The 54,201-nt window shown below is 67.4% G+C and carries 57 protein-coding genes (1 of these 57 only partly in view); 31 read left to right on the top strand and 26 right to left on the bottom strand.

From position 1 onward, the window contains the following. Nucleotides 1–5 precede the first annotated feature (5 nt). The 5 genes from fsa to ACK41U_RS06750 are packed head-to-tail and all read left to right on the top strand — an operon-like array spanning nucleotide 6 to nucleotide 3,795. Entirely contained in the window at nucleotides 6–659 is a 654-nt protein-coding gene (fsa, locus tag ACK41U_RS06730) for a fructose-6-phosphate aldolase (RefSeq protein ID WP_409677717.1), read from the top strand. 18 nt (nucleotides 660–677) lie between these two features. Continuing rightward, entirely contained in the window at nucleotides 678–1,373 is a 696-nt protein-coding gene (locus ACK41U_RS06735; protein ID WP_409677539.1) for a DUF484 family protein, read from the top strand. Beyond that, the gene (locus ACK41U_RS06740) at nucleotides 1,370–2,299 is read left to right on the top strand and encodes a tyrosine recombinase XerC (RefSeq protein WP_409677541.1); all 930 of its coding nucleotides are present in this window, start codon (nucleotides 1,370–1,372) and stop codon (nucleotides 2,297–2,299) included. Before ACK41U_RS06735 ends, ACK41U_RS06740 begins: the two co-directional genes overlap by 4 nt. A gap of 51 nt (nucleotides 2,300–2,350) precedes the next feature. Next, nucleotides 2,351–2,926, top strand: a complete 576-nt coding sequence (gene msrA, locus ACK41U_RS06745) for a peptide-methionine (S)-S-oxide reductase MsrA (RefSeq protein ID WP_409677543.1) — start codon at nucleotides 2,351–2,353, stop codon at nucleotides 2,924–2,926. After that, nucleotides 2,926–3,795, top strand: coding sequence for a 50S ribosomal protein L11 methyltransferase (locus ACK41U_RS06750; RefSeq protein ID WP_409677544.1), 870 nt, complete (start codon nucleotides 2,926–2,928; stop codon nucleotides 3,793–3,795). Before msrA ends, ACK41U_RS06750 begins: the two co-directional genes overlap by 1 nt. A 78-nt stretch (nucleotides 3,796–3,873) precedes the next feature. Here ACK41U_RS06750 and ACK41U_RS06755 read toward each other — a convergent pair whose 3' ends face one another. Beyond that, nucleotides 3,874–4,068 (bottom strand): DUF1127 domain-containing protein, encoded by a 195-nt coding sequence (locus ACK41U_RS06755; RefSeq protein ID WP_409677546.1) that lies wholly within the window; start codon nucleotides 4,066–4,068, stop codon nucleotides 3,874–3,876. A gap of 176 nt (nucleotides 4,069–4,244) precedes the next feature. Then, the gene (locus ACK41U_RS06760) at nucleotides 4,245–4,964 is read right to left on the bottom strand and encodes a 16S rRNA (uracil(1498)-N(3))-methyltransferase (protein WP_409677548.1); all 720 of its coding nucleotides are present in this window, start codon (nucleotides 4,962–4,964) and stop codon (nucleotides 4,245–4,247) included. Between the two features lie 14 nt (nucleotides 4,965–4,978). On the opposite strand from ACK41U_RS06760, the gene ubiA reads away from it, so the two are divergent. The 3 genes from ubiA to ACK41U_RS06775 all read left to right on the top strand — a co-directional run bounded on the left by ubiA (nucleotide 4,979) and on the right by ACK41U_RS06775 (nucleotide 8,477). Further along, nucleotides 4,979–5,917: a 4-hydroxybenzoate octaprenyltransferase gene (gene ubiA / locus ACK41U_RS06765; protein WP_409677550.1), complete on the top strand. Its 939-nt coding sequence runs from the start codon at nucleotides 4,979–4,981 to the stop codon at nucleotides 5,915–5,917. A 62-nt stretch (nucleotides 5,918–5,979) separates the two neighbouring features. Next, nucleotides 5,980–8,151: an OmpA family protein gene (locus tag ACK41U_RS06770; protein ID WP_409677552.1), complete on the top strand. Its 2,172-nt coding sequence runs from the start codon at nucleotides 5,980–5,982 to the stop codon at nucleotides 8,149–8,151. Further along, a complete protein-coding gene (locus ACK41U_RS06775) occupies nucleotides 8,148–8,477 on the top strand; it encodes a hypothetical protein (protein WP_409677554.1) in 330 nt (109 codons plus the stop codon). Before ACK41U_RS06770 ends, ACK41U_RS06775 begins: the two co-directional genes overlap by 4 nt. Nucleotides 8,478–8,611: 134 nt before the next feature. Here ACK41U_RS06775 and ACK41U_RS06780 read toward each other — a convergent pair whose 3' ends face one another. The 3 genes from ACK41U_RS06780 to smpB are packed head-to-tail and all read right to left on the bottom strand — an operon-like array spanning nucleotide 8,612 to nucleotide 11,175. Continuing rightward, complete coding sequence (locus tag ACK41U_RS06780) at nucleotides 8,612–9,793, bottom strand: aromatic amino acid transaminase (protein ID WP_409677556.1); 1,182 nt, start codon at nucleotides 9,791–9,793, stop codon at nucleotides 8,612–8,614. Further along, complete coding sequence (gene sseA / locus ACK41U_RS06785; RefSeq protein WP_409677558.1) at nucleotides 9,793–10,647, bottom strand: 3-mercaptopyruvate sulfurtransferase; 855 nt, start codon at nucleotides 10,645–10,647, stop codon at nucleotides 9,793–9,795. The genes ACK41U_RS06780 and sseA overlap by 1 nt, the downstream gene beginning before the upstream one ends. Before the next feature lie 57 nt (nucleotides 10,648–10,704). Then, nucleotides 10,705–11,175 carry an SsrA-binding protein SmpB gene (smpB, locus tag ACK41U_RS06790; protein WP_409677719.1) on the bottom strand — a complete coding sequence of 157 codons (471 nt, stop codon included), beginning with the start codon at nucleotides 11,173–11,175 and terminating at the stop codon, nucleotides 10,705–10,707. Between the two features lie 99 nt (nucleotides 11,176–11,274). On the opposite strand from smpB, the gene ACK41U_RS06795 reads away from it, so the two are divergent. From ACK41U_RS06795 to ACK41U_RS06810, 4 genes are all read left to right on the top strand, one after another. Then, nucleotides 11,275–12,927, top strand: a complete 1,653-nt coding sequence (locus tag ACK41U_RS06795; RefSeq protein ID WP_409677560.1) for a thiamine pyrophosphate-binding protein — start codon at nucleotides 11,275–11,277, stop codon at nucleotides 12,925–12,927. Further along, a complete protein-coding gene (locus ACK41U_RS06800; RefSeq protein WP_409677561.1) occupies nucleotides 12,924–13,913 on the top strand; it encodes a P1 family peptidase in 990 nt (329 codons plus the stop codon). Before ACK41U_RS06795 ends, ACK41U_RS06800 begins: the two co-directional genes overlap by 4 nt. A gap of 179 nt (nucleotides 13,914–14,092) precedes the next feature. Then, nucleotides 14,093–15,565, top strand: a complete 1,473-nt coding sequence (locus ACK41U_RS06805; RefSeq protein WP_409677563.1) for an NAD-dependent succinate-semialdehyde dehydrogenase — start codon at nucleotides 14,093–14,095, stop codon at nucleotides 15,563–15,565. A 119-nt stretch (nucleotides 15,566–15,684) separates the two neighbouring features. Beyond that, the gene (locus ACK41U_RS06810; RefSeq protein WP_409677565.1) at nucleotides 15,685–15,951 is read left to right on the top strand and encodes a GlsB/YeaQ/YmgE family stress response membrane protein; all 267 of its coding nucleotides are present in this window, start codon (nucleotides 15,685–15,687) and stop codon (nucleotides 15,949–15,951) included. 67 nt (nucleotides 15,952–16,018) lie between these two features. On the opposite strand, the gene ACK41U_RS06815 is transcribed toward ACK41U_RS06810, so the two are convergent. Next, entirely contained in the window at nucleotides 16,019–16,813 is a 795-nt protein-coding gene (locus ACK41U_RS06815) for a DUF1013 domain-containing protein (RefSeq protein ID WP_409677567.1), read from the bottom strand. A 189-nt stretch (nucleotides 16,814–17,002) separates the two neighbouring features. Between ACK41U_RS06815 and ACK41U_RS06820 the strand changes: the two genes are divergently transcribed. Further along, nucleotides 17,003–17,650 (top strand): ribonuclease T2 family protein, encoded by a 648-nt coding sequence (locus ACK41U_RS06820; protein WP_409677569.1) that lies wholly within the window; start codon nucleotides 17,003–17,005, stop codon nucleotides 17,648–17,650. Here ACK41U_RS06820 and ACK41U_RS06825 read toward each other — a convergent pair. Together ACK41U_RS06825 and ACK41U_RS06830 are read right to left on the bottom strand one after the other, a co-directional pair. After that, on the bottom strand, nucleotides 17,647–18,633 hold the full coding sequence (locus ACK41U_RS06825; RefSeq protein ID WP_409677571.1) for an NAD(P)H-quinone oxidoreductase: 987 nt from the start codon (nucleotides 18,631–18,633) through the stop codon (nucleotides 17,647–17,649). The genes ACK41U_RS06820 and ACK41U_RS06825 overlap by 4 nt on opposite strands. A gap of 9 nt (nucleotides 18,634–18,642) precedes the next feature. After that, nucleotides 18,643–19,296 (bottom strand): COQ9 family protein, encoded by a 654-nt coding sequence (locus ACK41U_RS06830; protein ID WP_409677573.1) that lies wholly within the window; start codon nucleotides 19,294–19,296, stop codon nucleotides 18,643–18,645. A 93-nt stretch (nucleotides 19,297–19,389) separates the two neighbouring features. On the opposite strand from ACK41U_RS06830, the gene rpsU reads away from it, so the two are divergent. Then, nucleotides 19,390–19,596 (top strand): 30S ribosomal protein S21, encoded by a 207-nt coding sequence (gene rpsU, locus ACK41U_RS06835; RefSeq protein ID WP_081994671.1) that lies wholly within the window; start codon nucleotides 19,390–19,392, stop codon nucleotides 19,594–19,596. Between the two features lie 191 nt (nucleotides 19,597–19,787). Then, nucleotides 19,788–21,092 carry a CitMHS family transporter gene (locus ACK41U_RS06840; protein WP_409677575.1) on the top strand — a complete coding sequence of 435 codons (1,305 nt, stop codon included), beginning with the start codon at nucleotides 19,788–19,790 and terminating at the stop codon, nucleotides 21,090–21,092. 3 nt (nucleotides 21,093–21,095) lie between these two features. Here the strand turns inward: ACK41U_RS06840 and ACK41U_RS06845 are convergent, their stop codons facing one another. Next, nucleotides 21,096–21,557 (bottom strand): Lrp/AsnC family transcriptional regulator, encoded by a 462-nt coding sequence (locus ACK41U_RS06845; RefSeq protein WP_409677577.1) that lies wholly within the window; start codon nucleotides 21,555–21,557, stop codon nucleotides 21,096–21,098. Between the two features lie 132 nt (nucleotides 21,558–21,689). Between ACK41U_RS06845 and ald the strand changes: the two genes are divergently transcribed. Next, nucleotides 21,690–22,808, top strand: coding sequence for an alanine dehydrogenase (gene ald, locus ACK41U_RS06850; protein ID WP_409677579.1), 1,119 nt, complete (start codon nucleotides 21,690–21,692; stop codon nucleotides 22,806–22,808). Nucleotides 22,809–22,872: 64 nt separating this feature from the next. Here the strand turns inward: ald and mscL are convergent, their stop codons facing one another. The 3 genes from mscL to ACK41U_RS06865 all read right to left on the bottom strand — a co-directional run bounded on the left by mscL (nucleotide 22,873) and on the right by ACK41U_RS06865 (nucleotide 24,755). Beyond that, on the bottom strand, nucleotides 22,873–23,316 hold the full coding sequence (gene mscL / locus ACK41U_RS06855; RefSeq protein WP_409677581.1) for a large conductance mechanosensitive channel protein MscL: 444 nt from the start codon (nucleotides 23,314–23,316) through the stop codon (nucleotides 22,873–22,875). Between the two features lie 204 nt (nucleotides 23,317–23,520). Next, a complete protein-coding gene (locus ACK41U_RS06860) occupies nucleotides 23,521–24,210 on the bottom strand; it encodes a DsbA family protein (protein WP_409677583.1) in 690 nt (229 codons plus the stop codon). Nucleotides 24,211–24,221: 11 nt separating this feature from the next. Further along, nucleotides 24,222–24,755, bottom strand: a complete 534-nt coding sequence (locus tag ACK41U_RS06865; protein ID WP_409677721.1) for a DUF721 domain-containing protein — start codon at nucleotides 24,753–24,755, stop codon at nucleotides 24,222–24,224. A gap of 85 nt (nucleotides 24,756–24,840) precedes the next feature. Between ACK41U_RS06865 and ACK41U_RS06870 the strand changes: the two genes are divergently transcribed. From ACK41U_RS06870 to ACK41U_RS06880, 3 genes are all read left to right on the top strand, one after another. Then, on the top strand, nucleotides 24,841–25,866 hold the full coding sequence (locus ACK41U_RS06870) for an A/G-specific adenine glycosylase (RefSeq protein WP_409677585.1): 1,026 nt from the start codon (nucleotides 24,841–24,843) through the stop codon (nucleotides 25,864–25,866). A gap of 10 nt (nucleotides 25,867–25,876) precedes the next feature. Next, entirely contained in the window at nucleotides 25,877–27,016 is a 1,140-nt protein-coding gene (locus tag ACK41U_RS06875; RefSeq protein WP_409677587.1) for an alkane 1-monooxygenase, read from the top strand. Nucleotides 27,017–27,333: 317 nt separating this feature from the next. After that, entirely contained in the window at nucleotides 27,334–28,041 is a 708-nt protein-coding gene (locus ACK41U_RS06880) for a Crp/Fnr family transcriptional regulator (protein WP_409677589.1), read from the top strand. A gap of 82 nt (nucleotides 28,042–28,123) precedes the next feature. Here the strand turns inward: ACK41U_RS06880 and ilvC are convergent, their stop codons facing one another. After that, a complete protein-coding gene (ilvC, locus tag ACK41U_RS06885; protein WP_409677723.1) occupies nucleotides 28,124–29,200 on the bottom strand; it encodes a ketol-acid reductoisomerase in 1,077 nt (358 codons plus the stop codon). A gap of 70 nt (nucleotides 29,201–29,270) precedes the next feature. On the opposite strand from ilvC, the gene ACK41U_RS06890 reads away from it, so the two are divergent. Together ACK41U_RS06890 and ACK41U_RS06895 are read left to right on the top strand one after the other, a co-directional pair. Next, complete coding sequence (locus ACK41U_RS06890; RefSeq protein WP_409677591.1) at nucleotides 29,271–29,726, top strand: Lrp/AsnC family transcriptional regulator; 456 nt, start codon at nucleotides 29,271–29,273, stop codon at nucleotides 29,724–29,726. After that, on the top strand, nucleotides 29,723–30,181 hold the full coding sequence (locus ACK41U_RS06895) for an Lrp/AsnC family transcriptional regulator (protein ID WP_409677593.1): 459 nt from the start codon (nucleotides 29,723–29,725) through the stop codon (nucleotides 30,179–30,181). Before ACK41U_RS06890 ends, ACK41U_RS06895 begins: the two co-directional genes overlap by 4 nt. Before the next feature lie 54 nt (nucleotides 30,182–30,235). Here ACK41U_RS06895 and ilvD read toward each other — a convergent pair whose 3' ends face one another. The 3 genes from ilvD to ACK41U_RS06910 form a co-directional block, all read right to left on the bottom strand. Beyond that, a complete protein-coding gene (ilvD, locus tag ACK41U_RS06900) occupies nucleotides 30,236–32,074 on the bottom strand; it encodes a dihydroxy-acid dehydratase (RefSeq protein WP_409677595.1) in 1,839 nt (612 codons plus the stop codon). Nucleotides 32,075–32,342: 268 nt separating this feature from the next. Then, complete coding sequence (locus tag ACK41U_RS06905) at nucleotides 32,343–33,542, bottom strand: UbiH/UbiF family hydroxylase (RefSeq protein WP_409677597.1); 1,200 nt, start codon at nucleotides 33,540–33,542, stop codon at nucleotides 32,343–32,345. Nucleotides 33,543–33,588: 46 nt separating this feature from the next. Further along, nucleotides 33,589–33,780, bottom strand: coding sequence for a hypothetical protein (locus ACK41U_RS06910; RefSeq protein ID WP_409677599.1), 192 nt, complete (start codon nucleotides 33,778–33,780; stop codon nucleotides 33,589–33,591). 222 nt (nucleotides 33,781–34,002) lie between these two features. Here ACK41U_RS06910 and ACK41U_RS06915 point away from each other — a divergent pair, with 222 nt between their 5' ends. The 4 genes from ACK41U_RS06915 (at nucleotide 34,003) to ACK41U_RS06930 (ending at nucleotide 36,760) form a co-directional block, all read left to right on the top strand. Further along, a complete protein-coding gene (locus ACK41U_RS06915) occupies nucleotides 34,003–34,626 on the top strand; it encodes a GntR family transcriptional regulator (RefSeq protein WP_409677601.1) in 624 nt (207 codons plus the stop codon). Then, nucleotides 34,613–35,254 (top strand): DNA-3-methyladenine glycosylase family protein, encoded by a 642-nt coding sequence (locus ACK41U_RS06920; RefSeq protein ID WP_409677603.1) that lies wholly within the window; start codon nucleotides 34,613–34,615, stop codon nucleotides 35,252–35,254. The genes ACK41U_RS06915 and ACK41U_RS06920 overlap by 14 nt, the downstream gene beginning before the upstream one ends. Continuing rightward, nucleotides 35,251–35,907, top strand: a complete 657-nt coding sequence (locus ACK41U_RS06925; protein ID WP_409677605.1) for an alpha/beta hydrolase — start codon at nucleotides 35,251–35,253, stop codon at nucleotides 35,905–35,907. Before ACK41U_RS06920 ends, ACK41U_RS06925 begins: the two co-directional genes overlap by 4 nt. 253 nt (nucleotides 35,908–36,160) lie before the next feature. Next, nucleotides 36,161–36,760 (top strand): HNH endonuclease, encoded by a 600-nt coding sequence (locus ACK41U_RS06930; protein WP_409677607.1) that lies wholly within the window; start codon nucleotides 36,161–36,163, stop codon nucleotides 36,758–36,760. Nucleotides 36,761–36,787: 27 nt separating this feature from the next. Here the strand turns inward: ACK41U_RS06930 and ACK41U_RS06935 are convergent, their stop codons facing one another. Further along, a complete protein-coding gene (locus ACK41U_RS06935) occupies nucleotides 36,788–36,964 on the bottom strand; it encodes a hypothetical protein (protein ID WP_409677608.1) in 177 nt (58 codons plus the stop codon). 135 nt (nucleotides 36,965–37,099) lie between these two features. Then, nucleotides 37,100–37,975, bottom strand: a complete 876-nt coding sequence (gene dapA, locus ACK41U_RS06940; RefSeq protein ID WP_409677610.1) for a 4-hydroxy-tetrahydrodipicolinate synthase — start codon at nucleotides 37,973–37,975, stop codon at nucleotides 37,100–37,102. Nucleotides 37,976–38,099: 124 nt separating this feature from the next. Between dapA and ACK41U_RS06945 the strand changes: the two genes are divergently transcribed. Next, nucleotides 38,100–40,172 carry a transglycosylase SLT domain-containing protein gene (locus ACK41U_RS06945; RefSeq protein ID WP_409677612.1) on the top strand — a complete coding sequence of 691 codons (2,073 nt, stop codon included), beginning with the start codon at nucleotides 38,100–38,102 and terminating at the stop codon, nucleotides 40,170–40,172. On the opposite strand, the gene ACK41U_RS06950 is transcribed toward ACK41U_RS06945, so the two are convergent. The 3 genes from ACK41U_RS06950 to ACK41U_RS06960 form a co-directional block, all read right to left on the bottom strand. Continuing rightward, on the bottom strand, nucleotides 40,102–41,094 hold the full coding sequence (locus ACK41U_RS06950) for a DMT family transporter (RefSeq protein ID WP_409677614.1): 993 nt from the start codon (nucleotides 41,092–41,094) through the stop codon (nucleotides 40,102–40,104). The two genes, ACK41U_RS06945 and ACK41U_RS06950, sit on opposite strands and share 71 nt — an antisense overlap. Nucleotides 41,095–41,232: 138 nt before the next feature. Further along, nucleotides 41,233–42,021, bottom strand: a complete 789-nt coding sequence (locus tag ACK41U_RS06955) for an inositol monophosphatase family protein (protein ID WP_409677616.1) — start codon at nucleotides 42,019–42,021, stop codon at nucleotides 41,233–41,235. A gap of 60 nt (nucleotides 42,022–42,081) precedes the next feature. Continuing rightward, nucleotides 42,082–42,996, bottom strand: a complete 915-nt coding sequence (locus ACK41U_RS06960; RefSeq protein ID WP_409677618.1) for a LysR family transcriptional regulator — start codon at nucleotides 42,994–42,996, stop codon at nucleotides 42,082–42,084. A gap of 90 nt (nucleotides 42,997–43,086) precedes the next feature. On the opposite strand from ACK41U_RS06960, the gene metF reads away from it, so the two are divergent. Continuing rightward, nucleotides 43,087–43,959, top strand: coding sequence for a methylenetetrahydrofolate reductase [NAD(P)H] (gene metF, locus ACK41U_RS06965; RefSeq protein WP_409677620.1), 873 nt, complete (start codon nucleotides 43,087–43,089; stop codon nucleotides 43,957–43,959). Nucleotides 43,960–44,051: 92 nt separating this feature from the next. On the opposite strand, the gene ACK41U_RS06970 is transcribed toward metF, so the two are convergent. Then, a complete protein-coding gene (locus tag ACK41U_RS06970) occupies nucleotides 44,052–45,113 on the bottom strand; it encodes a DUF2235 domain-containing protein (protein ID WP_409677622.1) in 1,062 nt (353 codons plus the stop codon). 35 nt (nucleotides 45,114–45,148) lie between these two features. Continuing rightward, nucleotides 45,149–46,303, bottom strand: a complete 1,155-nt coding sequence (locus tag ACK41U_RS06975) for a type III PLP-dependent enzyme (protein ID WP_409677624.1) — start codon at nucleotides 46,301–46,303, stop codon at nucleotides 45,149–45,151. Nucleotides 46,304–46,460: 157 nt separating this feature from the next. Between ACK41U_RS06975 and ACK41U_RS06980 the strand changes: the two genes are divergently transcribed. The 3 genes from ACK41U_RS06980 to ACK41U_RS06990 all read left to right on the top strand — a co-directional run bounded on the left by ACK41U_RS06980 (nucleotide 46,461) and on the right by ACK41U_RS06990 (nucleotide 50,386). After that, entirely contained in the window at nucleotides 46,461–46,892 is a 432-nt protein-coding gene (locus tag ACK41U_RS06980) for an Lrp/AsnC family transcriptional regulator (RefSeq protein WP_409677626.1), read from the top strand. A gap of 91 nt (nucleotides 46,893–46,983) precedes the next feature. Then, the gene (locus tag ACK41U_RS06985; protein ID WP_409677628.1) at nucleotides 46,984–47,337 is read left to right on the top strand and encodes a DUF1428 domain-containing protein; all 354 of its coding nucleotides are present in this window, start codon (nucleotides 46,984–46,986) and stop codon (nucleotides 47,335–47,337) included. A gap of 67 nt (nucleotides 47,338–47,404) precedes the next feature. After that, entirely contained in the window at nucleotides 47,405–50,386 is a 2,982-nt protein-coding gene (locus tag ACK41U_RS06990) for a valine--tRNA ligase (RefSeq protein ID WP_409677630.1), read from the top strand. A 76-nt stretch (nucleotides 50,387–50,462) separates the two neighbouring features. On the opposite strand, the gene ACK41U_RS06995 is transcribed toward ACK41U_RS06990, so the two are convergent. Genes ACK41U_RS06995 through ACK41U_RS07005 form a run of 3 tightly spaced genes read right to left on the bottom strand, consistent with a single transcriptional unit; the run spans nucleotide 50,463 to nucleotide 53,252 of the window. Next, on the bottom strand, nucleotides 50,463–51,572 hold the full coding sequence (locus ACK41U_RS06995) for a pyridoxal phosphate-dependent aminotransferase (RefSeq protein WP_409677632.1): 1,110 nt from the start codon (nucleotides 51,570–51,572) through the stop codon (nucleotides 50,463–50,465). Nucleotides 51,573–51,612: 40 nt separating this feature from the next. Beyond that, a complete protein-coding gene (locus ACK41U_RS07000) occupies nucleotides 51,613–51,849 on the bottom strand; it encodes an Lrp/AsnC ligand binding domain-containing protein (RefSeq protein WP_409677634.1) in 237 nt (78 codons plus the stop codon). Nucleotides 51,850–51,875: 26 nt separating this feature from the next. Then, nucleotides 51,876–53,252: an MATE family efflux transporter gene (locus ACK41U_RS07005; RefSeq protein WP_409677636.1), complete on the bottom strand. Its 1,377-nt coding sequence runs from the start codon at nucleotides 53,250–53,252 to the stop codon at nucleotides 51,876–51,878. A 199-nt stretch (nucleotides 53,253–53,451) separates the two neighbouring features. Here ACK41U_RS07005 and ACK41U_RS07010 point away from each other — a divergent pair, with 199 nt between their 5' ends. Further along, nucleotides 53,452–54,201, top strand: partial view of an aspartate carbamoyltransferase catalytic subunit gene (locus tag ACK41U_RS07010; RefSeq protein WP_409677638.1) — the 5' portion only. 210 nt of this gene lie beyond the right edge of the window; 750 of the gene's 960 nt are visible here — the first part of the coding sequence; the start codon lies at nucleotides 53,452–53,454; the stop codon falls past the right edge of the window.

The raw sequence follows: 54,201 nt of genomic DNA on the forward strand, positions 1-54,201 counted from the left end.
GGGCCATGAAATTCTTCGTCGATACCGCAGACATCGCCGCCATCAAGGAACTGCACGAGTTGGGGATGGTCGATGGCGTGACCACCAACCCCTCGCTGATCCTCAAGGCGGGCCGCGACATTGCGGAAGTCACCCGCGAGATCTGCGAACTGGTGCCCGGCCCCGTCTCGGCCGAGGTGGTTGCAGCCGACGCCGAAGGCATGATCCGCGAGGGCAAGCATCTGGCCCAGATCGCCTCCAACATCACCGTCAAGGTGCCGCTGACCTGGGACGGGCTGAAAGCCTGCCGCGCGCTGTCGGATGAGGGCCATATGGTCAATGTCACGCTGTGCTTCTCGGCGGCGCAGGCGCTGCTGGCGGCCAAGGCGGGGGCGACCTTCATCAGCCCCTTCATCGGGCGGCTGGACGACATCCATATCGACGGCATGGACCTGATCGCGGACATCCGCGAGATCTATGACAATTACGGCTTTGAGACCGAGATCCTTGCCGCCTCGATCCGCACCGTGAACCACATCGTCGATGCCGCCAAGATCGGCGCCGACGTGATCACCGCGCCCCCCGCCGTTATCAAGTCGATGGTCAAGCATGTCTTGACCGACAAGGGGCTGGAGCAGTTCAATGCCGATTGGGCCAAGACCGGCCAGAAGATCGTCTGAACGCAAAAGGGGGCGCGCATGAGCACCGAGACACCGGCAGGGCTTTCGCCCGACATCCGCGACCGGCTGCTGGCCGATCCCGGAGCGGTGCTGGACGACCGGGACGTGATGCGCGCCCTTCTGGCCTCGCATGGGGCGGAACAGGGCGAGAATGTCATCGACATCCGCGCCCGCGCCATGCAGGCGCTGGAACACAGGCTGGAGCGGCTGGAGACCACGCATGACAGCGTGATCGCGGCCGCCTTCGACAACCAGAACGGCATGGCCATCGTGCATCGCGCGGTGATCGGCCTGCTGGAAACCGTCGATCTGGACGATCTGGTCGGCGCGCTGCAATCCGACATTGCCCCCATCCTGCGCATCGAGACACTGCGCCTGATGATCGAATCCGCCCCCGCCATGTCGAAACTGCCCGAAGACGTGTTCATCGCCCCCGAGGGCGCGGTGGACCGGATCGTGGCGGCAGGCCGTCGGGCACCGCGCGGCGATGACATCGTGCTGCGCCCGGCCTCGCCGATCACGCAGCCGGTCCATGGCCGTGCCGTCGCCTCCGAGGCGCTGCTGCCGCTGGATCTGGGCGCGCGGTGCCCGCGCGCGATGATCATCATGGGCAGCGCCGAGGCCACGCGCTTTTCGCCCGCGCATGGGACCGACCTGTTGCGGTTCTTTGCGCAGGTGTTCCGGCTGGTGCTGCTGGCGCGCCTGCGGGGATGAGCGATGCGCTGGCCCTCGCCCCGGCCACCAGCGACGCATTGGCGCGTTGGCTGGCGGTCGAGGCGGCGGCGCGCGACCGCTCGCCCCACACGATCGCGGCCTATCAGGCCGATGTGATCGCCTTCCTGCAGTTTCTGGCGGCGTATTGGGGCGGACCCGTGCCCCCCGCCCATCTTGCCCGGCTGGCGCTGACGGACATGCGCGCCTTTGCCGCCGCCGAGCGGGGCCGGGGTCTGGGCGCGCGGTCGCTGGCGCGGCGACAATCGGCGGTGCGCGCCTTCCTGCGCTGGATCTCGGACCGCGAGGGGGTGGACCTGTCGGCGGCGCTGTCGGCGCGCAGTCCGAAATATCTGCGCTCGCTGCCGCGCCCGCTGACGCCGGAGCAGGCGCAGGCGACGCTGGACCGGGTCTCGGTCGATCATGCGACCCCGTGGATTGCGGCGCGCGATACGGCGGTGCTGACGCTGCTGTGGGGCTGCGGGCTGCGCATCAGCGAGGCGATGGCGCTGAATGGCGCCGACTGGCCCTTTCGTGACGCGCTGCTGATCCGGGGCAAGGGCAAGCGGGAACGTCAGGTGCCGGTGCTGCCGGTCGCCCGCGATGCGGTGGCCTGCTATCTGCGCCTGTGCCCCTGGCCCCCGGCCCCCGATCAGGCGCTGTTCCGGGGCGCGCGGGGCGGGCGCCTGCAGGGCACCCAGATCGCGGCACGGATGCGCAGTGCACGGGCCGCACTCGGCCTGCCCGACACGGCCACGCCCCATGCGCTGCGCCACAGCTTTGCCACGCATCTGCTGTCGGCGGGCGGCGATCTGCGCACCATTCAGGAACTTCTGGGCCATGCCAGCCTGTCGACCACGCAGGTCTATACCGGCGTCGATGACGCGCGTCTGATGGCCGCCTTCCGCGCAGCCCATCCGCGCGGTTGAACCGGGCCGCAGCCCCCGGCGTTTGGCTGCGACACGAGGAAAGGGATAACCATGACCCAGCACGCGATTTTCCACCGCCCCCTTGGCGCCGAGGTGCCGCAGGGCCACGATCAGGCGATCTTTGGCATGGGCTGCTACTGGGGGGTCGAGCGGCTGTTCTGGCAACAGCACGGCGTCTGGCTGACCGAGGTGGGCTTTGCCGGCGGCGCGGCCCCGGATCCGACCTATGACCAGGTCAAGACCGGCGAGACCGGCCATGCCGAGGTCGTGCGGATCGTCTTTGACAGCTCGCTGATCAGCTATGACCATCTGCTGCAACTGTTCTGGCAGAACCACGACCCCACGCAGGGCGACCGGCAGGGCAATGATGTGGGTCCGCAATATCGCAGCCTGATCGTCGCCATGAACGACAGCCAGCATGCCGCCGCCGAAGCCTCGAAAATCGACTATGACAACCGGCTGGCGGTGCAGGGCTTTCCAAAGATCACCACGCAGATCATCGACAAGGTGCCCTTCTGGCCCGCACATGAGGCGCATCAGCAATATCTGCAAAAGAACCCCGACGGTTATTGCGGCCTCAAGGGCACCGGGGTAGAGGCCAGCATCCCCAACCCGGACCCGATCTGATGCCCACATATACCGCGCTGACCCATCTGCCCGGCCGCGAGGCCGCCGAAGCTCTGGCCGAAGCCTGCGAGGATCTGACGCCCGAACCCGTCGGCACCGGCATTTTCGAGATCGAAGATGGCAGCGAACGGTGGGAGGTCGGCGCCTATTTCACCGACGCCCCCGACGAGATCGCGCTGGCGCTGCTGGCCGCCGCCTATGGCGCGCAGCCCTTTGCCGTGTCGGAACTTCCCGAGGTGGACTGGGTCGCGCATGTGAAGCGCGAACTGACCCCGGTGCGCGCGGGCCGCTTTTTCGTCCATGGCAGCCACAATGCCGACGAGATCCCCGAGGGGGTCGAGGCGCTGTGGATCGAGGCCGCGATGGCCTTTGGCACCGGCCATCACAACACCACCAAGGGCTGCCTCGAGGCGCTGGACCGGCTGGCCGATACCGGCTTTGACGCGACCCGCATCGCCGATATCGGTTGCGGAACGGCGGTGCTGGCGATGGGGGCGGCGCGGCTGTGGCCGGTGACGGTGCTGGCCAGCGACATCGACCCGGTGGCGGTCGACACCGCTGCCGCCAATGTCATCGCCAACGGGCTGGACGGGCGCGTGGTCTGCGTCGAGGCGGCGGGATTTGACCATCCCACGCTGGAACAGGCGGCGCCCTATGATCTGGTGCTGGCCAATATCCTCAAGCAGCCGCTGATCGACATGTCGGGCGACATGGCCCGCCATGTCAGCACGCGGGGCCGGATCATCCTGTCGGGCATCCTGACCACGCAGGCCGATGAGGTGGTCGCCGCCTATCAGCAGGCGGGCTTTGCGCTGGACCGCCGCGACGATCTGGGCGACTGGTCGACGCTGGTGATGACGCGGAGCTGACGCGCGGTCAGACCTCGGGACATGAAAAAACCCCCGGCGCCCTTGGCTTCGGGGGTTCGTTCATCAAGGCGCGGGGGATCAGAAGCCGCGCGCAATCCGCTCGATGTCGCCGCGGCACAGACCGATATCGTCCAGCTCACGGTCCGACAGGCGGTTCAGCTCGCGGCGGGTCACACGGCTTTCGCGCCATGCAGCCACCAGCGAGACGATGCGCGCGACAATACCCACGCCTCCGACAGCAGCGGCGCTGTGGTTCGTTTCGATCGTCGACATCATATCACCTGTTTTCAGAGTGCCCTGTCAGCGGGCAGTTTTCGGATAAACATGAGATAGTTTGTGCAGCGCACAAAGAGTAGCCGCGAAAGCGGCAACCCCGCCATGCATATGCTGCAACTGCAAAATGCCGGGATGCGGGCGATCTGCCGGTTCGCGGGCGATCTGCCCGGAATTCAGTGCCAATCGCCCAGATTAATCTGCCACAAGGTTAACGCCGCCACCGCCGCCGTATCGGCCCGCAGGATTCGCGGCCCCAGACTGACCGGCACAACAAAGGGCAGACGCGACAGATGCGCGCGTTCGGCCACCGAAAACCCGCCCTCGGGACCGATCAGAATCGCCCAAGCGCCGCGCGGCAGCCCCGCCAGTGCCTGGGCCAGCCCGGCCCGCGCCTCATCTGCCCAAAGAATACGCCGCGCGCCGTCCCATCCCTCCAGCACCCGCGACAGGGGCGCGAGTTCCATCACCTCGGGCACGGCGGTTCCGCCGCATTGCTCGGCGGCCTCGACGGCATGGGCCTGCAGGCGGTCCTGCCGGATGCGTTCGGAATTGGTGTGGTCGGTCTGCACCGGCAGGATGCGCGCGGCGCCCATCTCGGCGGCTTTTTCGACGATGAAATCGGTGCGCGCCTTCTTGATCGGCGCAAAGAGCAGCCACAGGTCGGGCGGATCGCGCTGCGGCGCTGTCTGCGCCAGCGCGGTCAATGTGCCACCGCGCTTGCCCGCCTCCTCCAGCCGCGCGGACCATTCGCCCGCGACGCCGTTGAACACCGCGATGACCTCGCCCGGACGCAGCCGCATGACGCCCGACAGGTAATGCGCCTGCGCAGGTGTCAGGGGGACGGGTTGTCCCTCGGCCAGCGGGTGATCTATGTAAAGTCTGATCCTTGCCATGATGGGCCGACGCTATGCAAAACCCGACCGAAAGGCCAGACACCGTCGCGGATGCGCCGCCCGATAACTGGGTCGACCGCCATGCGCCCGTGGCCGCGCGCCCGTGGCTGCGGCTGAGCCGCGCGGACCGGCCCATCGGCACATGGCTGCTGCTGCTGCCCTGCTGGTGGGGGATCGGGCTGGCGATGATGGCGGATGCGCCCCGCTGGTTCGATCTGTGGATCGCGCTGGCCTGTCTGATCGGCGCCTTCGTCATGCGCGGGGCGGGCTGCACCTGGAACGACATCACCGACCGCGACATCGACGCGCAGGTCGCGCGCACCCGGTCGCGGCCCCTGCCCTCGGGCGCGGTCAGCCTCCGCGGCGCCTATCTGTGGCTGGCGCTGCAGGGGCTGGTCGGGCTGGTGATCCTGCTGACGCTTGGCCGGGCGGCGGTCTGGATGGGGGTGGCCTCGCTGGCGCTGGTGGCGATCTATCCCTTTGCCAAGCGGTTCACATGGTGGCCGCAGATCTTTCTGGGGCTGGCCTTCAACTGGGGCGTGATGCTGGCCTATGCGGCGCATATGGGCCGCGTCGATCCGGCGCCGGTGGTGGCATGGCTGGGCGCGATCGCCTGGACGGTGTTTTACGACACGATCTATGCCCATCAGGATGCCGAGGACGACGCCCTGATCGGCGTCAAATCCACCGCCCGCCTGTTCGGAGAGGCCAGCCCCCGCATTCTGGCGGGATTCGCGGTGCTGTCGGTGCTGGTGCTGGGCCTGGCCATCGCGCTGGCCGGTCGCAATCAGTTGATGGCATTCGCCGGGCTGGCGGGGTTTGGCCTGCATCTGGCGTGGCAATTGCGGAATTTCCGGCCCGATCAGGGGGATACCTGCCTGCGGTTGTTCCGCTCGAACCGCGATGCGGGGCTGATCCTTGCGCTGTTTCTCGCCATTGCCGGGCTGGTCTGATTGCGTGGCCGGTGGCGCGGGTCTAGACCTTGCACGCCTGCAACAGCCAAGAGTTCCCGCCGATGACCACGCTGCGCCGCCGTCTGACCACCTCGTTTGCGACCGTCCTGATGCTGGGCGGGGCGGGCGGGCTGTGCTGGTGGGGGGCGCAGGCCGCCGCGACATTCATCGAGACGAAATCCGCAGAAGAGGTCGGCCGCGCGCTTCAGGCCGCAGGCCATGACTGGGCCGATGTCAGCACGGACGGGCTGCTGGTGCGCCTGACCGGCGTCGCCCCGACCGAGGTTGACCGTTTCCGCGCCACCACGCAGGCGGCGACGGCGGTGGATGCCTCGCGCATCGTGGATGAGATGACCGTGGCCGCGCTGGACGCGATGACCCCGCCCGATTTCAAGGTCGAGCTGCTGCGCAACGATCAGGGCATCTCGCTGATCGGGCTGGTGCCGGCGGCGACCGACCGCACCGCGCTGATCCGCACCCTGCGCAGCGAGACGGCGGCGCCGCAGGTCACCGATCTGCTGGAAAGCGCCGACTATCCCGTACCCGCGACATGGGAGGCGGCGATGCGCTTTGGCCTGATGGCCGCGCAGCTGTCGTCGAACGCCAAGATCTCGGTCGCGCCGGGGCAGGTCCATGTCGCCGCACTGGCCGACAGCCGCTCCGAGAAGGCGCGGCTGGAGGCGGTGCTGCGGCGCAGCGCGCCTGATGGCGTGACACTGACGACCGAAATCTCGGCGCCGCGCCCGGTCATTGCGCCGTTTATGACCCGATTCGTGATCGACGGGCGCGGGCCGCGCCTTGACAGCTGCGCCGCCGATGACGACGCCGCCCGCCTGCGCATCCTGAACGCCGCGCAGGCGGCGGGGGTGCAGGACATGCCCGACTGCACATTGGGACTGGGCGCGCCGTCACCCCGCTGGGGCGAGGCCGCCGAGGCCGCCATCGGCGCATTGGCGCAGATCGGGGCGGGCAGCGTGATGCTGAGCGACGCCAGTGTTTCGCTGACCGCCCCGGCCGGGGTCGACCGCGCCGCCTTCGATGCCGCCGTGGCCGCACTGGAGGCGGCATTGCCGCGCGTGTTTGTCCTGCAGGCCACGCTGGAAGAGGGCGATCAGGCGGCCAGCGGGCCGGTCGAGTTTTCCGCCACCCTGACCGAAGGCGGCAGCCTGTCGATGCGCGGCGGGATCGCCGATGCGCGGATGCGCGAGGCGGTCGACAGCTTTGCACGGTCGCGCTTTCAGGTGGCCCAAAGCGGGCTGCGCAGCGATGACGGGGTGCCGGGCGGCTGGACCGTGCGCGTGATCGCCGCATTGGAAGCGATGGACGCGCTGCATTCGGGCCATGTCAGCGTCACCCCCGATCTGATCTCGGTCAACGGCATCTCGGGGCAGACGGACGCGACCGGTCGGGCGGCGGCGATTCTGGCACAACGGCTTGGCGCGGGGGCGCGCTATGAGCTGGCGATCCGCTATGACCGGCATCTGGATGCGGCCCTTGGCCTGCCCGATGGCGAAGCATGCGTGGCCGGGCTGAACCTGATCCTGTCGGAATCCGAGATCGGGTTCGAGCCCTCGCGCGCCTCGATCGCGGGCGATCCCGGGCCGACCCTGGCCAGTCTGGCCGAAGCCATGGCCGATTGCGCCGACTATCAGATCGAGGCGGGCGGCCATACCGACAGTCAGGGGTCCGAGGCGTTCAATGCCGATCTGTCCCGTTCGCGCGCGCAGGCGATCCTGGCCGCGATGGAGGGGGCGGGCATCGACACCACCAACATGACCGCGCGCGGCTATGGCGAAAGCCAGCCGATCGCGTCGAACGAGACCGACGAGGGCCGCGAGGCGAACCGCCGCATCGAGTTCCGCCTGCTGTCGCCGCGCCCGGTGCGCAGCACGCCCCTGCCCGAACCGGTCACGGTCGCGGGCGTGACCGGCGCGCCGGTCGATCCGGTCACAGGTCCCGAGGCCGTCGCCGAAGGCCCGGAACGTCCGGCCGGTCAGGGACCTGTGCGACCGCCGGAAGTCTCGGAGCAGCTTGGGCCGCCGATGCCCATGGTGCGCGAGGGGGCGGGCATGTCGGTGCAGACACTTGGCGCCAGCGAAGAATTCCAGACGCTGGACGAGCGCGAGGAAAACATTAGGGTGCCTGTGCTGACGCCTGACGAGAACACACCCCGCCCGCCCTTCCGCCCCGAAGCGCCGCAGGGGCCCGCAGAGGACGAAGATACCGACGCATGAACCGCACCGAATTCATCGCCGCCACCGCCATCATCCTGTTCAGCGCCTTTCTGCTGGGCTGGTTTGCCTGTTGGCTGATGCACCGGCTGACCCGCCCGGGCCGGGCGGAGATCGGCGAAATGGACCGGCTGGCCCATGCGATGCACGAGGCGGAGGCCGCACGGGACGCGGCGCAGGCCCGGCTGGCCGAGCGTGAGGCTGCGTTTTCGGCGCGGCTGGCGGGCAGCGATGCCGAGCTGCGCGCCGCGATGGAGGGGCTGCGCGACGCGCGGACCGAGGTCGAGGAATTGCGCGAGTATATCGAGAAGATGCTGGCGCGGCGCTGATCCTGCACCGGCGGAAGAAGGGGGCGCTCGCGCCCCCTCTTGGCCTGCGGCCAATTCACCCCCGAGGATATTTGCGGACCAGAGCAGGGGCGGGTGTTAGGCTCCGCCCCTGCCGCAGTCTCAGATGCCGGGGCTCAGATGCCTGCGTCGATGATGGCGCGGGCAAGCACCGGTACGGTATCGCGGTTCAGGCCGGCGATGTTCAGGCGCGAATCGCCCACCATGTAGATGGCGGCTTCGGCTTTCAGTTTTTGTACCTGTTCGGGTGTGGCGCCGAGGCGCGAGAACATGCCGCGGTGATGGGCGATGAAGTCGAAGCGGTCGCTGCCCGAGAGATCGCGCAGTTCGGATGCCAACTGGTCACGCAGGCCCAGCATGGTGTTGCGCACCTCTTCCAGTTCGGCCGCCCAGTCCGCGCGCAGGGCATCATCGGTCAGGATCGTGCTGACGATCCGGGCGCCGTGATCGGGCGGGAACGAAAAATTCTGCCGGTTGAGGAAGGTCATCGCGCCCTGGGACAGGTCGCGGGCCGCCGTGTTGTCGGTCAATGCCATCAGGATGCCGGTGCGTTCGCGATAGATGCCGAAATTCTTGCTGCAGGACGCGGCGATGAGGACCTCGGGCAGCGCGCGCGCGACCAGCCGCGTCGCCTCGGCATCGGCGTCCAGCCCGTCGCCAAAGCCCTGATAGGCCAGGTCGATCAGCGGGATGGCGCCGGAGGTTTCGAGGATCGCGATGATCTCGGCCCATTGGTTAAGGGTCAGGTTGGCGCCGGTGGGGTTGTGGCAGCAGCCGTGCAGCAGCACGATGTCGCCCTTGGTCGCGCGGGCAATATCGGCCTTCATCCCCTCGAAATCAACGCCACGGGTGGTTGCGTCGAAATAGCGGTATTCGGTGAAGGGCAGCCCCATGAATTTCATGATCGACAGGTGGTTGGGCCAGGTCGGGTCCGAGACATGCACGGTCAGGCCGGGATTGGCCATCCGCGCCAGTTCCAGCGCCTGACGGATCGCGCCGGTGCCGCCCACGCTGGCGACCGAGGCCAGACGGTCGGCGGGCACATCGGCCAGCACCATCTGCGCCATGGCGCGGCGGTATTCGGGCTCGCCGGCCAGACCGGTATAGGCCTTGGTGGTCTGCGTCTCCCAGATGCGTTGTTCTGCGACCTTGACCGCGCGCATGACCGGGGTGACGCCTTGCGGATCCTTGTAGACGCCGACGCCCAGGTCGATCTTGCCCTGACGGGTATCGGCCTTGAATTCCTCGATCAGCATCAGGATCTTGTCGGGGGCTTGCGGTTTCAGATTGGACAGCATCAGGCGTCTCCGGTTGCAATGTTGAGGTCGGGAAAGCTGCCCCATTCGGCCCAGCTTCCGTCGTAAAGCGCGTGGTTCCGGTGGCCGATCCGCTCCAGCGCCAGAAACAGGATCGCGGCGGTCACGCCGCTGCCGCAGGTGGTGATGACGGGACGGTTCAGATCGACGCCCGCCTGCGCGAAGGCGGCGCGCAGGGCATCGGGGGATTTCATCGTGCCGTCAACGTCCAGCAGCTGGCCAAAGGGCAGGTTCAGCGATCCGGGGATATGGCCGGCGCGCAGGCCGGGGCGCGGCTCGGGCGCCTCGCCGCGGAATCGTGCCCGCGCGCGGGCGTCAACGATCTGCGGATCGCCCAGCTTGGTGGCCTGTGCCACCTGCGTCACGTCGCAGACCAGGCCGGGCTGGCGCTGTGCGGTCATCTGGCGGTCGCGGATGGCAGGGACGGACTTTGTGACCGGGAGGCGTGCTGCGCGCCATTTGGCAAATCCGCCATCCAGCACCGCGACATTGGCGTGGCCCATCAGGCGAAAGGTCCACCAGACCCGCGCGGCGCTGCGCACATCGGAGTTGTCATATACAACGACCTGATGGCCGTCGCCCACCCCCAGTGCCCGCACCCGGGCCGCAAACTGGTCCGGCGGCGGCGCCATATGCGGCAGGGCCGAGCGGGTGTCGCTGATCGCATCAATGTCGAAGAACCGCGCGCCGGGGATATGTGCGGCGGTATATTCGGCGCGTCCGTTCCGGCCCGCTGCGGGCAGGTGCCAGCTTGCGTCGATCACCCGCAACTGCGGATCATCCAGACGGGCCGCCAGCCAACCGGTCGAGACCAACACCTGTGGATCGTCCTGCATGCCGCCCCCCTTGCCGTGCGGACCCGATCTACAGGGCTGCGGTCAGGGCTGCAATGGTCAGCCCTGTTTCAGCAGCCGCTGTTTCTGCCGGTCCCAGTCTCGCTTGGCACTGGTTTCGCGCTTGTCGTGGTTCTTCTTGCCCTTGGCGATCGCGATCTTCAGCTTCACGATGCCCCGGTGGTTGAAATACATCACCAGCGGCACCAGCGTCATCCCCTCGCGCGCGGTGGCCTGCCACAGGCGCGCCAACTCCTTGCGCGAGACCAGCAGCTTGCGGCGGCGGCGTTCCTCGTGGCCGAAGACGCCCGCCCGCGACAGGGCCGCGATATAGCCGTTGATCAGCCACAATTCGCCACCCTCGACCGAAGCATAGCTTTCGGCGATGTTGGACTGGCCCACGCGCAGGGATTTCACCTCGGAGCCGGTCAGCATGATGCCCACCTCGAGATCGCTCTCGATGAAGTAATCAAAGCGCGCCCGCCGGTTTTCGGCGATCACCTTGTAGTTCTTGTCGTCATCCTTGGCCATGGAGAACGCAGATATGCGCGGCAGGGGCGGCTGTAAAGGGCGGGTCATTGCCCCCGGCCTGCACATCGCGCAATCATGCCGCAACGAAGGAGGTCGATGATGCGACATGGCGGGCAGATTCTGGTCGATGCGTTGAAGGCGCATGGCGTCGAGCGGGTGTTTTCGGTGCCGGGCGAAAGCTTTCTGGCGGCGCTGGATGCGCTGCATGATGCGGGCATTCCCAACGTGGTCTGCCGGCACGAGGGCGGTGCCGCGATGATGGCCGAGGCGGCGGGCAAGCTGACCGGGCGGCCGGGCATCTGTTTCGTGACGCGCGGCCCCGGCGCCACCAATGCCAGCGCGGGCGTGCATGTAGCCCAGCAGGACAGCACGCCGATGATCCTGTTCATCGGCCAGATTGCGCGGGACGACCGCGACCGCGATGCCTTTCAGGAGGTGGATTACCGCCAGATGTTCGGCGGGCTGGCCAAATGGGTGGCCCAGATCGACCAGACCGACCGCATCCCCGAATACATCGCCCGCGCCTTCGATCTGGCCCAATCGGGCCGCCCCGGCCCCGTCGTGCTGGCCCTGCCCGAGGATATGCTGTCGGCCCGCGCCGAGGTGGCCGACCTGCCCCCGGCCCCGCGCCCGGTGGCGGGCATCTCGGACGCGCAGGCCCATGCGATCCGCGATGCGCTGGCCGGGGCCGAGCGTCCGCTGGTCATCCCCGGCGGCGCGCTGTGGGCGCAGGAGGATGCCGACCGGCTGACGCGATTTGCCGAGAACTGGGGGCTGCCGGTCGCGGTGCCCTTCCGGCGGCAGGATTACATGGACAACCGCCACCCGAACTATGCGGGCGATCTGGGCGTCGGCATGAACACCCGCATGGGCGAGGCGCTGCGCGAGGCCGACTGCCTGCTGTCGCTTGGCTCTCGTCTGGGCGATGCGCTGACGGCGGGCTATACGCTGATGCACCCCTCGGCGCAGGGCCGCCGGATCATCCATATCCACCCCTCGCCCGACGAGATCGGGCATCTGTGGCGCGCCGATCCCGGCATCGCCGCCTGCCCCCGTGCCGCGTTGGCCGCGCTGGCCGCCTTGCCCGCCCCGCGCCGCTGGGACGACTGGACCGCCCGGCTGCGCGCCCATTACGAGGACTGGCAGACCCCGCGCCCCACCCCCGGCGAGGTGACGATGGAGCAGGTCGTCTGCTGGCTGTCCGCGAACCTGCCCGAGGATGCGATCCTCACCAATGGCGCGGGAAATTACGCGGCCTTTGTGCATCGCTATTTCCGCTTCAAGCGGGCGAAGACGCAGATCGCGCCGACCTCGGGGTCGATGGGTTACGGGCTGCCTGCGGCGATTGCGGCCAGCCTGCTGCATCCCGAACGGGTGGTCGTGTGCATGGCGGGCGATGGTTGTCTGCAGATGACGGTGAATGAGCTGTCGACGGCAGCCCAGCACGGCGCGACGCCGATCGTGGTCGTGGCTAATAACGGCCGCTATGGCACGATCCGCATGCATCAGGAAAAGCACTATCCGGGCCGCCCCTCGGGGACCGATCTGGCAAATCCCGATTTCGCGGCGCTGGCCCGCGCCTATGGCGGGCATGGCGAGGTGGTCACGCAGAACGACGGTTTCGCGGTTGCTTTCCAGCGCGCCCGCGCCTCGGGCCGCTTTGCCGTGATCGAGCTGCGGCTGGACCCCGAGGCGCTGACCAGCTTTGCCACCCTGTCGGAGATCCGCGCCCGCGCGCAGGCGCGGGGATGAGGGCAGGCCCCCGCAACCTGATCACCGATGTGGCCGGGCTGCGGGTCGGCCATGCCGATGACGCGGCGCTGAAATCGGGGGTGACGGTGCTGACCGCCGACGCGCCCTTTGCCGCCAGCGTGCATGTCATGGGCGGCGCCCCCGGCACGCGCGAGACGGATCTCCTGGCGCCCGACAAGCTGGTGGCGGGCGTCGATGCGCTGGTGCTGGCGGGCGGCTCGGCCTTTGGGCTGGCGGCTTGCGACGGGGTAATGGCGGCGCTGCATGCCGCCGGGCGCGGCTTTGCGGTGGGGCCCGCGCGGGTGCCCATCGTGCCCGGCGCCATCGTCTTTGACCTGCTGAATGGCGGTGACAAGGGCTGGGCCGACAACCCCTATCCCGCGCTTGGCCACCATGCCTGCCAGACCGCCCGCACCGGGTTTGCCATCGGCAGCGCGGGGGCGGGCATCGGCGCCATGACCGGCAATCTGAAAGGCGGGCTGGGCTCGGCCTCGGCGGTGCTGGGAAATGGCGCGACGGTGGGCGCGCTGGTCGTGGTCAATGCGCTGGGAACGGCGACGGTGGGCGACGGGTCGCAGTTCTGGGCCGCCCCGTGGGAGCTGGGCGATGAGTTCGGCGGGCTTGGCCTGCCGCCCGCCTTTCCGGCACCGCATGAGCCCGCACCGGCAAAGCGCCTGGGCGAGGCGACCACCATCGCCATCATCGCCACCGACATGGCGCTGGACAAGGCGGGCCTGCACCGGCTGGCCATTGCCGCGCATGACGGCATGGCCCGCGCGCTTGTGCCCAGCCACACACCGCTGGACGGGGATCTGGTCTTTGCGGTTTCGACCGGGGCGCGGCCGGCCGCTGATCCGCTGGCCGATCCGTTCCTGCTGGGCCATGCGGCCGCCTGCGTGCTGGCGCGTGCCATCGCGCGCGCGGTCCACGCGGCCCGGCCCGCGCCGGGCGATCTGCAGCCCTGCTGGCAATCGCTGTACGGATGAGAACGGGCGACGCAGATGACCGCGCCGCCCTTCAGAGAGATCGCCAAGAGGGACAGCCTGACGATTCAGCGGTGTAACGCCGCGACGGGCGATTTGGTTCACCCGAATGTCGGGGCCGCTTTGACAACCCGCCGGGGGCATGGTCATCTGCCGCCAAACCGACATCAGATGAGGCTGCCATGACCAAGCAATCGACCGACCTCAAGGCCCTGCTCAGCGACCCCACCCTGCTGGAAACCCGCGCGTTTGTGGCCGGGGAATGGGTCGAGGCCGATGACGGCGCGACCTTCGAGGTGAAAAACCCCGCCCGCGGCGACGTGATCGCCCATGTGGCCGATCTGGGCCGGGCCGAGACCGCGCGCGCCATCGACGCCGCACAGACAGCCATGAAGGGCTGGGCCACGCGCACCGCCAAGGAGCGCGCACAGGTGATGCGCAAGTGGTTCGACCTGATGATGGCCAATCAGGACGATCTGGCCCTGATCCTGACCGCCGAGATGGGCAAGCCGCTGGCCGAGGCCAAAGGTGAAATCGCCTATGGCGCCAGCTTCATCGAATGGTTCGGCGAAGAGGCCAAGCGCATCTATGGCGAGACGATCCCCGGCCATCAGCCCGACAAGCGCCTGACCGTCATCCGCCAGCCCATCGGCGTGGTGGGCAGCATCACGCCCTGGAACTTTCCCAACGCCATGATCGCCCGCAAGGCCGCGCCCGCGCTGGCCGTGGGCTGCGGCTTCGTCGCCCGCCCCGCCGCCGAAACGCCCCTGTCGGCACTGGCCATGGCGGTGCTGGCCGAGCGTGCGGGCCTGCCCAAGGGCATCCTGTCGGTCATCACCTCGTCGCGCGCCAGCGACATCGGCAAGGAATTCTGCGAGAACCCGGCCGTGCGCAAGCTGACCTTTACCGGCTCGACCGAGGTGGGGCGCATCCTGCTGCGTCAGGCCGCCGATCAGGTGATGAAATGCAGCATGGAACTGGGCGGCAACGCGCCCTTTATCGTGTTCGACGACGCCGATCTGGATGCGGCGGTCGAGGGCGCGATGGCGTCGAAATTCCGAAACAACGGCCAGACCTGCGTCTGCGCCAACCGCATCTATGTGCAGGCCGGGGTCTATGACGCCTTTGCGCAAAAGCTGGCGGCGGCGGTGGACAAGCTGCGGGTGGGCGACGGGCTGGACGACGGCGTGACCACCGGCCCGCTGATCAACGAGGATGCCGTGGACAAGGTCGAGGATCATATCCGCGACGTGCTGGACGGCGGCGGGCAGATCGTCACCGGCGGCAAGCGGATCGGGGGGCTGTTCTTCCAGCCCACGGTGATGACCGGCGTGAAAGACGACATGAAGGTCTCGACCGAGGAAACCTTTGGCCCGCTGGCCCCCCTCTTCCGCTTCGAGACCGAGGATGAGGTGATCGCCAAGGCCAATGACACGATCTTCGGGCTGGCCGCCTATTTCTACGCCCGCGACATCGGCCGCATCACCCGCGTTCAGGAGGAACTGGAATACGGCATCGTCGGCGTGAACACCGGCATCATCTCGACCGAGACGGCGCCCTTTGGCGGGGTCAAGCAATCGGGCCTTGGCCGCGAGGGCAGCCGCCACGGCGCTGATGACTTCCTCGAGATGAAATACATCTGCCTGTCGGTCTGACCCGTCCCCGCCAGCCGGACACCGCAGGCGTCACCGGGGAACAGAACGCACCATTCGCGCATTGAGGGTGTGACGAGCCGTCAATGGGGCGGCTCATACATTCCTGAAGGGGACACCTTATGGCTGGCATGGGCTGGATTCTGTCGATCATTCTGGGCGCCATCGCAGGCTGGATCGCCGAAAAGATCATGAAAAGCGATCATGGGCTGCTGACCAACATCGTTCTGGGCATTCTGGGCGCAGTGATCGGCAATGTGATCCTGCGGCTGATCATGGGCACCACGACCTATACGATCCTGGGTCAGTTGCTGGTTGCTGTGGCGGGTGCCTGCATCCTGATCGGCCTCTATCGCGCCATCACCGGGAACCGTCGCCGCGGTTTGTGACCGTCTTCGTCATAACGACAAAAGGCCGGGCGATTGCCCGGCCTTTTTCACGTCCGGATGGCGCAGATCACCGGTTCTGATCGTCTTCGTCTTCGTCGTCTGTATCGGCGTCAGCGTCAGCGTCAGCGTCCGTATCAGTGTCAGAACTGTCGTCGAATTTCTTGAAAAAGCTCTCGGGGTCCAGATTCCGCTCGGGCTTGTCCTCGTCGCGCGACAGGCTGAAATGCTCCAGCCCCGCGATCGAACTGGGCAGGCGCGGCTCGTCCGGCATCGACAGCGAGGTCTCGGTGCTGACCAGCATGCGACGCTCGTCGTCGCTCATCACGCCACCTTCGGCAGATTTCTTCTTGGCAGCCTTTTGCACGGCAGCGTCCAGTTCGGTCTGCCGGCACAGGCCAAGGGCCACCGGGTCGATCGGCTGGATGTTCGAGATGTTCCAGTGCGTGCGCTCGCGGATCGAGGTGATCGTGGGCTTGGTCGTGCCGACCAGCTTGGCCACCTGCGCATCAGCCAGTTCCGGGTGGAACTTGACCAGCCACAGGATCGCGGCGGGGCGGTCCTGACGCTTGGACAGCGGCGTATAACGCGGCCCACGGCGCTTTTCCTCGCCATCGGCGGCGGGGTTGTGCTTGAGGCGCATGCGATAGGCGGGGCTGCCCTCGGCGCGCTTGATCTCGGCGGGGTCCAGCTGGTTCGAGGCGATGGGGTCATAGCCCTTCACGCCCGAGGCGACATCGCCATCGGCAATGCCCTGAACTTCAAGCTCATGCAGACCGCAGAAATCGCCGATCTGCTTGAAGCTGAGCGTGGTGTTGTCCACCAGCCAGACGGCAGTGGCCTTGGCCATCAGCGGCTTGCTCATGTCAGTCTCCTTCGCAATCTTGGTCCCGAACATGGACGGTTTGGGCCGGGAAATCGGCTTTCGGCGGGCGCCAATCCTCGGTTTCGGGGGGAATTGCCGGGTGATATAGCGATTCCCCTGCGCGGGGAAAAGGGGATTCCTGCGTTGTCACGGCTTTCGGGCCAGGAATGGGCAGGCTAACCTGCCGCCATGCGCATCCTGACCCTGCTGATCCTTGCCCTGATCGCCCCGCTTGCCGCCCCCACGCAGGGCCGCGCGCGGGATATTGCGGGGCAGTTCGACTATTACGTTCTGGCGCTGTCCTGGCAGCCCTCGTGGTGCGCGGCCACGGGCGATGCGCGGGGCGCGCCCGAATGCGCGGCGGGCGACGGGCGCGGCTTTACCATCCACGGGCTGTGGCCCCAGCATGAGCGCGGCTGGCCGCAATATTGCGACACAGCGGAACGCGACCCCTCGCGGCGCGACAGTCAGGCCATGGCCGATGTGATGGGTTCGGGCGGGCTGGCATGGCATCAGTGGCAGAAACACGGGCGATGCTCGGGCCTGTCGGCGGCGGATTATTACGCCACCACGCGCAAGGCGGGCGAGGCCATCGCCCTGCCCCCCGCACTGACCGCCCCGCCCCGCGACACGCGCCTGTCGCCCGGCCGGATCGAGGCCGCGTTTCTGGCCGCCAACCCGGATCTGAACCCCGACGGCGTCACCATCACCTGCCGCGACGGCGCCCTGTCCGAGGTGCGCATCTGCCTGACCCGCGAGTTGACCCCGCGCCTGTGTGCCCCGGACGTGCGCCGCGACTGCCGCAGCCGCAACCTGAGCGTGCCCGCCATCCGCTAGCCCGACACGCGCAGCACGATCTTGCCGATATGCTCGCTGCTTTCCATCCGGCGATGCGCCTCGCTGGCCTGATCCAGCGGGAATTCGCTGTCGATGGTCACCCCCACGGCGCCCTGCCCGATCAGCGGCCACAGCTGTTTGCGCAGCACATCGGCCAGTTCCGCCTTGGCGACATCCGATTGCGGCCGCAGGGTCGAGCCGGTGACCGTCAGCCGGTTCACCATGATCTGGGCAAAGTTCACCTCGACCTTGGGGCCCTCCAGAAAGGCGATCATCACCAGCCGCCCGTCCGGGGCCAGCGACTTGATATTGCGCGGGATATAGCTGCCGCCGACCATGTCGAGGATCAGATCGGCGCCGCCCGCATCGCGCAGGATACGGGTGAAATCCTGATCGCGATAGTTGATCGCGGTGGCGCCGAGCGCGGTGATGGCCGCGCATTTCTCATCGCTGCCGGCGGTGGCAAAGACACGGGCGCCAAGCGCGCGGGCCACCTGCACCGCCATCATGCCGATGCCCGAGGTGCCGCCATGAACCAGAAACCGCTCACCCCCCGTCAGGCGCCCGCGCTGGACCACGTTCGACCAGACGGTGAATGCGGTCTCGGGCAGGCAGGCGGCCTCGCGCGCGGTCAGGCCGTGCGGGATGCGCAGCGCGTGATCGGCGTGGCAGACGGCATATTCGGCATAGCCGCCGCCCGGCAACAGGGCGCAGACCTGCTCGCCCCTGCGCCAGCGGGTCACGCCCGCGCCCATGCCGACGATCTCGCCCGCGCATTCCAGCCCCGGCAGGTCGGAGGCGCCGGGGGGCGGGTCATAGCTGCCGCTGCGTTGCAGCACATCGGGGCGGTTCACCCCGGCATAGGCCAGCCGGATCAGGATCTGATCGTGGCAGGGCACCGGCACCGGGCGGGTGGTCATGCGCAATTGATCGGCGGCGCCGGGGGCGGCGATCTGGACGGCGTTCATCGTGTCGGGAAACATCGCGGCCTCTCAGTTGTTCTTGCCGGGCAGTGCGCGCGGGCGGGGCGCACGCACCCAGCCAAAGGCCGCATGTCCCAGCCATTCGGCCCCCGGCAGCTTGCGCAGGCTGGCCTTGATCCCCTCGAACCGCATCACGCCCTCGATCCGGCGATCCAGAAAGGCGCGGGTCTCGGCATGGTCCGGTGATTCGTCACCCAGCCAGAACAGCACCGTGGCCGAGATCACCGCCGACAGGGTGGCACGCTTGGAATACCAGTTCACATCATCCGAAGCATCGCCAAGCGCGGTCCAGATCAGATCTGCCGTTTCCCAGACCAGCCGCGCCGCCAGTGCCCCGTTCTGCGGCAAAGCCAGCACGGCGGCGCCTGCGCGCACCAGTTCGGGGTCGGCCTGATCCAGCCGCCGCCAGACGGCCTCGGTCACACGGTCACGGAATCGCCCCTCGGGCGGGCTGTCGGTCAGGCTGAAACGCAGCGCCTGATCGCCCTGCCGGTGATAGGCCGCCGCCAGCCCGGCGCCGCCCTGCGGGAAATGCACCGCGATCAGCGCCGGGTCCATGCCGATGTCGCGCGCGCCTGCGGCCAGCGCCTGCTGGTTCATCCCCTCGAAGGGCACGTGGATCAGGGCCGCCTCCATCAGCGCGTCACGGTCGGTCTGGGTCATGGCATACCTCGTCTGGACAAACGCGCCCGCTGCTGTTAGGGGGACGCTTCCTGCAATCTATCAACTCTAACCTAGGAAGGTGGTGACAACCACATGCAGGTCAATGTTCGCGACAACAACGTCGAACAGGCGCTCCGTGCTCTGAAGAAAAAACTTCAGCGCGAAGGTGTCTTCCGCGAAATGAAGCTCAAGCAACATTTCGAGAAGCCGTCGGTCAAGAAAGCCCGTGAAAAGGCCGAGGCCGTTCGCCGTGCCCGCAAGCTGGCCCGTAAAAAGGCACAGCGCGAAGGCGCGCTGTAAGACGACGCGATCTTTGTGTCATCCGAAACACCCCGCGGCCCCGTGTCGCGGGGTGTTTCATATTGTGCAGGCGGGTTTGCGGCCCCCTGCGCCGATGTTTGCGCCCGAAACCTGCGTAAACCTGCCCCGCAAAGGTTGGATCACCGGGAAAACCCGACTATGCACCCCCCATTGCATTCGGGAGGTTTCACGTGCTGGCATTGATCGGACTCGTCACGATTGTTCTTGTGGTCGGTTTCCTGCTGCTCGGGCGCATGTCGCCGATCGTGGCGCTGACCCTGGTGCCCATCGGCGGCGCGCTGGTGGCGGGTTTCGGCCCCGAGGCGCTGAGCGGGTTTTTCAACGATGGTCTGGCCCGCGTCATGCAGGTGGCGACGATGTTCGTCTTTGCCATCACCTTTTTCGGCGTGCTGCAGGATACCGGCCTGTTCCGCCCGATCATCAACGGGCTGATCCGTCTGACGCGCGGGCATGTCGTGGCCGTGACCGCGGGCACCGCCATCGTCGGCGCGCTGGCGCATCTGGACGGCGCCGGGGCCACCACGTTCCTGCTGACCGTGCCCGCGCTGCTGCCGCTGTATGAACGCCTTGGCATGAGCCGCTATCTGATGCTGATGATGCTGGCACTGGGTGCCGGGATCGCGAACATGCTGCCATGGGCCGGGCCGCTTGGCCGCGCCGCCGCCGTCACCGGCATTGATCTGGCCGAGTTGTGGCATCCGCTGATCCAGATTCAGGTGATCGGTCTGGGCCTGCTGGTGGTGCTGGCCATCGGGCTTGGCCTGCGCGAACAGCGCCGCATCGCCGCCGCCGGAGGCCCCGCGCCCGGCACCGTGCTGGATGTGGGCGGGGTTGCCGCCACCGATGACGAGCGGCTGCTGGAACGCCCCGCCCTGCTGGCGGTCAACGGCGCGTTGTTCATGGCGGTCGTCGCGGCGCTGGTTTCGGGCATACTGCCGCCGGCGCTGATCTTCATGATCGGCCTGTCGATCGTGCTGCTGATCAACTATCCCAATGTCGAGGCGCAGATGCAGCGGATCCGCGCGCATGCGCCCTCGGCGCTTCTGATGGGGGCGATCATCCTGTCGGCGGGCACGTTCCTGGGGATCATGGACGGCACCGGGATGCTGCGCGCCATGGCCGCCTCGATGGTGATGGTCCTGCCCGAGCAGATGATCGGCAGCCTGCATATCCTTGTGGGCGCCCTGGGGACGCCGCTGGAGCTGGTCCTGTCCACCGACGCCTTCTATTTCGGGATGCTGCCCATCGTCCTGGAGGTGGTCGAGCCGACCGGCGTGGCCCCGCAGGAAATCGTGCATGCCATGGTCATCGGCAATATCATCGGCACATTCGCCAGCCCGTTCTCGCCCGCTTTGTGGCTGGCGCTGGGTCTGGCGCGGGCCGATATCGGCGCCCATATCCGCTATTCGTTCATGTGGATGTGGGGGTTCTCGCTGGTGGTGCTGGGCGTCGCGTGGATGATCGGGCTGTTCTGACGCTCAGACCGGGATCGCGGTCGTGCGGAACACCGTGCGCAGCGCAAAGCTGGAATGCATCTGCGCCACGCCCGGCAGGCGCGACAGGTGCTGGCGGTGGATGCGGGCGAAATCGTCCGTATCCTCGACCACGATTTTCAGCAGGTAATCCGCTGTGCCCGCCATCAGGTGGCATTCCAGCACATCGGGGATGGTGCGCACGCCGCGCTCGAACGCGTCCAGCACCTCATCGGCCTGCCCCGACAGGGTGATTTCCACGAACACCGTCGTCTGGCGCCGCAACGCGCGTGCGTCCAGCAGCGCCACATAGCCCGAGATCACGCCCGTCTCTTCCAGCCGCTGCACCCGCCTGTGGCAGGCCGAGGGCGACAGATGCACCCGCAGCGCCAGTTCGGCATTGCTGATTCGCCCCTCTTTCTGAAGCAGGGCAAGAATGCGGCGGTCTATTGCGTCCAAATCGGCCATGGGCGCAGTTTCTTCGATCTTTGGCGTCTTTGCCAGCAGGTTCTTCGACAGCGCTGCCGCATGACCCGCCAGCTTCGCAGCACATTGCGCCGCCGAACTGGCACCATGGAGACAATCAGGGGAGGACTGACAATGAAAATCGGATGCCCGAAAGAGATCAAACCGCAAGAGTTCCGCGTAGGCCTGACCCCCGCCGCCACAGCCGAGGCCGTGGGCCGCGGCCATGAGGTTCTGGTGCAGACCGGCGCGGGCGAGGGCGCGGGGTTCACGGATCAGGATTACACCGATGCAGGCGCGCAGATCGCGCCTGACGCCGCCGCGGTCTTTGACGCGGCAGAGTTGATCATCAAGGTCAAGGAACCGCAGGCGACCGAACGCAGGATGCTGCGCAAGGGTCAGATCCTGTTCACCTATCTGCACCTGGCGCCCGACCCCGACCAGACCCGCGACCTGCTGGACAGTGGCGTGACCGCCATCGCCTATGAGACGGTGACCGATGCGCGCGGCGGGTTGCCGCTGCTGGCGCCGATGTCCGAGGTGGCGGGGCGGCTGGCGCCTCAGGTCGGCTCATGGGCTCTGCAAAAGGCCAATGGCGGGCGCGGCGTGCTGATGGGTGGCGTGCCGGGCGTGCGCCCTGCCAATGTCGTCATCATCGGCGGCGGCGTCGTGGGCGCGGCAGCCGCGCGGGTCGCGGTGGGGATGGGCGCGAATGTGACGGTGATGGACCGCTCGGTCCCGCGTCTGTCCTATCTGGACGATGTGTTCATGGGCAAGCTGACGACGCAATTCGCCAGCGCCGCCGCCACCGCAGAGGCCATCAGGTCCGCCGATATGGTCATCGGCGCGGTGCTGATCCCCGGCGCTGCGGCCCCCAAGCTGATCAGCCGCGCGCAGTTGTCGAGCATGCGCCCCGGCGCGGTGCTGGTCGATGTGGCGATTGATCAGGGCGGCTGCTTCGAGACCTCGCGCGCGACCACGCATCAGGACCCGATCTACGAAGTCGATGGCGTGGTGCATTACTGCGTGGCGAACATGCCCGGCGCGGTGGCGCGCACGGCCACGCAGGCGCTGGGGAATGTGACCATGCCGCATCTGCTGGCGCTGGCCGACAAGGGCTGGCGGCAGGCGGTGACCGATGACGCGCATCTGCGCGCGGGCCTGTCCACGCATGAGGGGGTTCTGACCTCGATCCCCGTGGGCGAGGCGCTGGGGCTGGAGGCGGTCACGCCCGAGGATCTGCTGGCGCGCTGATCCGCAAAGGCGCCGTGGCAGGCCGCACAGGCCAGCCACGGCGCGGTGGCGCGCCGCCGCGCCGTCAGATGCGGCTGGCGCGGTCGGCCAGCAGGTCGCGGATCTGGGCCAGCAGCTCTTCTTGGCTTGGGCCTGCGGGGGCAGGCTCGGCGGCCTCTTCCTTGCGGCGGGCCATCGTCTGCATGCGGTTCACGCCCTTGACCAGCAGGAACACGGCCCAGGCGATGATGAGAAAATTCAGCACCGCCATCAGGAAAGCGCCGTAAGCAAACACTGCCGCGCCGGAATCGCGGGCGGCTGCCAGACTGGCGCCGTCAGGAACGTTGCCCGACAGGACCAGATACTGATTGGTGAAATCAATCCCGCCGGTCGCCAGACCCAGAATCGGGTTGATCAGATCGGCCACCAGCGAGCTGACGATGGCCGTGAAGGCCGCGCCGATGATGATGCCCACGGCAAGGTCAATGACGTTGCCCCGCGCGATAAATGTTCTGAATTCCGCGAACATGATCCTCTGTCCCTTCTGCGCTCAGCTCTGTGGCCGATGGCGCAGGGTGCGGCAGTGGTTCGCAAAAATCAATCGGGCGCGTGTGCCGAGGCCGGGACGGGGTCTTTGGACAACGAAGAAGCCGCCATGTCGCGCCGTCCGGGCGCCACCGGGGGCCAGCCGGTCTGCGCGCCGGTCGGGCGACGCGCAGACCGGGCAGCGGCGTTATTCGGCTGCGGGGGCGTCAGTTGCGGGGGCGTCGGCTGCGGGTGCGTCGGCTGCGGGTGCGACCTCGTCCAGCTTGGCCTGAATGATGTCGCGCATGCTGTCCCAGGACTGGTTCGGCACCTTCTCGTCGCCGATGATGAAGGTGGGCGTCGCCTCGACCCCGTCAGCGGTGGCGTTCTGCTGGAAAGTGGCGATCAGCTGTTCGACCTTGGCGGTGTCGTCCCAGCAGGCGGTCATCTGATCGTCGCTCATCCCGGCCTTGAGGCCGATGCGGCGCAGTCCTGCCGCGATCTCGTCGCCCGAGCCGCCCGACAGCCATGCCGACTGTTCCTCGAACAGCATGTGCGAGACGGGGTAATAGCGGTCATCACCGCCGCAACGCGCCAGCACCCCGGCCCACAGACCGACCTGATCGAAATAGACATCGCGCTGGACAAAGCGCACCTGCCCGCTGTCGATGAATTCGGCCTTGAGGTCGGGGAACACATCATTGTGGAAATTCGCGCAATGCCCGCAGGTAAAGCTGGCATATTCGACGATGGTCAGCGGCGCATCCTCGGCGCCAAGGGCGATGTCGGGCAGGGTTTCGACGGCCGCGTCAGCGGGCGCGTCCTGCGCCATGGCGGGAACGGCAAGGGCCAGCGTCAGTGCGGTCGCGGCAGAGGCGACGACGGGGCGAAGGAACATGGAAAATCCTTTCAGGTCTTTCTGGAATTGCGGCTTGTGACGTTCAGCGCCAGCCGGGCCATGGCCTCGGCCAGCGTCGGGTCGGTGAATTGCGCGCCCACCCGTGCGGCCTGTTGCAGGCTTGCGGGGTCGGGCGCGGGCGGTGCCTTGGGGCGCGCCGTGAACTGGGCCTGCCCCTCGGCAAAGCCATGGGCGGCGGTCTGGGTCAGGGTGATGCGCTGGATCGCGTTATAGCCGTAGCAGGCGTTCACACGCTCGCGCAGGGCGGGCAGCTGCATCTCGACCATGGGCGCCATCGGGCCGGTGGTCAGCAGGGTCAGGGTGGCGCCGACAGTGGCGCGGCCATGGCTGATGCGCACCGGACGCGTGACGGCGGCAATCTGCGGGCCGGCGATCTCGGGCCAGTGGGTCAGCAGACGCGAGACGGCAAAGCCCCGCCCCTCGGCCGCATTCTGCACGCGGTTGGCCAGCAACGAGGCGGCGGGCTGGAACCCGCGGCTGCGGCGGCGCCGGAACGTGTTGGGGCTGTCGGGTGGCTGGGCCATCATCGCCTGTTCTGCTATCACGCCCCCATCCTTAGCCAGCCATCCGCCCGGATGAAAGCGCGCCCAACCTGATGAGGCCACATAATTGCGTGAAAGCAAGGTGATCGCCCCCGATCTTCTGGACTGGTATGACCGCCATGCCCGCGCCCTGCCCTGGCGGAGGCCGCCGGGTGGCGGGCGCACCGATCCCTATCCGGTCTGGCTGTCCGAGGTGATGCTGCAGCAGACCACCGTGGCGGCGGTGAAAGAGTATTTCCGCCGCTTCACCGCCCGCTGGCCCACGGTGGGCGCGCTGGCGGCGGCGGATGATGCGGTCGTCATGGCCGAATGGGCGGGGCTTGGCTATTACGCACGCGCGCGCAATCTGCTGGCCTGCGCGCGGGCGGTGGCGGCGCGGGGCGGATTTCCCGACACGCGCGAGGGGCTGGCGGCGCTGCCCGGCATCGGGCCCTATACATCCGCCGCGATTGCCGCGATCGCGTTCCAGCAGCCCGAGACAGTCGTGGACGGCAATGTCGAACGTGTCGTGGCGCGGCTGTTCGCGGTGCAGACCCCCCTGCCCGCCGCCAAACCGGAACTGACCACGCTGGCGGCCACGCTGACGCCCGCCACGCGGCCCGGCGATTACGCGCAGGCGATGATGGATCTGGGCGCGACGATCTGCACGCCGCGCAACCCCGCCTGCGGCATCTGCCCGCTGATCGCGCTGTGTGACGCCCGCGTGCAGGGCATCGCCGCCGAGCTGCCGCGCAAGGCGCCCAAACCGCCCAGGCCCGAACGCCATGGCATCGTCTGGATCGCCTGCCACGGCGATGGGGTCGTGCTGGAGCATCGCCCGGCCAAGGGTCTGCTGGGCGGCACGCTGGCTTTCCCCTCGGCGCTGTGGGACGGACGCGACCTGCCGCCGCCCGGCCCGGCGCAGTGGCGTGAACTGGGTCAGGTGCGCCATGTGTTCACGCATTTCTCGCTGACGCTGCAGGTCGTCCGGGGCGATCTGACGGGCAATCCCACGCGCGGCGAAGTGATCCCTCTGCGACAGATCGACCGCGACGCGCTGCCGGGGCTGATGCGCAAGGTCTGGGATGTGGCGCAAGGCGCGAACCCGGCGTAGCATCCGGCCCATGACCGAGTCGCCCCGTTCCCGATTGCCCGCCGCAGCCCCGTTCTGGCTGTCCATCCTGATGATCCCGCTGGTACTGCTGGCCGCCATGCAGGGCGGCTGGTGGTGGCTGCTGCTGCCCGGCTATGCGTGGTATGTCACCACCATGCTGGACAGCCTGCTGGGCCTGAACGAGACCAATCCCGACCCCGAAACCGCGACCGACCAGCTGTTCTGGCACCGCGCCATCACCATCATCTGGTTCCCGCTGCAATTCGCGGCGATCTTTGGCGCAATCTGGTATGTGCAGACCACGGCGCATCTGTCGGGCTGGGAAAAGCTGGGCCTGTTCTTTGGCATCGGGGTTCTGTCGGGCAGCATCGGCATCGTCTATGCCCATGAACTGCTGCATCAGAAGACGGTGCTGGAGCGCTGGCTGGGCGATCTGCTGCTGGCCACGGTGCTGTATTCGCATTTCCGGACCGAGCATCTGCTGGTCCATCACTCATGGGTGTCGACCCCGCGCGACGCGGTGTCAGCGCGGTACAATGAGGGGTTCTACCGCTTTTTCGCGCGCGTGCTGAGCGGTGGCCCGCGCAGCGCATGGGCCGCCGAGACGCGCTTTCTGGCCCGCGCGGGCCGCAGCCCGTGGGACCGGCGCAACCCGTTCTGGCGCTACGGGGTGCTGCAACTGGCAATGCTGGCCTTCGCACTGGTGCTTGGCGGTTGGGCCGGGCTGGGGCTGTTCGCCTTTCAGGCCTTCATCGCGGTCTGGCAGCTGGAACTGACGAATTACGTCGAGCATTACGGCCTGTCCCGTAAACATCTGGGCGAAGGCCGGTATGAACCCGTCCGCCCGCGCCACAGCTGGAACGCCAGCCACAGGGCGACGAACTGGCTGCTGATCAACCTGCAACGCCACTCGGACCACCACTACAAGCCCGAGCGTCGCTTTCCCTTGCTGCAAACCTATGCGCCCAACGAGGCGCCGCAACTGCCCTTTGGCTATCCCGCAATGACCTTTGTGGCGATGGTGCCGCCCCTGTGGCGGCGGCGCATGAACCCGCGCGTGCGGGCATGGCGCAAGCAGTTCTATCCCGAGATCACGGATTGGGCGCCCTATAATTCAGGCGATCTGCCGATGCCGCGCAACGCGCTTTAGCGGATTTCGATCCTCTCGCAGAAAACGACCCGATCTGTCGCGCAGGCGACATTCCGCGCATGTGTTTCTAGTATGAAGGTATGGCAATCATGGGCGCGGTTGGCTGTGTCAGGGTTTTCGATTGTTGCGCCCGTGGTTGCTGACATATTGCTTTGTGATAGGCCAGCGGCATGCTATCGCGACATCAGTTCGATGTCTTGGATACGCATGCAAAGGTAGTTCAGGGATTGTCTGAATCGACAACACCGGCAGGCCGCTACGTCCTCGTTCCCCGGAAACCTGCCCGAGGCACTGTCGGGGCGGCACCTGCGGACCATATGGCCGCAAACCTTCTGCGCATCATGAACAACCATACGGCCGCGCTGCTGGGCGGGATCGACCTTGAAACGCTGAAGCAGTTTCTGGCCCGCTGCACCATCCGCACCTTCCATGCCGAACAGCAGATCATTCAGCAGGGCGCGATGCTGGACCACGCCTTTCTGGTCCTGCGCGGCGCAGTCGAAGTCAGCATTCTGGATATCGAGGGCAACCGCGTTCTGGCCCATCTGGCCCAGCCCGGAGAGGTCGTGGGCGAGGTCGAGCTGCTGTCCGGCCTGTTCTGCGTCGCCAACTGCATGGCCCGGCCCGGCACGATGGTTGCAAGCTTTGATCTGCCGCTGCTGCGCAGCGTGATCCCCGGCGAGCGGTTGCTGAAAAATCTTGCGCGCCTCTTTCACGACCGTCTGGCGCGGGACAACCGCTATCATCTGCTGGCCATGTTCTACTGCGTCGAAGACCGCATCCGCAGCCACCTGCTCAGCCTGACCACGCCGGACAACCCCAGCGCGGATATCAGCCAGGCGGATCTGGCGGCGTTCAGCGGCTGTTCGCGGCAGACGGTCAACCGCACGCTGGCGCAACTGCGCGATGAGGGAATCGTCGAACTGGGTCGCGGCAGGATCGTGGTTCTTGACCGCGAGCGGCTGCAGCAGCTTGCGATGGGCGTCAAACCCGAGGGCCAGAAACCAACGCGCAACAAGCCCTGACCGAACAAGACAGGCGCCAGAGACGGTATGTCTCTGGCGCCTTCCGGTCCGGGGGCAGACCCCCGGCTGGCTGTTCCGCAGGTCAGTTGCGGCTGCGATCGACCATCTTGCCCTTGCTGATCCAGGGCATCATTTCGCGCAGTTTCGCGCCGACCTTCTCGATCTGATGCTCGTCGTTGATGCGACGGGTGGCCTTGAACGAGGGCTGGCCGACGGCGTTTTCCTGCATGAAGTCGCGCACGAACTTGCCGGTCTGGATGTCGGTCAGGACCGCCTTCATCCGCGCCTTGGTCTCGTCATAGGGCAGGATGCGCGGGCCGCTGACATATTCGCCGTACTCGGCCGTGTTGCTGATCGAATAGTTCATGTTGGCGATGCCGCCTTCATAGATCAGATCGACGATCAGCTTGACCTCGTGCAGACACTCGAAATAGGCCATTTCCGGCTCGTAGCCCGCTTCGACCAGCGTTTCAAAGCCCATGCGGATCAGCTCGACCAGACCACCGCACAGCACCGCCTGTTCGCCGAACAGATCGGTTTCGCATTCCTCGCGGAAGTTGGTCTCGATGATGCCCGAGCGGCCGCCGCCGATGGCCGAGCAATAGGACAGGCCGATATCCATCGCCTTGCCCGAGGCGTCCTGATGCACGGCCACAAGGCAGGGCACGCCGCCGCCCTTGGTGTATTCGCCGCGCACGGTATGGCCGGGGCCCTTGGGCGCCATCATGATGACATCGACGCCGGGTTTCGGCTCGATCAGGCCGAAATGCACGTTCAGGCCGTGGGCGAAGGCGATCGCCGCGCCCTCGCGCAGGTTGTCATGGACGTATTTCTTGTAGGTCTCGGCCTGCAGCTCGTCGGGCATGGTGAACATGATGACATCGCACCATGCGGCGGCTTCGGCGATGCCCATGACCTTGAGCCCCTCGCCTTCGGCTTTCTTGGCCGAGGCGCTGCCCTCGCGCAGGGCGACGACGAGGTTCCTGGCGCCGCTGTCGCGCAGGTTCAGCGCATGGGCGTGACCCTGGCTGCCATAGCCGAGGATCGCGACCTTCTTGTCCTTGATCAGGTTCACGTCGCAGTCGCGGTCGTAGTAAACACGCATCGGAAATCTCCTTCTTGATGTCGCCTTTCTAACGCATTCGCGCGCAAGACACAGTGCAATCGCCACGATATTTTGGCCCTGTGCGAAAGGATCATGCCTTGATATGCTTCAGAGTATGACTTTCATGCCCGACACGACCGATAAACGCATCCTTCGTCATCTGTTGGCCGATCCCGCCGCAGCGAATGCGACACTCGCTGAACGTGCGGGCGTCACCACAGCCAGCCTGTGGCGGCGGTTGGAGCGGCTGCGCGAGGCGGGCATTCTGCGCGGCATTCAGGCCCGCATCGACTGGCGCGCAATGGGGTGGGAGGTCGAGGTCTCGCTGCGCTTCACGCTGGACAAGACCAACCCCCGCGCCTTTGACGAATTTTCGGCGGCCTTGCGCGCCGTGCCCGAAGTGATCGAAATTCAAAGTTTTCTGGGCAGCGTGGACTGGCGCGCATCCGTCATCGCGCGGGACATGGCGCATTGGCAGCAGGTCTATCGCGACCGCATCCTGACCCTGCCGCATATCGCCGAACTGGACGCACTGATGCTGGTGGCCACCATCAAGGACAGCGGGGAACTGGCACTGTGAGCGGTCTGGACGCAACCGATCTGGCGATTCTGCGGATGCTCGCCGATGACGCGACAGCCAGCGCCGCGCAGATCGGGCGTGCGGTGGGGATCGGCCAGCCTGCCGCCTGGCGGCGCGTCAAACGGCTGAGCGATCAGGGGGTGATCACGGGCCGGCGCGTGGTGCTGGATCAGGCCGCACTGGGGTTTGGCGTCACGGTGTTTCTGGGCATCCGGCTGGCCGCCAAGGGCCGCACCAGCCTTGAGGATTTCGAGCGCGCCGTGACCGCCATCCCCGAGGTGCAACTGGTCCAGCATGTGTTGGGGCAGTTCGATTACCGGTTGCGCATCACCGCCCGCGACATTTCCGATTTCGAGCGGATCTTGCGGCGACGCATCATGACCCTGCCCGGCGTGGGGCAGGTCGAGGCGAATGTGATGCTGTCCGAGGAGCGGCGGCCGGGGCCGTTGGGGTAAAACGGGGGCATTCTGCCCCCGCACCCCCTGAGGATATTTTTATGAAGAAGAAGCTTATTCCGGGATGACCCGGACCGCGCCCTTGGCGGCGCTGGTGGTCATGGCGGCGTAGGCGCGCAGGGCCGTGGTGATCTTGCGCTTGCGGGGTTTGGCGGGTTTCCAGCCCTCTGCCTCGCGCGCGGCGCGGCGGGCGGCGAGGGTGGCATCGTCCACCACCAGCTCGATCTTGCGGTTGGGGATGTCGATGCGGATCAGGTCGCCCTGCTCGACCAGACCGATGGTTCCGCCCTCGGCGGCTTCGGGTGAGACATGGCCGATGGACAGGCCCGACGAGCCGCCCGAGAAGCGGCCATCGGTGACCAGCGCGCATTCCTTGCCCAGACCTTTGGATTTCAGGTAGCTGGTCGGATACAGCATTTCCTGCATGCCGGGGCCGCCGCGCGGGCCCTCATAGCGGATCAGCACGACCTCGCCCGATTTGACCTTGCCGGTCAGGATCGCGCTGACCGAATCGTCCTGGCTTTCGAAGATATGGGCCGGGCCCTCGAAGGTCAGGTTGCTGTCATCCACGCCTGCGGTTTTGACGATGCAGCCATCCTCGGCCAGATTGCCATAGAGCACCGCCAGCCCGCCATCGCGCGAAAACGCATGTTCCGAGCTGCGGATGACGCCCTTTTCGCGGTCCAGATCGACCTCGTCATAGCGGTTCGCCTGCGAGAATGCGGTCTGAGTCGGCACGCCGCCGGGGGCCGCGCGGAAGAAGTCGTGGACCGAGGCCGCATCGGTGCGCGACACGTCCCACCGGTCCAGCGCCTGTGCCAGCGTGCCGGAATGGACGCTGCCGACCGAGGTATCGAGCAGCCCGGCGCGGTCCAGTTGCCCCAGAATCGCCATGATGCCACCGGCGCGGTGGACGTCTTCCATATGCACATCGGCCTTGGCGGGCGCGACCTTGCACAGGACCGGCACCTTGCGCGACAGGCGGTCGATGTCGGACATGGTAAAGTCGATCTCGGCCTCATGCGCCGCCGCCAGCAGGTGCAGCACCGTGTTGGTCGAGCCGCCCATCGCGATGTCCAGCGTCATCGCATTCTCGAAGGCCGCGAAGCTGGCCACATTGCGGGGCAGGACGCTGAAATCGTCGCCCTCGTAATGGCGGCGCGCCAGATCGACGATCAGGTGGCCCGCCTCGACGAACAGCCGCTGACGGTCGGCATGGGTGGCCAGCGTCGAGCCGTTGCCGGGCAGCGACAGGCCCAGAGCCTCGGTCAGGCAGTTCATCGAATTGGCGGTGAACATGCCCGAACAGGAGCCGCAGGTCGGGCAGGCCGAGCGTTCGATCGCCGCGACATCCTCATCGCTGACCGAATCATCGGCGGCCGCGACCATGGCATCGACCAGATCCAGCGCCTTGACGCGACCGTCTTTCAGCACGACCTTGCCCGCCTCCATCGGCCCGCCCGACACGAAAACGGTGGGGATGTTCAGCCGCAGCGAGGCCATCAGCATGCCCGGCGTGATCTTGTCGCAATTGCTGATGCAGACCATCGCGTCGGCGCAATGGGCGTTGACCATGTATTCGACCGAATCGGCGATGATCTCGCGCGAGGGCAGCGAATAGAGCATGCCGTCATGGCCCATGGCGATGCCGTCATCGACGGCGATGGTGTTGAATTCCTTGGCGATCCCGCCTGCGGCCTCGACCTCGCGGGCGACCATCTGGCCCAGATCCTTGAGGTGGACATGGCCCGGCACGAATTGCGTGAAGCTGTTGACGATGGCGATGATCGGCTTGCCGAAATCGCTGTCCTTCACGCCGGTCGCACGCCACAGGCCACGGGCGCCGGCCATGTTGCGGCCATGGGTGGTGGTGCGGGAACGATAGGCGGGCATGGGCGATCTCTCCTCTGGCTGGCGATTGCGTTTAGCATCCTGCGCGGCGGAAGGAAATTACCCCCGATGCCCGACAGGCGAGGTTTTCTGTCGGCGCATGGCTGTCCAGCGCGTACCGGAGGCGGGCGCGGGGGGTCCGGGGGGTGCAGCCCCGCGGGCCGTCGCGGGACGCAATCAGCGCCGGTTGCGGATCAGGAGGCCGGCGTGATGGTGACGAGCCCGCCGCGATCAGCGCCGCCGCCCGCCGCGTGGCCCAAAGGCAACCACCTTAGCGCAGGCCCAGACCCGCGCGCATCATCAGCCGCCGCACCGGCGCCACACCATAGAGCCCGCCCAACGCCGCCGCACGCAGATCGCGCAGCGGGCGCGCGCCCATCTGGCTGGCGCGGTTCAGCGCGTCGATGCCCATCAGGCGCAGCATCGCCTCGGGGCGGCGGCGGCGCTCGTATCGGGCCAGCGCCTGCGGATCGCCCGGATCGCTGCGGTTCAGCTCCAGCAACTCGGCCAGATCGGCGAGGCTCATGTTCAGCCCCTGCGCGCCGATGGGCGGCACGACATGCGCGGCCTCGGCGATCAGCGCGGTGCGCGGGCCGGTGAAGCGGTCTGCGATCTGGCTGATGATCGGCCATTCCGTCAGCCGCGTTGCCAGCCGCAGATGCCCCAGCACCCCGGCGGACCGGGTATTCAGCTCCGCCTCGAACGACTCCGGCGGCAGGGCCCGCAGGCGTGCCGTCTCGCGCCCGTTTTCCATCCAGACCACCGCCGATGAGGGTCGCCCCTCGCGGTCGGGCAGCGGCACCAGCGTGAACGGCCCGCCCGAGCGGTGCACCTCGGTCGAGACATTGCCATGCGGAAACTCATGCGTGACCGCAAAGGCCAGCGCCTTCTGGCCATAGCGCAACCGCCGCGCGGCGATCCCCAGCGCGTGGCGCACCGGCGAATCGCGGCCATCGGCGGCGATCAGCAGCCGTGCGCGGAGGCGGCGGCCATCCGACAGGGTGACCAGCGCGCCCTCGTCGCGGGCCAGCACCTCATGCGTGCCCGTGCCCGGCTGGAAGCGAACCGATTGCAGCCCCTCCAGCCGGGCCGCAATCTCGCGGCGCAGCAGCCAGTTGGGCAGGTTCCAGCCAAAGGGCTGGCCGCCGATCTCGGCGGCGTCGAAATCGCGGATCAGGCGGGCGCGCGGCGCGGCGCCCCCCGCATCGACGATGCGCATGACCTGCAAGGGCGTCGCATGCGGCGCCAGCCGGTCCCACAGCCCGATCCGTTCCAGAAACGCGACCGATGGCGTCAGCAGCGCGGTGGTGCGCAGGTCGGACCCCTCGGCGGCCTCTTCGGTGACGGGCGGGGCGGGGTCGACGCAGAGGGTCGAAAACCCCTCGGCGCCGAAGGCCGCAGCCGCGATCAGCCCCGCGATCCCGCCACCCGAGATCAGGATGTCGATGTCTTCGATCTCGGGTCCGGGCATCGGCGTGGTCCTGTTCTGTCTGGTGGGGGGCGGGCGGGCGGGCGGGTTAGTTCGCGGCGGTAAAGGCCAGCATCACGACGAACACGATCGCTGTGGCCACCAGACCGAATATCCCCAGACCCGGCGCGCCGAAGGCCAGAACCAGCCCGACCAGCAGGGCGACCAGCACCAGCAGGGTCACCGCAATCAGCCGGAAGGCCGCGGCGGGCGAAAGATCGTATTTGTCATGCGCAGTCATGGGATGTTCCTTGCAAGGGTGGCGCGCGTTCCGGCCCCTTGATACCCCCGCCCGGCCCCGGGGCGCAATGCGACGCAGGAACGCGGCCAGACAGGTTTCGCCGCGCGGATGGCCCCTGCCCGGCCGGGAAGCAGCATGCACATATGCGAATAATCCATTGTTCGGGCATGGCGTGGCACACGCGCGCTTGCAATTCGGTGCGGCAGGTCCAATCGTTGCCGGATGAAAGATGCCTATTCCCTGATTTTGGCCGCCATCGAGGCGGGCACCTATCGCCCCGGCGACCGGCTGGTCGAATCCGAGCTGGCCGACCGCTTCGGCGTGTCCCGGACACCTGTGCGCGAGGCGCTGCAGCGGCTGGAAACGCAGGCCATGCTGGTGCGCGACGGGCGCAGCCTGATCGTCGCCTCGCTGGATCACAACCAGCTGGCCGAGCTGTATGTCGTGCGCGCCGAGCTGGAGGCGCTGGCCGCGCGGCTGGCCGCCCGCCACGCCACCCCCGAAGAGGTCCGCGTACTCAGCCAGATGGTCGAGGAGGACCGCCAGAACCAGCGCGACCCCGAGGCGCTGGCGCGGGCCAACCGGCGGTTTCACCGGCAGATCCATCTGGCCTCGCACAACCGCTATCTGGTGCAGCAGCTGGACCTTGTGCATCGCAGCATGGCGCTGATGGCGCGGACCTCGCTGGCCGCCGAGGGCCGCAGCGAGGCCGCCATGACCGAACATGCCCGCGTGGTCGAGGCGATCGCGGCGGGTGACGGGCAGGCCGCCGACAAGGCTCTGCGACAGCATATCTCGATGGCATGGGAAACCCGGCTGAAGCTGGAAGCCCATGCCCATGGCTGAGCCGTTCCGCGTCATTGCGACCGAGGCCGATCTGGCGCTGGGTTGCGCGCATCTGGCCGCCATCTGCCCGGTCTGGGCCGGGGCACTGCCCCGGATCGGCCCCCTGCCCCTGCGCCGCCGCCCCGATGGCTTTGCCGCCATGGCCGATGCGATCATCGGCCAGCAGATCTCGGTCGCGGCCGCCGCCTCGATCCGGGCGCGGATGGAGGCGGCGGGCCTTTTGTCCGAAGAGGCCCTGCGTGACGCCGACGATGAGGCGCTGCGGGCGGCGGGCCTGTCGCGGCCCAAGGCACGCTATCTGCGCGGCATTGCGGCGGCGCGGCTGGACTGGGCCGGTCTGCGGGCGCTGCCCGACGATGAGGCGATCGCGCGGCTGACCGCCCTGCCCGGCGTGGGGGTCTGGACCGCCGAGATCTATCTGAAATTCGCGCTTGGCCGCGCCGATGTCTTCGCCGCCGGTGATCTGGCGCTGCAGGAGGGCGCGCGGCTGTTATATGGGCTGGACGCCCGGCCCGGCCCGGCGGCCCTGCGCGTGCTGGCCGCGCCATGGCAGCCCTGGCGGGCGGTTGCGGCGCGCGGGCTGTGGGCCTATTACCGGCTGGCAAAAGGCCGCGAGGGAGTGACATGACCGATCGCCTGACATCCGCCCGCAAGGGCCCCAAGGCTGCCTCATCGGCGGTGATCTTTCTGCATGGCTACGGCGCCGATGGCAATGACCTGCTGGGTCTGGCCGATCCGCTGGCGCAGCATCTGCCCCAGACCGCGTTTTTCGCACCCAACGCACCCGAGCCCTGCCGCAACAATCCGATGGGTTTCCAGTGGTTTCCGATCCCCTGGCTGGACGGCTCGGGCGAGGACGAGGCGCGCAGTTCGATGCGGCGCTCGGTCGGGTTGCTGGACGCCTATATCGACGGCGTGCTGGCGCAGGAGGCGCTGACCCCCGACCGGCTGGTGCTGCTGGGCTTTTCGCAGGGCACCATGATGGCGCTGCATGTGGCGCCGCGCCGGGCGCAGGCCGTGGCCGGGGTCGTGGGCTTCTCGGGCAGGCTTCTGTCGTCCGAAACGCTGGAGGCCGAGGCGCAGGTCAGGCCGCCGGTGCTGCTGATCCATGGCGATCAGGACGAGATGGTGCCGTTCGATGATATGGCGCTGGCGGGCAATGCGCTGCTGGGTGCGGGCTTTACGGTCTACGGCCATGTGATGGAGGGGACCGGCCACGGCATCGCCCCTGACGGGCTGTCGGTCGCGCTGGCCTTTATCCGCGACCATCTGCCCCGCTGAGCCAAGCTGAGAGGGCGCAGGGGGCTTCGCGCCCCCATCCTTTTTCAAAGGATTCCCCCGCGGGATATTTGGACCAAGGCAAAGCTGCCTTTTCCGCAGGCAGGCGATTGTCATGGCGGTGTCACGGCATGCCGATATTTATCCGGCAGGCCCGGACAGATGCAGAGGCTTGCCAGACGGCTTGCGCGATATATAGTCAGGGCATTGATCTGAGAGGCGCCCCGCCGACCTGCGGGGCAAGCAGGAAGGCGACATGCTGGACGAGCATCATCAGACGGAGTTCCGGACCCAGTTCGTGCGCGAGCCTGCGGTGCTGCGCCATCACCCCGCGCTGGTTCTGAATGCCGATTTCCGCCCCTTGAGCTATTACCCCTTGTCGCTGTGGCCGTGGCAGGAGGCGATCAAGGCGGCGTTTCTGGACCGGGTCACCATTCTGGCCGAATATGACGAGGTGGTGCGAAGTCAGCGACAGGTGTTCCGCATCCCGTCGGTCGTCGTTCTGAAAGATTACGTCAAACCCCAGAAGCGCGTGGCATTCACGCGCTTTAATCTTTTTCTGAGGGACGAATTCTCGTGCCAGTATTGTAGCGCCAAGGGTGATCTGACCTTTGACCATGTGGTGCCCCGTTCACGCGGCGGTGTGACCAGCTGGGAGAATGTCGTGGCGGCCTGTTCGCCCTGCAACCTGCGCAAGGCCAATCGCAGCCTGCGCCATTCCGGCATGAGCCTGCGCCGTAAGCCGCGCCAGCCCATCCCTGAAGAGATGCACGCGATCGGGCGGCGTTTTCCGCCGAATCACCTTCATGAAAGCTGGATGGATTTCCTGTACTGGGATGCCGAGCTGGACAGCTGAGCAGCGGCCTGCTCGGGTATCGGACGCTCAGGCGTGGGGATCGTGATGATGGCCGCGCTGTGACAGATGCAGCGCCAATGCGGCGCTAAGCCCGCCCAGCAGAATGACAATCATTGGCACGCCTGCGGAAAGGCTGATCCAGAGCGTCAGCCCGGCAGCCACAAGCACGGCGGCGATCAGCAACAGGAAATGCGGCAGCGGCATGGGACTATCCTCTCCTTGTCACCAATATGGCAACAAGGTTGCAGGATGAAAAGAGCAGGCGTCATATGCGCGTCGTTTTGTCTTGTTGCCCGCCCTTCGGGTCGGGGGGGGGCACATCGGCGGGGGCAGAGCCGCTCAGACAAGCCCCGCATGCGCCATGGCGTCGTCGATCAGGCGGCGCGTCGGGTCGGTCAGCGGTGTCAGCGGCAGGCGCACGCGATCCTGACACAGGCCAAGCCGCGACATGGCGTATTTGGCACCGACGAGGCCCGGCTCGACGAAGATCGCCTGATGCAGCGGCATCAGCTGGTCCTGCAGCGCGAGTGCGGCCGTGTAATCGCCGCGCAGCGTCGCCTCCTGGAAGCGGGCGCAGAGGGCGGGGGCGACATTGGCCGTGACGCTGATGCAGCCCACGCCGCCATGGGCGTTGAAGCCAAGCGCTGTCGCATCCTCGCCCGACAGCTGGATGAAATCGGGCCCGCAGGTGATGCGCTGGCAGCTGACCCGCTCCAGCCTTCCGGTCGCGTCCTTGACCCCCACGATCGAGGGGATCTGCGCCAGCACGCCCATGGTTTCCGGCGTCATGTCAACGACCGAGCGGCCCGGAATATTGTAGATGATGATCGGCAGGTCGCAGGCCTCGGCCAGCGCGGTGTAATGCGCGATCAGCCCTGCCTGCGTCGGTTTGTTGTAATAGGGCGTGACCACAAGGGCGGCATCCGCGCCCACGCTGGCGGCATGTTTCAGCAGCCCGATCCCCTCGCGGGTCGAGTTCGACCCCGCCCCCGCAACGACCGGGATGCGGCCATCGACGGCGCGCACCACCTCTTCGATGACAAGGCGGTGCTCGTCATGGGTCAGGGTCGGGCTTTCGCCGGTGGTGCCGACCGGGACGATGCCGTGGCTGCCCTGATCCACATGCCACTCGACCAGCTTTTTCAGCGTGTCCAGATCCAGCTCGCCGTCCGGAGTGAACGGCGTGACGAGGGCTGGCATCGACCCTTTGAACATGACACGCTCCTTGCAGAATTTGGTATCGGGATGATCTGTTGCGCCGCTCTCACTAGCGGCGGGCGGCGCAGTTGCCAAGGATGTGAATTGCATGCGCGGGCTTTGGCCGCGACACAGGATGGTGATGCGACTTCTGCGTGACATGATATTGGCCGGGCTGCTGGCCGCTTTGCCGCTGGCCGCGCCTGCGCGGGCCGAGGATGCGGGCGCAATGGCGCTGGCGCTGGCCGCCGCCGACACGCGCGACTGGACCACCGCGCGGGCCGCCGCGCAGGCCGCCGGGCCGCTGGCCGAGGCGCTGATCGGCTGGCAGGCGCTGCGGGCCGGATATGGCGAATTCGGCGATTACCTCGATTTCGTGACCCGCAACCCGGACTGGCCGGGGCTGGACCAGATCCGCCAGCGCGGCGACGCCAAGCTGGGCGCCCTGTCGCCCGAGGACGCCGCGCTGTGGTTCGAGGGGCGCCCACCCGCCACCCTGCGCGCGCATGACGCCCTTGCGGCCACCCTGCCCCCCGAGGCCGCCGCCGCCGAACGCGCGCGGTTTTTCACCACCGCCACGCTGGACGCCGCCGATCAGGACGCGCTGCTGGCCCTGCATGGCGCCGAGCTGGTGCCGCTGGTCCCCGCCCGTATCACCGCACTGCTGGACCGGCAGCAATGGCAACAGGCCGAGCGGCTGCTGGACCGTTTGCCGGAAGAGGCCCGCGCCCTGCCCGCCGCCCGCATCGCGCTGCAAGCCGGGCGCGAGGGGGTGGACACGCTGATTCTGGCGCTGCCCGACGATCAGCGCGCCGATCCGGGCCTGACCATGGACCGCTATCTGTGGCGGGTGGGGGCGCGCATGCACGAGGGCGCGCAGGCGCTGATGCTGGAGGCGTCGGTCAGTGCCGAGGCCCTGCGTGACCCGGCGCAATGGGCGCAGATGCGGGTCGATTATGCGCGGCTGGCCATGCGCAACGGCGACTGGGCGCGGGCGCTGGCATTGGCCGCGCCGCATCATCTGGACCCCTCGAACCGACATTATCCCGATCTGGAATGGCTGGCCGGGTGGGCGGCGCTGAAAACCGATGATCCGGCCCGCGCGCTGGAGCATTTCCGCCATCTGGAAACCGTGGTCGGCGCCGCCATCAGCCGCGCCCGCGCGCATTACTGGCAAGGCCGCGCGCTGGAGGATCTGGGCCGCGAGGCCGAGGCCCGCACCGCCTTTCAGCGCGCCGCCGCATGGCCCGGCGTCTATTACGGCCAGCTTGCCGCCGAGCGTGTGGGCGTTGCCCTGCCCGCCGATTATGCGATCCCCGGCCCCGCCCATGACACCCTGCCCGACTGGCGCGGTGCGGCTTTGGCCGAAAATTCGGTCTATCGTGCCGGGCTGTGGCTGCTGGGCATGGGCCGCGCGACCGAGGCGCAGCGGTTCTTTCTGCATCTGGCGCCAGACGCCACGCCCGAGGACATCGCCCGCATGTCGCGCCTGATGTATGAGGCGGGCTATCCTTGGCACGGGCTGCGGCTGGCCAAGCAATCGGCCAATCAGGGGGTGATCTGGCCGGTGGCGCATTTCCCGCTGACCGGGCTGGAGGCCGAAGAGCTTGGCCCGCCGCCAGAACTGGTCATGGCCATCGCGCGGCAGGAATCAGAGTTCAACCATACCGCCAGCAGCCCGGTCGGCGCGCAGGGACTGATGCAGGTCATGCCCGGCACCGCCGAGCAGGTCACCCGCCAGATCGGCATGCCCTATGATCTGGCGCGGCTGTCCAGCGACGCGGCCTATAACGCCCGCATCGGGTCGCAATATCTGCTGGATCTGGCGGATCGCTTCGGGCCGTCGGTGGCGCTGATCGCCTCGGGCTACAATGCCGGGCCGGGGCGGCCTGCGCGCTGGCTGGGCGATTTCGGCGATCTGCGCAAGGGTGCCGACCCGGTCGAATGGGTCGAGCTGATCCCCTTTGACGAGACCCGCAATTATGTGATGCGGGTGGCCGAGGCGCTGCCCGTCTATCGCGCCCGGATCCATGGCAAGCCCGCGCCTATCGTGCCCCGCTGGGACCTGTCGGGCGGGGGCATGGTGCCGCCACCGCCATTGGGCCTGACGCTGGCGCTGTCGGCGCGGCCTCTGCCCAAGCCGTTTACCGGGATCGGTCCGCCCCTGCCTGCGGACTGGCCTGACGTGATGTCTGCCGCTGCCGGAACAGAGTGAAGATCCCGGCACCTACAACGATCACGGTGCCTGCGACCACATTGGCGCGCAGGGTTTCGCCAAACAGCAGCACGCCGATGATGCTGACCCAGACCAGTTGGGTATAGGCAAAGGGCTGCAGCGCCGAGGCCTCGGCCATCTCATAGCTGCGGATCAGCATGTAATGCGATCCCATGCCGCAGACACACAGGCAGGCCATCCAGATCCAGTCCTGCGGCGCCAGCCATTGCCAGTCCCAGATTCCGACCAGCGTAATCGCCACCGCCCCCGCAACGGCGGTCCAGAAAAAGCTGACCATCGCCGGATCATCGCGCGAGACATGCCGCGTCAGCAGGCCATACAGCGCGAACAGCAGGGCGGCGATAAAGGGCAGCAGCGCCTCGATGCTGAGAACGCCGCCGCCGGGGTTCAGGATCACCAGAATGCCCGAGAACCCGACCCCGATCGCGGTCCAGCGGCGCCAGCCCACCCGCTCGCCCAGAACCGGACCGCTCAGCGCCGCGACCAGCAGCGGATAGACCGCAAAGACGGCATGGGTCTCGATCAGGCCCAGACGGACAAATGCCTCGACGATGACCAGCATCTCGGCGGCCAGGATCACGCCGCGCGCGATCTGGGTCAGCGGGCGACGCGTGCGGATGGCGCGTTTCAGCCCGCCCGGCTGGCGCGAGACCAGCGCGATCACGAACAGCGCAAAGACCCAGTAGCGGATCATCACGATCATCACCGGCGGGTATTCCGACCCCAGCACCCGCGAGAACCCGTCCTGCAGCGCAAAGATGAAGCTGACCAGACACATCAGCAGGATCGCAAGGCCGGTGCGGTCCCGCAGGGGCGGCGGCGTTTCCGGCGGGATCGGCGGCGGCGCCGAAGCGGTGGCAGCCGAGGCGGCATAGGGCGGGTCGAAACGGTCGTCGGACATGTCTGCGCCTTCAGGGGATAGGCCCCTGTTGCGCCCCGCCCGTGACAAGGTCAAGCGCAGGCAGGGTTGCACGTCATGCAACCCTGCGCGCCGTGGCTCAACAGCATCGCCGGGACGGTTTCGGGCTCAGGGACACGCTCAGGGGCGGGCGCGGATGATCTTGGCGAAGGGCTCCAGCAGGGTCGGGTTGGCCGCGATGATCCGGCCCGATTCCAGCGGGTCGTCGCCCTCGCGAATGCCATGGACGAAGCCACCGGCCTCGCGCACCATCAGGATGCCCGCCGCGACATCCCACGGCTTGTTGCCGCGTTCCCAGTAGCCGTCAAAGCGGCCTGCCGCGACATAGGCCAGATCCAGCGAGGCCGCACCAAAGCGGCGCACGCCCGCGCAGACCGGCATCAGCTGCGCCAGATCCTGCAAGGCGGCGGGCAGCGGCCCCCGGCCCGCAAAGGGGATCCCCGTGGCAAAGACCGAATCGGTCAGCCGGGTGCGGCCCGAGACGCGCAGCCGCTGGTCGTTCATATAGGCGCCGTTGCCCTTTTCGGCGATGAACATCTCATCCTTGGCGGCGTCAAAGATCACGGCGGCGACGATCTCGCCCTTGTGCTCCAGCGCGATGCTGACCGCCCAATGGGGCAGGCCGTGCAGATAGTTCGTGGTCCCGTCCAGCGGATCGACGATCCAGCGGCGGGTGGGGTCCTGGCCCGCATCCTCGCCGGTTTCCTCGCCCAGCCAGCCATAGCTGGGCCGCGCATTCATCAGCTCTTCCTTGATCAGGCGTTCGGCCTCGCGGTCGGCGCGGGTGACGAAATCGCCGGCGCCCTTGACGCTGACCTGAAGGTTCTCGACCTCGCGGAAATCCTTGACGAGGCCGCGCCCCGCCTTGCGGGCGGCCTTGATCATCACGTTCAGATTGGCGCTTGCCATCGGGTGCTCCGGGAATTGGGGTTGGCGCCTCTTAGGGCAGGCGCGGCGGAATGTGAAGCGTCACGCGGCAGCGCCCCGCAGCATGCGCAGGGGTTCGGTGCGCGACAGCCGCAGTACATGCGCCATATAGGGCTGCGCCAGATCGCCCGAGCGCACCGCCGCATAAAGCCTGCGCCGCGGCCCCTGCGCCCCCAGCGGCAGCAGCGCCAGTTCCGGGTTGGCGGCCTCGCGCCGCAGAACCCAGTCCGGCATGACCGCGACCCCGCGCCCCGAGGCGACCAGCATCACCGCCACGGCGGTCAGTTCGACCGTGCGGGTGCGGGCGGGCTCGACCCCGGCGGGCGTCAGGAACTGACTGAACACGTCCAGCCGGGCGCGGTCCATCGGATAGGTGATCAGGGTCTCGGGCGCCAGATCGGCGGGCTCGGCATAGCCCTTGGCGACCAGCGGATGCCCGGCAGGCACGGCCAGCACCGGCGCATAGTCGAACAGCGGCTGAAAGGTGACGCCCGCCAGATCCTCGGGGTCGGACGAGATCACCAGATCGACCTCTTCGCGCACCAGTGCAGGCAGGGCGCCAAAGGCCAGACGCTGGCGGATGTCCACATCCACATCGGGCCAGGCGCGGCGGAAGATGTCCAGCACCGGCAGCAGCCAGTCGAAACAGGCGTGGCACTCCATCGCGATATGCAGCCGCCCGATGCGGCCCGCCTCGACGCCCTTGAACTCGGCCTCGGTGGCGGCGACCAGCGGCAGCACCTGTTCGGCCAACCGCAGCAGGCGCATGCCTGCCGCGGACAGGCGCATCGGCTTGGCCCGGCGGACGAACAGCTGGGTGCCCGACTGTTCCTCCAGCGCCTTGACCTGATGGGACAGGGCCGATTGCGTGATGTTCAGCACCTCGGCGGCGCGGGCCAGACCGCCCTGTTCATGGATCGCGTGAACGGTGCGCAGATGCCGCAATTCCAGATGCATGATGAACAGCTTTCACTTTGATCTTGAGGATTATGAATTTGTCTCACGCCGCGCCGCATGGCACAAGACCCGCAACAGAAGGGATTCGCCATGACCACGCCCAAGATCAGCTTCGAGTTCTTCCCGCCCAAGACGCTGGATGCCTCGTTCCGGCTGTGGGAGACCGCGCGCGCGCTGGCGCCGCTGGCGCCCGATTTCGTGTCGGTGACCTATGGCGCGGGCGGCACGACCCGCAAGCTGACCCATGAGGCGGTGACCACCATCCACCGCCAGTTCGGGCTGGAGGTCGCGGCGCATCTGACCTGTGTCGAGGCAACAAAGGCCGAGACGCTGGAGATCGTGCAGGCCTATGCCGATGCCGGGATCCGCGACATCGTCGCCCTGCGCGGCGATGCGCCCAAAGGCGCCGACCGTTTCACGCCCCATCCCGAGGGTTTTGCCAATTCGGTCGAGCTGATCGGGGCGATTGCCGCGCGGGGCGACATGACCATTCGCGTCGGCGCCTATCCCGAACCGCATCCCGACAGCGTCGGCACCGATGCCGACGTGGCCTGGCTGAAGCGCAAGATCGAGGCCGGTGCGACCAGCGCGATCACGCAGTTCTTCTTTGAAGCCGAGACGTTTTTTCGGTTCCGCGACAAATGCGCGGCGGCGGGGATCACCGCACCCGTCATCCCCGGCATCCTGCCGGTGCAAAGCTGGGCCGGCACCAAGCGGTTCGCCGCGAGCTGCAACACGACCGTCCCCGACTGGGCCGAAGAGGCGTTCCAGCTGGCCTCACTTGACGGGCCCGGCGCCGAGCGGGCGCTGGCCACCAGCCTCTGCGTCGATCTGTGCGAGGAGCTGATCGCGGGGGGCGTGGACCGGCTGCATTTCTACACGCTGAACCGGCCCGAACTGACCCGTGATGTCTGTGCGGCTCTGGGCGTGCGCCCGGCAAACGGGCTTGAGGCGGTGGCCTGAGCAGAACTGCCCGCCTTGTGGCGGGCGAAAGCCGGGGGCGCTTCGCCCCCCGGACCCCCAGAGGATATTTCTATGAAGAAGAAACTCCGGGGTCAGGGGCGATGCGCGGTGCGCGGCGGTTGAGCGTTCTTGCGGCGGGGGCGGTCGACGGCATGTAAGGCCAGACCGCCGGTCAGCAGGGCCGGGCCGGGATAGGGGCGCGGGACGGTCGGGTGCAGCTGTTCGGTCCGGTAGGCGCCCGCCAGCCGGGGGGCGCGGGCCAGAAACAGCTTGCCCCATCGCCGCCATGATCCGATCGGCGGCGAGGTCGGGTCGCAGGGGAAGAGATCGCGCCAGCCGTCGGGCAGCGGCAGGCCAAGGGTCTGCGCATGGCCCAGCATCCAGACCAGCGGGATATTGGCCAGCGGGCGCGCGGATTCGAACCCGCCCAGCTGGCCGCCGATGTCGGGATGGGCGCCGCGGAACCACAGCTGTTCGATCCGGCCTGCCGCATGGTCATCATCCCATAGCAGCGGCGCAAAGGCGGCGCGTGTCTCATCCAGTGCCAGCGCCTGAAATCCGTGTTCGATCCCCTGCCCCAGATGCGCGTCGTGAAAGCGAAAGCGCGGCTCGGTCAGCATCCACAGCAGCGGCAGGCGCAGGCCAAGCGCCATCACCGTGTCAAAGCAGCCCACCATGCGGATCGGCGTGCGGTCGTGGCAGCGGCGGCGGAAGGCGGTCAGAACGCCCGCAGCCCCGCCCTGCCGGTAAAGGCGCCAGGCGAGGCGGATGTTGCGCTCGGTCGCGTGTTCCGGGCGCAGCAGGCCGATGCTGTCGATCATGCCCGCAAGGCTGCGGATGGCAAAGGCGCCGCGCGAATAGCCCAGCATGAACACCGGCTGACCGGGCCGCCAGCCTGACGCGAGCCAGCCGTAAGCCTCGATGATCCGCGCCTCGAGGATGCGCCCCGCCGCCAGTTCCGGCAGGGTGCGCCAGCGGTTCCACTGCTGACCCATGCCATAATGGATACGCAGCCGCCCCGGCGGCGGCGGCAGGCCGTGGCGGCCCGTCAGCAAGCGGTGAATGCGCCCGATAGAGCTGCGCCGGCCATCGGCCAGCGAAGCAAAGGTGCCGTCCATCAGCACGACATGATGTGTCACAGGCGGGTCGCTCATGCCCTGAACGCTAGCACAGAGGCATGAGCAAAGGGTTACGACAGGCGCATCACGGTTGCGTGGCCCATCAGGCCAAAGCCGTTGAAGCGCGTGTTCGTCACCGTCGAATAGGCCCCCGCACCGTGGAAGATGACGAAATCGCCCTCGGCCGTGTCGGCGGGCAGGCTCAGCTCGCCCGGCAGCCGGTCGACCGAATCGCAGGTCGGGCCAAAGATCACGCGGCCCGAGCGGTCGCCCTGACGCGGCTGTCCCTGCGGGTCCAGCACCTCGATCCGGTCGATATTGCCGATGATCGGCAGCTCGGCCAGACCGCCATAGACGCCATCGTTCAGGAACACATGCGCCCCGTCGCGCACGCCCTTGACCTGCGTGATCAGCGCATAGGCATCGGCGCAGATGCCCCGGCCCGGCTCGCAGACCAGATCGGGGGCGTCGTCGCCGAAGGCCTCGGTCACCGTCTCGCCGATCTCGCGGAAGATCGCCTCAAGATCCGGCTCGACCCCCTGCACCCGGTGCGACGGAAAGCCGCCGCCCACGTTCAGCCGCGCGGCCCGCACGCCCGCCATATCGCAGATCTCGCGCGCGACGCGGATATAGCTTTCCCAGGCGATCGGGTCGGTGCATTGCGTGCCCGGATGGAAGGTCAGCGAGGCGACATAGCCGCGATCCGCCACCTTGGTCAGCAATTCCGCCGCCAGTTCGGGCGATGCGCCGAATTTCGAGCCGAAATCATAGGCCGCCCCCAGCACCGGCAGTTTGAAACGCGGCGAGATTTCGACGCCCTCACCCGCGATCTGCACCGGCACCTGACCGAACAGCTTGTCCAGTTCGGAATGGCTGTCCACCGACCAGGCGCGGATGTTCTGGGCCACGGCATGCGCGATCTCGGCCCGGGCGCGGACGGGGTTGTGATAGTGCCGCGCCGCACCGGGGGCGAGGCGCCCGATCAGGTCGATCTCGAACGGCGAGGCCACGTCGAAGCCGGTGATCCCGGCGGCGACGAGGTTCTGGATCACCGCCTCTTCGGGGTTGGACTTGACGGCATAGGTCACCAGACCGGGAAAACCCTCGATGAACTGGCGGGCCCGTTCCTGCAGCACCGTCGGCGCAAAGACCATCAGCGGGTTTTCGGGGGCAAGATGGCGGACCACCTCGGCCGGGTTGTCCCAAACGGTCTTGTGCTGTCCCATGGATGTTCCTTTCGCGCGCATATGTGGCCGGGTCTGGCGAAAACCCAGAATGGCGCTTTTGGGTTTCGAATTCACCGATGAAAAGGGTAGAATCGCACGCCACACCAGTTATTATGCCGACATACATGTCAATTTGACGAAAGCACCGGCATTTCCCATGGATGAACTGGATCGCAACATCATCGCGCAGCTTTCGACCGATGCGCGCATGTCCGTGGCCGTGCTGGCCCGCAAGCTGCGGGTCGCGCGATCCACGGTGCAGGCCCGGCTGGAGCGGCTGGAGGGCACGGGCGCCATCGCGGGCTATACGCTGCGGCTGGGCGAGGCGGCGCGCAGCGGGCGGATCCGCGCCACCGTGCTGCTGGGGATCGAGCCGCGCGGCCTGCCGGGCATCCTGTCGCGGCTGAAGGTCATGCCCCAGATCGAGCGCATCCACACCACCAGCGGCCGGGTCGATCTGCTGTTGCAGCTTGCCACCGGCTCGACCGCCGAACTGGACGACACGCTGGACCGGATCGGCGCGATCGAGGGCGTCCGGTCGTCGGAAAGCCTGATCCATCTGTCGGCCAAGCTGGACCGGGCGATCTGATATGCGCTTTGATGTGCGATCTTAACATCTAAATGGTTGCCTTCTGCGGCCATGGCGCCGACCATCGGCCCATACCAACAAGGAGGACGCGATGACCTATTTCACCGGCTTTGTGCTGCCCGTTCCTGCCGGGAACAAGCAGGCCTATGCCGATCATGCCACCGCAAGCTGGCCGATGTTCAAGCGTCACGGCGCGCTGCGCATGGTCGAATGCTGGGGCGAGGACGTGCCACGCGGCGCGCAGACCGATTTCTTTCGCGCCACCCAGGCCCGCGACGACGAGGTGCCGATGTTTTCCTGGATCGAATGGCCCGACCGCGAGACCGCCGAAACCGCGTGGGCCACGATCATCGAGGATACCAACTCGTTCCGCATGACCGACATGCCCTTTGACGGGGCGCGGATGTTCTGGGGCGGCTTCTCGCCGCTGGTCGACGAAAGCTGACCGCGCGCGACGGCTTGGCCTTTGCGCTTGGTTTCGCTAATCCCGTTGCGACAGATGGGGATTTGCGATGACGATGGACAAGAGCTTTGACGCGAAGGCCGCCGAGGCCCGGATCAGCGCCGAATGGGACCGCATGGGCGCCTTTGCCGCAGGTGCGAACAAGCGGCGGGACGAGACCTTCACCGTGATGATCCCGCCGCCCAACGTCACCGGCAGCCTGCATATCGGCCATGCCTTCAACAACACATTGCAGGATATTCTGGTCCGCTGGCACCGGATGCGCGGCTTTGACACGCTGTGGCAACCCGGTCAGGACCATGCGGGCATCGCCACCCAGATGGTGGTGGAACGCCAGATGGCCGAGCGTCAGGAACCCGGCCGCCGCGAGATCGGGCGCGACGCCTTTGTCGCCAAGATCTGGGACTGGAAGCGCGAATCCGGCGGAACGATCATGAACCAGTTGCGGCGCCTTGGCGCCTCGTGTGACTGGTCGCGTAACGCCTTTACCATGTCCGGCGCGCCCTCGGCACCTGCGGGGGAAGAGGGCAATTTCCACGACGCGGTGATCCGGGTCTTTGTGGATCTGTACAACAAGAAAGGGCCTGACGGACGCGGCATCATCTATCGCGGCAAGCGGCTGGTGAACTGGGACCCGCATTTCGAGACCGCCATCAGCGATCTTGAGGTCGAGAACCGCGAGGTGCCCGGCCATATGTGGCATTTCAAATACCCGCTGGCCGGCGGCGCGACCTATGAATATGTCGAGCGCGACGAGGAGGGTCGCGTCACCCTGCGCGAGACGCGCAACTATATCTCCATCGCCACCACCCGCCCCGAGACGATGCTGGGCGATGGCGCGGTGGCCGTGCATCCGTCGGACGAACGCTATGCCCCCATCGTTGGCCAGCTGGTCGAGATCCCGGTGGGGCCGAAAGAACACCGCCGCCTGATCCCGATCATCACCGACGAGTATCCCGACCCCACGTTCGGGTCGGGCGCGGTCAAGATCACCGGCGCGCACGATTTCAACGATTACGGCGTGGCGCAGCGGAACGGCATTCCCCTCTATACGCTGCTGGACACCAAGGGCGCGATGCGCAGCGACGGGCTGTCCTATGCGGAGAGCGCCGCGATTGCCTCTCGCGCCGCCCGCGGCGAGGATGTGGGCGACGTGTCGGCGGTGAACCTTGTCCCCGACGATCTGCGCGGACTGGACCGCTTCGAGGCCCGCAAGCGCGTGGTCGAGGCGATCACCGCCGAGGGTCTGGCCGTCACCTATCTGCACCGCGAGATCGAGCCGGAAACCGGCGCCGAACATCTGGAGCGCCGCCCCGTGGTGGACGCCAAGCCGATCATGCAGCCCTTCGGCGACCGCTCGGGGGTGGTGATCGAGCCGATGCTGACCGATCAGTGGTTCGTGGACACCAAGCGCATCGTCGGCCCCGCGCTGGAGGCCGTCCGCGACGGCCGCACCCAGATCCTGCCCGAGCAGCACAAGAAGGTCTATTTCAACTGGCTGGAGAATATCGAGCCGTGGACCGTCAGCCGCCAGTTGTGGTGGGGGCATCAGATCCCGGTGTGGTATGGACCGACGCCAAAGGATGGATCTTTCGATTACGACGAGAAAATCCAGTTCTGCGCCGCCAGCGAAGCAGAAGTGAGAAAGCTTGCACAGGCTCGCTACGGCGATCATGTCACCGTTGGCTTTTTTAACGAGGGTAGGACTGCATACGATCCCAACAGCCGCGTGGTCGAACTGCACCGCGACCCCGACGTCCTCGACACCTGGTTCTCCTCGGGCCTCTGGCCCATCGGGACGCTTGGCTGGCCCGAACCGACCGAGGAACTCAAGAAATATTTCCCGACCGACGTGCTGGTCACCGGCTTTGACATCATCTTCTTCTGGGTCGCCCGGATGATGATGATGCAGCTGGAGGTGGTCAAGGACGTGCCGTTCCACACAGTCTATGTCCACGGGCTCGTGCGCGACGAAAAGGGCGCGAAGATGTCCAAGTCCAAGGGCAATGTCATCGACCCGCTGACCCTTGTGGACGAATATGGCGCGGACGCGCTGCGCTTCACCCTGACAAGCATGGCGGCGATGGGGCGCGACCCCAAGCTGGGCCCGAAACATGTCGAGGTGAACCGCAATTTCGTCACCAAGCTGTGGAACGCCACCCGATTCGCCGAGATGAACGGCGTGCGCGGCGGCGGGGCCCGGCCCGATCCTCAGAACACCGTCAACCGCTGGATCATCGGCGAGACCGCGCGCGCGCTGATGGCCACCGACGAGGCATTGGCCAGCTATCGCTTCAACGATGCGGCGGGCGGGCTTTACGCCTTTGTCTGGGGCAAGGTCTGCGACTGGTATGTCGAATTCGCCAAGCCGCTGTTCGACGGTGACGATGCCGGAGAAACGCGGGCCACGATGGGCTGGGTGCTGGATCAGTGCTACGCGATGCTGCACCCGATCATGCCCTTTGTGACCGAGGAACTCTGGGCGCTGACCGGGGATCGCGACCGCATGCTGGTCCACGGGCACTGGCCGGAACTGGGCGCCGATCTGATCGACGCGGAGGCCTATGCCCAGATGAACTGGGTGATCGCGCTGATCGAGGCCGTGCGCTCGGCCCGCGCGCAGATGGGCGTGCCTGCGGGGGCCAGGCTGGACCTGATCGTGACCGAGGCGGATGCCGCCGCCCGCACCGCCCTGACCGCCAACAGCCCGCTGATCGAGCGGCTGGCGCGGGTGAACCCGCCCATGGACGGCACGGCGGGCCGGGGCATGATCGCGGTTTCGGCGCAGGGGGCCAGTTTCGCGCTGCCCATCGGCGAGGTGATCGACGTGGCTGCTGAAACCGCGCGGCTGACCAAGGCGGCAGGCAAGGTCGAAAAGGATGCCGAGGGTCTGCGCAAGCGGCTGTCGAACCCGAAATTCGTCGAGAATGCCGAGGCCGAGGTGATCGAGGAGACGCAGGCCAAGCTGGCGGCGCTGGACGATGACATCGCGCGGCTGCGCGCGGCGCTGGATCAGTTGGCGGCGATGTGAGCCTGCGCCGCCGGAGGCGCCTGAGGCACGGGCAGGAGCCTCCGGCGGGGATATTTGAGTGAAGAAGAGGCCGGGGTCAGCCGACGTGTGACAAGGCGCGTGACAGGGCGCGCGGCAGGGCTGCGGCGAGGACGTCCAGCTCGGTCAGGGTGGCGCAGCTGATACGGATGCAGCGGTCCAGCGGGGCCACGCCCGGCATGCGGATGAAGACATCTTCGGCCTCCAGCGCGGCCACAAGCGCGCGGGCGAAGGCGCCGTCGCGGCCCGTGTCCAGCGCCACGAAATTGGTGGCCGAGGGGCGCGCGGTCAAGCCGTTCGCGGCGCCGATTTCGGCGATGCGGTCGCGGGCGGCGGCGACCTCGGCCACCACATGCGCCAGCCAGCCCTGATCGGCCAGCGCCGCCAGCGCGCCTGCCTGCGCGATGCGGTTCACGCCGAAATGGTTGCGGACCCGGTCGAAGGCGGCGATCAGCTCCGGCGCGCCCAGGGCATAGCCGATCCGGGCGCCGGCCAGCCCGTAAGCCTTGGAGAAGGTGCGCATCCGGATCACGCGCGGATCATCGGCGGCGATGGCAGGCCGGGCCTCGTCGGGGGCGAATTCCAGATAGGCCTCGTCCAGCACCAGCAGGCAGCCGGGCGGCAGGCGGTCCAGCATGCTCTCGATCACCTGGCCGGGATGCCAGCTGCCCATCGGATTGTCGGGATTGGCCAGATAGATCAGCCGCGCCCCTGTCTGTGCCGCGCGGTCCAGCAGCGCCTCGGGGTCTTCCCGGTCATCGCGGTAGGGCACCTTGTGCAGCACGCCGCCAAAGCCCGTCACGTGATAGTTGAAGGTCGGATAGGCGCCGTCCGAGGTCACCACCGCATCGCCCGGCGCGACCGTCAGCCGCACCAGATTGCCCAGCAACCCGTCGATCCCCTCGCCCACAACGATATTGGCGGGGGCGGCGCCCAGATGCTCGGCCAGCGCCTCGGTCAGGTCATGGCTGGGCGCATCGCCGTATTTCCAGATGCCCGACACCGCCTCGCGCATGGCCCGCGCCGCCAGCGGGCTGGGGCCGAACGCGCTTTCATTGGCGCCAAGGCGGGCGGCAAAGGGGGCGCCGCGGCGCCGCTCCAGTGTTTCGGGACCGACAAAGGGCACGGTGGCGGGCAGCGAGGCGGGGATGGGGGCGAGGCGTGTCATGGCGCGCAGATTGCCCTGCCCGCCCGCGCCCTGCAAGGCGTCAGAAGGCGCGGAAGGTCATCGTGGTCAGCGTGCGGCTGATATGGGGAATGTCGAACAGCCGCTCTGACAGGAAACGACCGACATCCTCATCCTCGGGGATATAGACCTTGGCGATCAGGTCGTAATCGCCCGAGGTCGAGAACAGCTCGCTGACCACCTCGCGGTCATAGATCGCCTCGGCGACCTGATAGGTGCGACCGGGCTCGCATCGGAACTGGACAAAGACGGCGCGCATCGTGATCTCCTGCTTTGGGCGGCAGGTTAGCCGCTGGCGGTGGCGCGGGTCCAGTCCCCGCGCGCATGGCCACGCCAGAAGCGGATCATCAGCAGGATCGCGGCGCAGGTCAGGCCGACGCACAGGCCCAGCCACAGCCCGCCGGGGCCAACGCCCAGGGGGAAGGCCAGCGCCCAGGCCACCGGCATGCCGACCACCCAATAGCTGAAGCCCGCGATCCACATCGGCACATTGGTGTCATGCACGCCGCGCAGAAAGCCCAGTGCGATCACCTGAAAGGCGTCGGTCAGTTGGAACAGTGCGGCAAACATCAGCAGGCTGGCGCCAAGCGTCACGATCACCGGCAGTTGCGGATCGGCCGGGTCCAGGAACATGCGCACCATCTGCCGGGCGAACAGCAGATAGATGGCGATGGCAATCATCGCAAACAGCAGCGACAGCCAGATCACCGTGATGGCGGCCTCGCGCATCCCGGCGCGGTCGCCGCGGCCCTTGGCCTGCCCCACCCGCACCGTGGCCGCGTTGGACAGGCCCAGATGCGCCATGAAGGTGACAGCGGTGATCTGCAGCGCGATCCCATGCGCGGCCAGTTCCACGGTTCCGATCCACCCCATCATCAGGTTCGAGGCGACGAACAACCCGCCCTCGGCCACCATGGTCAGGCCCACGGGCCAGCCGATCCGGGCGACCTGCGACATGGCCTGCCAGTCCGGGCGCCAGAAGCGCAGAAACAGGTGATAGCGCCGCGCCTTGGGCAGCCATTCGGCATAGGCGATCAACAGCACCAGCTGCGTGGCCTGCACGGTGACGCTGGCGATGGCCGCGCCCTGCACGCCCAGCTCGGGCGCGCCCAGATTGCCAAAGATCAGCACCCAGTTGAGAAACAGGTTCACCGGCAGCCCGGCCAGCGTGACCCACATCACGATCTGCGTCCGCTCCAGCGCGGCCAGATACGAGGCCAGCGTCACCTGCCACAGGATCAGCCCCAGCCCCCAGCCGGCGATGCGCAGATAGTCCTGCGCCAGCGCCGAGACGACCGGGGATTGCCCCAGCGCCAGCAGCACCGGCTCGGAAAACCACATCAGCGGCATGACCAGCAGCGCAAAGCCCGCCGACAGCCACAGCGCCATGCGCGCGCCGCGCCGCACCTCGGTCTCGCGCCCCGAGGCGACATGGGCCGCGATCAGCCCCATCAGCCCGGTGCCGAACCCCATGCCCAGAAAGAACAGGATGTGAAAGAACGAGGTCGCAATGACCAGCGCCGCCAGCGGCTCGACCCCGTACCAGCCGATCATCACCGTGTCGCCCACACCGATGGCCATGCGCGCCAGATGGCTGCCGATCAGCGGCAGACCCAGCGACAGCGTCGCGATCACATGAGGGCGATAACGTGTCCACCGCATGGTTTCGCCATATCCCGCCACCACAGATGCGGCAAGAGGGGCATTGCACGTCCTGCAACCCCTTCCGCCTGCATTGGTCCGGAAATATCCTCGGGGGGGCCGCCGGAACGGCGGCGGGGGCAGACAGCCCCCTTGCGACGCTTGCCGCACCCCCTGCCATCTGCGATAGATCGCCAACCCCTGAGCCAAGAGGCCACCCATGAGCTTTCGCGCCCGTCACCTGCTGGGCATCGACCATCTCAAACCCGATGAGATCGTGTCGCTGCTGGATCTGGCCGAGGATTACGTCGCCCTCAACCGGCGCACGGTCAAGCATTCCGATGTGCTGGCGGGGATGACCCAGATCAACATGTTCTTCGAGAACTCGACCCGCACGCAGGCCAGTTTCGAACTGGCGGGCAAGCGCCTCGGCGCCGATGTGATGAACATGGCGGTGTCGCAGTCCTCGGTGAAAAAGGGCGAGACGCTGATCGACACGGCGCTGACGCTGAACGCGATGCAGCCCGATCTGCTGGTCGTGCGCCACCCCCATTCCGGCGCCGTCAACCTGCTGGCCGAAAAGGTGAACTGCGCCGTCATCAATGCAGGCGACGGGCGGCACGAACATCCCACGCAGGCGCTGCTGGACGCGCTGACCATCCGCCGCGCCAAGGGGCGGCTGCACCGGCTGACCATCGCCATCTGCGGCGATATTGCCCATAGCCGGGTCGCGCGCTCGAACCTCATCCTGCTGGGCAAGATGGAAAACCGCATCCGCCTGATCGGCCCCGCCACCCTGATGCCCGCAGGCGTGGCGGATATGGGCGTCGAACTCTACGAGGACATGCGCGAGGGGCTGAAGGGCGCCGATGTCGTGATGATGCTGCGTCTGCAGAAGGAACGCATGGATGGCGGCTTCATCCCGTCAGAGCGCGAGTATTTCCACCGCTTCGGCCTCGATGCCGAAAAG

Origin of the sequence: Paracoccus sp. (in: a-proteobacteria) (assembly GCF_046289755.1) — a bacterium.
Classification (GTDB): Bacteria; Pseudomonadota; Alphaproteobacteria; order Rhodobacterales; family Rhodobacteraceae; genus Paracoccus.

Bases quoted from the DNA above. Each gene is read 5' to 3' on its own strand.
- ACK41U_RS06960 (WP_409677618.1), bottom strand. From the start codon at position 42,996: ATGCATCTGGAATTGCGGCATCTGCGCACCGTTCACGCGATCCATGAA.
- fsa (WP_409677717.1), top strand. From the start codon at position 6: ATGAAATTCTTCGTCGATACCGCAGACATCGCCGCCATCAAGGAACTG.
- ACK41U_RS06755 (WP_409677546.1), bottom strand. From the start codon at position 4,068: ATGTCGACGATCGAAACGAACCACAGCGCCGCTGCTGTCGGAGGCGTG.
- msrA (WP_409677543.1), top strand. From the start codon at position 2,351: ATGACCCAGCACGCGATTTTCCACCGCCCCCTTGGCGCCGAGGTGCCG.
- ACK41U_RS06950 (WP_409677614.1), bottom strand. From the start codon at position 41,094: ATGTCCGACGACCGTTTCGACCCGCCCTATGCCGCCTCGGCTGCCACC.
- ACK41U_RS06875 (WP_409677587.1), top strand. From the start codon at position 25,877: ATGACCGAGTCGCCCCGTTCCCGATTGCCCGCCGCAGCCCCGTTCTGG.
- ACK41U_RS06820 (WP_409677569.1), top strand. From the start codon at position 17,003: ATGCGCATCCTGACCCTGCTGATCCTTGCCCTGATCGCCCCGCTTGCC.
- ilvD (WP_409677595.1), bottom strand. From the start codon at position 32,074: ATGCCCGCCTATCGTTCCCGCACCACCACCCATGGCCGCAACATGGCC.
- ACK41U_RS06970 (WP_409677622.1), bottom strand. From the start codon at position 45,113: ATGAGCGACCCGCCTGTGACACATCATGTCGTGCTGATGGACGGCACC.
- ACK41U_RS06925 (WP_409677605.1), top strand. From the start codon at position 35,251: ATGACCGATCGCCTGACATCCGCCCGCAAGGGCCCCAAGGCTGCCTCA.
- ACK41U_RS06985 (WP_409677628.1), top strand. From the start codon at position 46,984: ATGACCTATTTCACCGGCTTTGTGCTGCCCGTTCCTGCCGGGAACAAG.
- dapA (WP_409677610.1), bottom strand. From the start codon at position 37,975: ATGTTCAAAGGGTCGATGCCAGCCCTCGTCACGCCGTTCACTCCGGAC.
- ACK41U_RS06815 (WP_409677567.1), bottom strand. From the start codon at position 16,813: ATGAGCAAGCCGCTGATGGCCAAGGCCACTGCCGTCTGGCTGGTGGAC.
- smpB (WP_409677719.1), bottom strand. From the start codon at position 11,175: ATGGCCAAGGATGACGACAAGAACTACAAGGTGATCGCCGAAAACCGG.
- ACK41U_RS06910 (WP_409677599.1), bottom strand. From the start codon at position 33,780: ATGACTGCGCATGACAAATACGATCTTTCGCCCGCCGCGGCCTTCCGG.
- ACK41U_RS06905 (WP_409677597.1), bottom strand. From the start codon at position 33,542: ATGCCCGGACCCGAGATCGAAGACATCGACATCCTGATCTCGGGTGGC.
- ACK41U_RS06780 (WP_409677556.1), bottom strand. From the start codon at position 9,793: ATGCTGTCCAATCTGAAACCGCAAGCCCCCGACAAGATCCTGATGCTG.
- ACK41U_RS06995 (WP_409677632.1), bottom strand. From the start codon at position 51,572: ATGACACGCCTCGCCCCCATCCCCGCCTCGCTGCCCGCCACCGTGCCC.
- ACK41U_RS06825 (WP_409677571.1), bottom strand. From the start codon at position 18,633: ATGTTTCCCGACACGATGAACGCCGTCCAGATCGCCGCCCCCGGCGCC.
- ubiA (WP_409677550.1), top strand. From the start codon at position 4,979: ATGCAAAACCCGACCGAAAGGCCAGACACCGTCGCGGATGCGCCGCCC.
- ACK41U_RS06740 (WP_409677541.1), top strand. From the start codon at position 1,370: ATGAGCGATGCGCTGGCCCTCGCCCCGGCCACCAGCGACGCATTGGCG.
- ACK41U_RS06990 (WP_409677630.1), top strand. From the start codon at position 47,405: ATGACGATGGACAAGAGCTTTGACGCGAAGGCCGCCGAGGCCCGGATC.
- ACK41U_RS06860 (WP_409677583.1), bottom strand. From the start codon at position 24,210: ATGTTCCTTCGCCCCGTCGTCGCCTCTGCCGCGACCGCACTGACGCTG.
- ACK41U_RS06945 (WP_409677612.1), top strand. From the start codon at position 38,100: ATGCGACTTCTGCGTGACATGATATTGGCCGGGCTGCTGGCCGCTTTG.
- ald (WP_409677579.1), top strand. From the start codon at position 21,690: ATGAAAATCGGATGCCCGAAAGAGATCAAACCGCAAGAGTTCCGCGTA.
- ACK41U_RS06750 (WP_409677544.1), top strand. From the start codon at position 2,926: ATGCCCACATATACCGCGCTGACCCATCTGCCCGGCCGCGAGGCCGCC.
- ACK41U_RS07005 (WP_409677636.1), bottom strand. From the start codon at position 53,252: ATGCGGTGGACACGTTATCGCCCTCATGTGATCGCGACGCTGTCGCTG.
- ACK41U_RS06880 (WP_409677589.1), top strand. From the start codon at position 27,334: ATGGCCGCAAACCTTCTGCGCATCATGAACAACCATACGGCCGCGCTG.
- ACK41U_RS06830 (WP_409677573.1), bottom strand. From the start codon at position 19,296: ATGACCCAGACCGACCGTGACGCGCTGATGGAGGCGGCCCTGATCCAC.
- ACK41U_RS06915 (WP_409677601.1), top strand. From the start codon at position 34,003: ATGAAAGATGCCTATTCCCTGATTTTGGCCGCCATCGAGGCGGGCACC.
- metF (WP_409677620.1), top strand. From the start codon at position 43,087: ATGACCACGCCCAAGATCAGCTTCGAGTTCTTCCCGCCCAAGACGCTG.
- ACK41U_RS06735 (WP_409677539.1), top strand. From the start codon at position 678: ATGAGCACCGAGACACCGGCAGGGCTTTCGCCCGACATCCGCGACCGG.
- ACK41U_RS06890 (WP_409677591.1), top strand. From the start codon at position 29,271: ATGCCCGACACGACCGATAAACGCATCCTTCGTCATCTGTTGGCCGAT.
- mscL (WP_409677581.1), bottom strand. From the start codon at position 23,316: ATGTTCGCGGAATTCAGAACATTTATCGCGCGGGGCAACGTCATTGAC.
- ACK41U_RS06865 (WP_409677721.1), bottom strand. From the start codon at position 24,755: ATGGCCCAGCCACCCGACAGCCCCAACACGTTCCGGCGCCGCCGCAGC.
- ACK41U_RS06775 (WP_409677554.1), top strand. From the start codon at position 8,148: ATGAACCGCACCGAATTCATCGCCGCCACCGCCATCATCCTGTTCAGC.
- ACK41U_RS06795 (WP_409677560.1), top strand. From the start codon at position 11,275: ATGCGACATGGCGGGCAGATTCTGGTCGATGCGTTGAAGGCGCATGGC.
- ACK41U_RS06800 (WP_409677561.1), top strand. From the start codon at position 12,924: ATGAGGGCAGGCCCCCGCAACCTGATCACCGATGTGGCCGGGCTGCGG.
- ACK41U_RS06845 (WP_409677577.1), bottom strand. From the start codon at position 21,557: ATGGCCGATTTGGACGCAATAGACCGCCGCATTCTTGCCCTGCTTCAG.
- ACK41U_RS06930 (WP_409677607.1), top strand. From the start codon at position 36,161: ATGCTGGACGAGCATCATCAGACGGAGTTCCGGACCCAGTTCGTGCGC.
- ACK41U_RS06770 (WP_409677552.1), top strand. From the start codon at position 5,980: ATGACCACGCTGCGCCGCCGTCTGACCACCTCGTTTGCGACCGTCCTG.
- ACK41U_RS06810 (WP_409677565.1), top strand. From the start codon at position 15,685: ATGGCTGGCATGGGCTGGATTCTGTCGATCATTCTGGGCGCCATCGCA.
- ACK41U_RS06760 (WP_409677548.1), bottom strand. From the start codon at position 4,964: ATGGCAAGGATCAGACTTTACATAGATCACCCGCTGGCCGAGGGACAA.
- ACK41U_RS06805 (WP_409677563.1), top strand. From the start codon at position 14,093: ATGACCAAGCAATCGACCGACCTCAAGGCCCTGCTCAGCGACCCCACC.
- rpsU (WP_081994671.1), top strand. From the start codon at position 19,390: ATGCAGGTCAATGTTCGCGACAACAACGTCGAACAGGCGCTCCGTGCT.
- ACK41U_RS06955 (WP_409677616.1), bottom strand. From the start codon at position 42,021: ATGGCAAGCGCCAATCTGAACGTGATGATCAAGGCCGCCCGCAAGGCG.
- ACK41U_RS07000 (WP_409677634.1), bottom strand. From the start codon at position 51,849: ATGCGCGCCGTCTTTGTCCAGTTCCGATGCGAGCCCGGTCGCACCTAT.
- ACK41U_RS06920 (WP_409677603.1), top strand. From the start codon at position 34,613: ATGCCCATGGCTGAGCCGTTCCGCGTCATTGCGACCGAGGCCGATCTG.
- ACK41U_RS06935 (WP_409677608.1), bottom strand. From the start codon at position 36,964: ATGCCGCTGCCGCATTTCCTGTTGCTGATCGCCGCCGTGCTTGTGGCT.
- sseA (WP_409677558.1), bottom strand. From the start codon at position 10,647: ATGCAGGACGATCCACAGGTGTTGGTCTCGACCGGTTGGCTGGCGGCC.
- ACK41U_RS06975 (WP_409677624.1), bottom strand. From the start codon at position 46,303: ATGGGACAGCACAAGACCGTTTGGGACAACCCGGCCGAGGTGGTCCGC.
- ACK41U_RS06980 (WP_409677626.1), top strand. From the start codon at position 46,461: ATGGATGAACTGGATCGCAACATCATCGCGCAGCTTTCGACCGATGCG.